This is a genomic window from Pseudomonas sp. BN414 (assembly GCF_029871275.1).
GTDB classification, from domain to species: domain Bacteria; phylum Pseudomonadota; class Gammaproteobacteria; order Pseudomonadales; family Pseudomonadaceae; genus Metapseudomonas; species Metapseudomonas resinovorans_C.
In genome coordinates, this window is sequence record NZ_SSOL01000019.1 from 1 (window position 1) to 57,671 (window position 57,671).

Below are 57,671 nucleotides of genomic sequence, written 5' to 3' on the forward strand. Positions count from 1 at the left end.
CAGCTCCTCGACCACCGGGGGCGGCGGCTCGATCACGGGCGGCGGTGGCTCCGGCGGTGGCGGTTCCACCACGGGCGGCGCCGGCGCGGTGAACTCGATGGTCATGGGCGGAATCCGCGGCGGTACTTCCGGCAGCGGCGGCGTGGGTTTCTGGCTCAGCCAGTGCAGCACGGCGCCATGCAGGACCAGGGCGAAGGCGCCCAGCAGCCAGGCTTCGCGGCGGCTGAGCACACGGCTGTCGCCGGGGCTGCGGAAGACCGTGCGGTCCAGCGCCTGGCGTACCGGCACACCGAGGTCGCGGACCTCGCCTGGGCGGCGAACTTCCTGCCAGTGCAATTCACGGCCGCTGTCGGCTTCGAGGACATTGCCCATGGGCAAGACTCCTGGGGATAAAAAGGCCCGGCCTGTGCCACCGGGCTTGTTGAATTGGCAGCCGGCTCAAGGCCGGCGAGATGGCCGAGCTAGAGCGGTCGGCCATGGAGAGATGATCGGGCGGGAGACTTATCTCATAAAGTAATTTTTAATGATTCTGTAATTACTTTTAGGAATATACGTTTTTAAGTACATGAATTTAAAAGACAATTTCTTATGCATGCCTTGAGAACATCGAAAATATGCCCGGCAGGCATCGAATGCCCCCGTAGGTTGGTCCGAGCGCAGCGAGGCCCAACATCGCGCAGTGCCGGATGCCTTCGTTGGGCTTCGCGTAGCTCAGACCAACCTACAAATCAGCCAAACCTGTCAGCGCGGTAGCCGCACGGCTTTCGGGGCGCGCGGCGCACCCTACAAACGCAAAAGCCCCCAGCGAATCGCTCCGGTGGGGGCTTTTGATTGGAGCAATCAGCTTTTGCGCAGGGTCTGGCTGCGCTGCCCGTCGATGCTCACCGGCACATCACCGGCCAGGGTCACGCGGCGGACGATGCGCGGCTGGGTGTCGTAGTCGTCGACGGCGTAGTGCTGGGTTGCGCGGTTATCCCAGATCGCCACATCGCCGGCCTGCCAGCGCCAGCGCACGGTGTTCTCCAGGCGAGTGACATGCCCCTGGAGCACGGAGAACAGGTGTGCCGAATCCGGCTGGGAGAAACCCTTGATGCGTTTGACGAAGTGCCCCAGCAGCAACGTCCGCTCGCCGCTCACCGGATGCACCCGCACCACCGGATGCTCGGTTTCATACACGGTGGAGGTGAACACCTTGCGGTACTGCTCCAGCTTCTCGGCGCTGACATGGGGGCGCGTGGCGGCATAGTCGTATTCGTTGCTGTGCACGGCCCAGAGCTTGTCGGCCAGCTCGCGCAGGGGTGCGGGCAGATCCTGGTAGGCGGTGGCGGTGTTGGCCCAGACGGTGTCGCCGCCAGCGGCCGGGGCCGTCACGCTGCGCAGGATGGAGGCCTTGGGATAGGCGTCGACGAAGGTGACGTCGGTGTGCCAGGAGTTGGCGCGCTGCCCTTCGGCGCCGTCCAGTTGCAGCAGGTAATGGGTGCCCTCGCGCACTGGCACGGTGGGGTGCGCCACCGGCTCGCCGAGCAGCTTGGCGAAGGCTTCCTGGCCCTGGTCGTCCAATTGGGTCTGGCCGCGGAAGAAGATCACCTTGTACTGGATGAGAGCGGCCTGGATGGCCTCGAGGCTGGCGGCACCCAGGTTGCCGGACAGGGTCACGCCCCTGATCTCGGCGCCGATGCGACCGGCAACGGGATGGATGTCGAGTTCAACGGCCTGTTGTTGGGCCAGTGCGGCAGTGCTCATGGTGCGGTCCTCACGGTCAGGGGAGATGCGCCATATACTTATTCGATATACGTCTAATAATTTATCGAATACGCATTTGACGGAATAAGAGCCTGCATTTAAAACCCCAGCCAATGCCGCGACAAATGCCTTCGCCCTATATTTTCGATGCCGGAAAAGCACCATGGACCTGCGCCAGCTCCGTTACTTCATCGCCTTGCTCGAACACCGCAGTTTTGTCCGCGCGGCCGACGCCATGGGGATTACCCAACCGGCCTTCAGCCGCAGCATCCAGGGCCTGGAGCAGAATTTCGGCTGCCAGTTGGTGGACCGTGGCAGCAAGGACCTGCGCCCCACCCCGGAAGGCCAGGTTGTGCTGCAGCACGCCCTGCGCCTGGTTCAGGGCGCGAGCAACCTGGCGCGCGAAATCGACCAGATGACCAAGCTGGATGCCGGCGAGCTGTACTTCGGCAGCGGCCCCGCGCCAGCCGCCAGGCTGGTGCCCGACGCCCTCGCCGTATTCATGCAGCGCTACCCGCGCATCCGCACCCATTTCGAGGTGAATAACTGGGAGGTGCTGGGACGCCGCCTGGCCCGGGACGAGATCGAATTCTTCATCGCCGACGTGCGCCAGTTCGAGGCCGACCCGAGTTTCCAGACCCAGCCGCTGACACCCCGTTACGGCCGCTTCTTCTGCCGCCAGGGGCACCCGCTGCTGCTCAAGGAGAGCCTCTCCACCAACGACATGTTCGACTACCCGCTGGCCGCCACGCGGCTGCCGGCGGGCATCCGCAAGCTGCTGGCGAGCTATAGCGGCATGGCGGATTTCCAACTCAGCCTGGAGTGCGACCACGTGCCCACGCTGGTGCAGGTGGTGCGCCAGACCGATGCCATCGGCATCGCCCAGCAGGAAACCATCGCCCCGCTGCTGGAATGCGGTGCGCTGGCGCTGCTGCACTGGCGCAACCTGCCCGATCGGGTGGACAGCCTTGCCGCACGCTGCGGCATCGTCACCCGCACGGGCTATCGCCTGTCCCCAGCGGCGCGGGCACTGATCGACGTGCTGGTGGAGATGGATTCGCTGGAGCAGGCGGCGTAGGGGCAGGACAGGCCAGCCTGGCGTTATTCAATGCGACCCTTGGCGGCCTCATAGACCTCTGAACGCTCACGCCTACCCACAGTGATGACCGTGACAACCAAGCGCTGATCCACCACCTCATAAACAAGGCGATAGCCCACCGAACGCAGCTTGATCTTGTAGCAGTCCGGCATTCCCTTGAGTCGATCCGACTCGACTCGTGGGAGGTCGAGGTGTTCTTTCAGCTTCTTGGCAAACTGCAGCCGGATGGTGGAGTCCAGCTTGTTCCATTCCTTGAGCGCCTTGACGTTGAACGCCAGGCTGAACTTAGGCACGGGTATCGGTCGCTTGTGCGATCAACTCATCGATATCGACTGCTACCGTCGGTTCCCCCTGACGGGCGCGGACCAGTTCGGCCAGACGCAGGTCGTCAATCAGCTCGAGCATGGCTTGATAACGAGCGGGCGGAACGGCGTAGAAAGCCGGTTCATTGCGGTTGAGGATGACCACAGTTTCGCCGTGACCTTCACGAATGGTTCCCATGGGATCACGCTTGAGGTCGGTTACGGAGGCGGCCACATCCGCCAGGATCTGGAAGGGCATTAGAGTCTCCTAAAAGCACCAATAAGAGCACCAATTACAGCACCGAAGGATAACTGCAGGCGGTGGCTTCATGAAGCAGTTTTTCTGGAGAGCTCTCGTTGGCGCGAATGCCCTGTGGATAAAAAAGCCGCCTTGCGGCGGCTTCCATGACTCCCTGTAAAGGACCTCCCTGTCAGCGACTTCCTGTCAGCGCGAGGCCTGTCCCGGCCCCTGCAACGCCGCGTCGAGGAAACGCGGTTCCACCCAGTCGGCAACCTGGAAACCACGGCGGATCAGGCGTTCCTTGGCCGCCAGGTCAACGCCCTGTTGCAGCAGGCCGATGAATTCGGCGTCCAGGTGAGGATCGAAGTAGCGATTCAGGCTTTCCTGGGCCAGGTCGCTGGCGAGGATGCCCGGCGGATAGCTGGCCAGGCTCGATACCAGTTCGACGTACGCAGCCTTGTTGGCATCGTCACGTATCCAGGTCACCGCCTTCTGCTGGGCCTTCACCAGACGTCCCACCACCTCCGGGTACTGGCGGATGAAATCACCGGTGGCCACCAGCACGGCCTGGGTGCTGCCCGCACCGTCGAGGTCACGGGAGTTCAGCGGCAGTTCCGCAAGACCGCGTTCGCGAAGGGCGATCAGGTTGGAGAGCCCCCAGGTCGCGTCGATCTGCTTGGCGGCCAGGGCCGCGCTGGCGGCGTTGAAGTCGAGGTTGATCACCTTCAGGTCACGCTCGCTGAGGCCCTGGCTGGCCAGGGCGCTGGCGAAGGAAAGTTGCAGGGCGGTGCCGCGGAACACCGCCACGCGCTTGCCCTTGAGGTCCTGCAGGCTCTTGATGCCCGAGCCCGGCACCACGCCGAGATAGCTCTTCACGCCACGGGTGTTGGCGCTGATCACCCGGGTATCCAGCCCGTTGGCCTTGCCGACGATTGCGGCCAGGTCACCCAGGTAGGCGAAGTCCACCTGGCCGTTGGCCAGGGCCTCGTTCACCACCGGGCCGGCGCCCTTGAAGAAGCGCCATTCGACGCGGATCCCGTCCTTGGCGAATTCCTCTTCGAAGACCTTCTGGTCGCGTAGCACGTCCACCACGCCCCCCGCGCTGTGCTTCGTCCCAGCACTCAGGTCAGGCACCGCGATGCGGATGGCTTCGGGCTTGGCCGCTTCGGCGTGGGCAACCATGGGGAATGCCCCGAGCACGCCGACCAGCAGGGGTGAGGCGAAGGCCCCGAGTATTTGGTTGAGCAGGGTTTTCATGGCGGGGGGCTCCTTGGCGGGCTGCCGCCGGCAGAGGCCGGCGTTGTGGAACGGAAGCTAGGCGGGCGTCCCCATCGCAAACAAATAATAAAAATTCATTTTTTAATAATTTTTACACCTAAGCCAGGCGGGACGCTGCCTGCAAGGGCGCATGCACAACGCGCATAAAAAATATGAGGCAAACGCATCGGCCTATACCTTCCCGACGCTATCGACTCGTGCTCTTATCCGTTTAAGTCATTAATCCGCAATTTATTATTCTTTTTTTGAATAATATAAGAACCCGTTCGGGAGATGGAAATGAGCCGAACCTTGACCTGGACACCCGCCGCGCTGGCTTTACCCGGCGGGTGGCGGGGCCATTCCGAAGCCCTTCTGCCCTGGCTGCTGCCCCTGGGCCTTGCCCTGCTCTGGGTGCTCGCGAGCCATTACCACTGGATGAGTGAACAAATCCTGCCGGCGCCGTCACTGGTCTGGCAGAGCGCCCTGGAGTTCGGCTCGGGCGAGCTTTGGACCCACCTGTGGATAAGCCTCCAGCGGCTGTTCTGGGGACTGCTGGCGGGCGTCGCTGGCGGACTCTTGCTGGGTACCTGGCTGGGTGCGTCGAAGCGCGCGGAGGCGCTGGTGTACCCCAGCTTCGTGGCCCTGGCGCAGATTCCTACCCTGGCGTGGATTCCCCTGTTCATGCTGTTCTTCGGCATCGGCGAACTGCTCAAGCTGGTGGTGCTGATCAAGGCGGTGGTGGTGCCGGTGACCCTGCATACGCTGGTCGGCGTGCGCGATGCCCAGCCCAAGCTGCGCGAGGCCGCCGCCGTGCTGCGCCTGCCGCGCCACCTGCTGCTCCTGCGCCTGCTGCTGCCCGCCGCCCTGCCCGCCTTCCTCACCGGTTTCCGCCTGGCCCTGGCCACCGGCTGGACGTCGCTGCTGGCGGTGGAGCTGCTGGCCTCCAGCGAAGGCCTGGGCTACCTGATGGTCTGGGGACGCCAGCTGTTCATGCTGGATCTGGTGTTCCTTTGCATCCTGCTCATCGGCCTTGTCGGCGCGCTGATGGACCGAGGCTTCGGGTTCGTCGAACGGCGCGTGCTGCACTGGCCGCAACCCGCCACCGGCGAGCAGCGCCAGCGCAGCGATGCGCGGGGTTGGCGCCGCCTGGAGGGCGCCCTGCTGCCTGCCGCGCTGCTGATTCTCTGGCAGACCAGCAGCAGCCTCGGCTGGGTCGACCGCAACATCCTCGCCTCGCCGCTGGACGTGCTGAACAGCCTCGCGGAGGGTTTCAATGACGGCTCCCTGCCCCATGCCATGCAGCTCAGCCTGCAACGCGCCCTGGCCGGCCTGGTTGTCGGAGGTGGCGCCGGACTCCTACTGGGCTTGCTGCTGGGGCTCTCCAATCGCAGCGAACGGATACTGGGGCCAAGCCTGTCGGCATTGCGTCAGGTCGCACTGTTCGCCTGGGTGCCGTTGCTCACCGCCTGGTTCGGCCTGGGTGAGCTGGCCAAGGTGGTGTTCGTCAGCCTGGCGGCCTTCTTCCCGCTCTTCATCGCCACCCAGCGCGGCATCGCCAGCCTGCCGCCGCAGCTGGGCGAGGCGGCCCGCACCCTGCGCCTGGACCTGCCGAAACGCCTGCAGTTGCTGATCCTTCCCGGCGCAGCCCCGGCCATCTTCGCCGGCCTGCGGCTTTCCCTGATCTACGCCTGGCTGGGGACCATCGGCGCCGAGTACTTCATGCCGTCCGATGGCGGCATCGCAAGCCTGATGCTTGGCGCCCAGCAGATGTTCCGCATGGACCAGGTGATGGCAGCCATGGTGCTGGTGGGCCTGGTCGGCGCCCTGCTCGGCGCCCTCGGACAACGCATCGAAACGCGCGCGACGCGCTGGAGACACGCATGAATGCCTTCAATCCCTCGGCCCGGGAAGCGGCCAACCAGCCCCATTCCATCGCCCCCCTGGTCAGCTTCGACCGGGTCGGCAAGGTCTTCTCGGTGGACGGCCAGGCCTTCGAGGCCATCCAGGACTTCAGCCTGGCGATCAACGAGGGCGAGTTCATCGCCATCGTCGGTTCCAGCGGTTGCGGCAAGTCCACCCTGCTGCGCCTGCTGGTGGGGCTGGATACCGATTTCAGTGGCGAGATCCGTGTGGACGGCGCGCCGGTGCGGGGCATCGGCGGCGAGCGCGGCATCGTGTTCCAGGAACACCGTTTGTTCCCCTGGCTGACGGTGGCGCAGAACATCGGCCTGGGGCTGGTAAACGAAAAACTGACCCAGGGCGAACGTGCCCGGCGGGTCCATGAGTTCGTGCAACTGGTGGGACTGAATGGCTTCGAATCGGCCTACCCGCATCAGCTTTCCGGGGGCATGGCCCAGCGCGTGGCCATCGCCCGCGGCCTGGTGGCCAGCCCACGCATCCTGCTGCTGGACGAGCCTTTCGGCGCCCTCGATGCGTTGACTCGCCAGCAACTCCAGGACGAGCTGCTGGCCATCCGCGAACGCTCGGGCATCACCACCCTGCTGGTCACCCACGACGCCGAGGAGGCAATCTACCTCGCCGATCGCGTAGTGGTGATGGCGCCGAGGCCCGGTCGGATCAAGTCGGTGGTGGAGATCGATCTGCCCCACCCACGACAACGTACGGGGGCGGACTTCCACAGGCTGCGGGAGCAATTGCTGCACCAGCTCACCGGCGATGGCGACTACCTGCCGCCCGTGCTGCACCGCGTCGAAGGAATGCGGCCGGAGTTCATTGCGCTCTGATCAACGTCCACTCCCGGAAACGTTGGGCTTCGCTGCGCTCTGCCCAACCTACGGAAAAGCGCATCGTTGATTGGGCCGATGGAGCCTCGCAATAACCGTAGGTTGCGGCTGAGCTACGCGAAGCCCAACGATTCCCCGCACCGTGTTGGGCTTCGCTGCACGTTCAATCGGCGAGGACGATCTGGTTCTTGCCGCCGCGCTTGGCCTGGTACATGGCCGCGTCGGCACGGGCGTAGAGGCTGTCGAGGTTGCCGTCGTCGCGCAGGTTGGCCAGTCCCTGGCTGACGGTGACGCCGAAACTCTTGCCGTCGACGGTGAAGCTCATCCGCTGCACTTCCCGCTGCAAGCGTTCGGCGATCTGCCACGCCAGCTCCGGCGGGCAGCCGGGCAGGACGGCGGCGAACTCCTCGCCGCCGATGCGGCCGAACAGGTCGCCCCGGCGCAGGGTGTTGGCGCCGCACTGGGCGATGCGCTGGAGTACCTGGTCGCCGGTCTGGTGGCCGTGGGTGTCGTTGATTTTCTTGAAGTCATCGACGTCCATCAGGATGAACGCCAGCGGGCTGCCGAACTGCACCGAGTGCTCGAACTCGCGCTGGGCACATTCGAAGAAGTGCCGGCGGTTGCTGCTCTTGGTCAGCACGTCGGTGGTGGCCAGGCGGTGCAGCTCGCCTTCCAGCTGCTTCTTCTCGGTGATGTCTTCGGCGATACCGACCACGATGGTCGGCTGGCCTTCGCCACCGCTCTGACTGATGAAGCATTTGTCGCTGATCCAGCGCAGTTGGCCGTCGGCGCGGATGATGCGGTACTCGCGCGCCTCGATGGCGCCCTTCTCCAGCACCTCGGCAAAACTCTGCGCGGCGTACTCCAGATCATCCGGATAAATGCAGTTGCGCCATTCGTTGTAGTCCGCCAGCAACAGGGCGGCGGAACGGCCGAACATGGTTTCGTAGGCGGGGCTGACGTAGATGATCCGCTGAGCCTCCCAGTCGAAGGCCCAGAGCACCGCATTCACGCTGCCGAGGAGGCTGCTGAAGATGACCTCGCGTTCGCGCAGCCGTTCGACCTCGCCCCGGCTGTGAAGCAGGGCAAGGGTGAGCTTTTCCAGTTCGCTGGGCGATTCGAGGGACGTTTCCATTCGGCCACTACCTTCATAGGACCTGCCTTCGACAGATTAGGCAGGCAAAAGTGCGAACGGAGTATAAGCCGACGGTCAGGCGTGACTGGCATGACGGAAGGACGAAAAACGGTTGAGCAAACGGTGCAGGACGAACACCGCAACCAGCGTGAGGAACACCGAAACGCACACGGAACTCAGGCGGTAGGCGATGGAGTACACCACGTCGTGCTGCGGGGTGAGGTACTGGCCGAAGACGATGGCCAGGGTGGTCAGCGCACCGAAGCCGATGCCCTGTGCCCCTTCCAGCACATGCAGGCGCGCGCAGCAGAAGGCGGCGGTCCAGTACATCAGGGTCACCAGGGGCAGCACGTCGTAGTGGCTGTAGAGGACCAGTTGCAGCACCAGCCCGATGGCGCAGCCCAGCAGGGTGCCGAGGGCACGGATGCGGCCGGCGAAGCGGATGCCGTTCCAGTGCATGGGAAACAGCACCAGGATCGACGCCACCTGTGCCGACAACGAATCCTTCAGGTCGAAGCTCTGGAACAGCATGAAAGACAGGGTGGCGATGGTCGCCCCGAGCACCGCTTCGTGACGCTGGCTGGGTAGGTCCTTGGCCGGCATCTGCCGGAACGGACGTGGCTCGGCATCGGGGAAAAGGAAGAACATCAGCCAGGCGATCAGGACCGTCAGGCCCGCTGCCACGAGGTTGCTGGTGACCAGGTCGTAGAGATGGGTTTCCGGGTAACTGGCGAAGTGCAGCTGGATGGAGAGAAACACGCTACCCAGTGCACCGAACATGAACAGCGGCCCCTGGGCCATCAGGCGGAAGCGCCAGAAGAACGCCAGGAAAGCCAGCGGCACGATCATTTGCGGGCGGTCGCCAAACAGGCCGTAGATCACCAGCACCTCGACGCTCACCACCACCGCCTGAAGCAGGAACTGCCGCACGACATGGGCATCGATCACCGGCGTGAGGCCGAGCAGCAACATGGGGTAGACGCAGAAGAACGAGCCGTTGTCCCAGCCCATCAATTTACAGATGAACAGCCCGAGGGTGCCGCCGCCGGCAAGACGCAGGCACTGCCTGAGATCATTTTCCGTCAGAGCTGTCCTGCGGCTCATCAGTACACGTAATGCAGGATGCTGATGGCGGCGATCTGCACGCGGCCGAACAGGTCGGCCAGGCGCGAGTCACCGGGGTAGAGCTGCACCGTCGCCTTGGCGCCGCTGGGCAGTGTGTAGGGCAGGGCTTCGGTGAGACTGACATGCAAGCGCTGGCGCTGGGCATCGCGTACCCAGCGGTCGGAGACTGCTGGCGCGGCGAGGTCGCCGTTGGCGTCGAGCTGGCCTTCCTTCACGCCGGCATCGATGGCGCTGACCCTGGCCGCGAAAATGTGGCCGGGCAAGGCATCGAACACCACCGCGGCGCTGTCCTCCAGGCGCACGTAGCGCAGGGCCTTCTCGCGGAAATCGGCGCTGATGTCCGCTTCGTCCGCCACCAGCGCGGCCACCGGGTTGCCGGCATGCAGGAAGGCGCCCGCGGACAGCTGCAGATTGCTCAGGGTGCCGGCGCGCTCGGCGCGGACTTCGCTGTATTCCAGTTGCAGGCGCGCCTGCTCCAACGCGTTTCGCGCCTGGCGCAGGCGCAGGTTGTCGTCTCCGGCATCGCCGCGCTGGGCCATCAGCTCGCGAATGCGCGCTCCGGCGGCGCTCAACCTGGCCTGGGCGGCCTGGCGCTGCGCTTCGGTCTGTTCAAAGAGCTGGCGCGACACGTGCTGGCTCTGCACCAGGCGCCCGAGGCGCGCGGCTTCACGTTGCAGTTCGCTGGCCGCAGCCTGGGCGGCGACCTGGCCGGCACGGGCAGCGGCGATGGCGGCGTCGAGCTGGCGGTTGTCCTGCTCGGCCTGCTCCAGCGCCAGTTCGGCCGAGCGCACGGCCAGGTGAAAGGGTTCGGGGTCGAGACGAAACAGCACCTGGCCCGCGTCGACGTGCTGGTTGTTGCTGACGGCCACGTCCAGTACCTGGCCATCCACGCGGGGGGCGATGCGCAGCACCGGGCGGGTCAGTTGCGCCTGGGGCGTGATGGGCATCCACAGGTCCGCCGCGAGGAAGTAGGCGAACAGCAGGACGAACAGGACGATGGCCGCCTGGACCCGCCTGGCGAATCTTTGATCCGGAGTCATGCGTACCTCGAAGGGACCCGCAGTGAGCGCGGGTGGAGAAGACCGGAACGGCAAGACCTCAGCCATTGCCGCCCTTGGGCACAAAGTATATTTACCGTGGAATCAGGGATAATCTCCCACTTGCGAGAAGCAGCCTTACACAAGGGGTAACAATGGACACGCTCCACAGCATGCGGGTTTTCGTGCGGGTGATAGACACCGGCAGCTTCACCGCCGCCGCCCAGGCCATGGACCTGTCCACCGCGCAAGTTTCGCGACTGGTATCGGAGCTGGAACAGCAGCTTCAGGCGCGCCTGCTGCATCGCACCACCCGCCGCCTGGCGCTGACCGAGGTGGGCGAGCGCTATCTGCAACGCTGCCGACAGATCCTCGGTGAAGTCGACGAGGCCGCTGCCGAGGCGCGTGGCGCCCACCTCAAGCCCCACGGCCGCCTGCGCGTGCACACCATGACCGGCCTCGGCCTGCAGCACCTCACGCCGCTGGTGGCGCGCTACTCCGAACTCTATCCGGAAGTGGTGGTGGAATTGACCCTGTCGCAGCGCACCCCCGACCTGCTGGAAGACGGTCACGACGTCATCATCACCTTCGCCCGCGAGCTGCCCGATTCACAGATGGTCGCCCAAGTGCTGGGGCCGATGTTCAGCGTGCTTTGCGCAGCCCCCGCCTACCTGAAGAAACACGGCGTGCCCGTCAGCCCGGTGGACCTGCAACATCACCGCTACCTGCGATTGCTGGACCCACTCTATGAGGACAGCTGGGTGTTCAACGGCGAGCAGGGCGAGTTCAACGTGCTGCCGGCCGAGAGCTTCCAGGTCAACGTGGCCGAGTCCCTGGCCAAGGCCGCGCAGGCGGGCATGGGCGTCTGCCTGCTGCCCTCCTTCGTCGCCTGCCCGCCCGTACGCGAAGGCAAGCTGCTGCGGCTGCTGCCGGAATACCGCCTGCGCGAGCGCAACATCTACGCCATCTACCCGTCACGGCGCTTCCTCGACGCCAAGATCAAGACCTGGGTGGAGTTCCTCAAGGCTGAGCTGCCTCCACTGCTGACTCAGGACGAAGCGCTGCTGGAAGACCCGAAGCGCTGGGCGATCAACGCGAAACTGTTGCGAAAAGAGAAATAGTTCTTCACTGAAACCGCTATTTTTCCGCTTTCCTGACCTCCCTAAGATGGCGCCATGTTTCGCAAGAAACCATCCGAGAGGTTAAAGATATGCAACGCAATGCACTTTTTACTGCCGTTTTCGCCGTATTTTCCCTGTTTTTCGCGCAACTGACGCTGGCTGAAGAATCCAACACCTTTGTTGCACGTAATGCAGCTCTGGCCGAGCAGCGCGCCGATGCCGCCCAGCAGGAAGCCATCGCCAAGCAAGGCGCTGAGCAACAGCAGCAGTCCGAGGCTCACCAGGACAGCTGATCCCTGCCCCCCTGTTCTCCACCTCCTGACGTTGATGCGTGACAGCTCCTATATCGACGTCCTGTTCAGGCCGCTCATGATGAGCGGCCTTTTTTTTGCCTGTAGGAAATAGCGGGGAGCGACCTGGGGCAGTTGCGCTGCCCTTGGCGATTGAAATCGCCCCTACAGGGAACGCGAGTCCTTTCTGCATCATCAATGCAGTTCGGAACTCCGCCTTGTGGGGGCGAATTCATTCGCTAATCGGACCGCAAGTTCCGCCTGCAATGCCCATCGCGATTGAAATCGCCCCCACAGGAAAAGCAAGCCCTTCCTGCAGCACCGAAGCAATTCGGAACTCCGCCTTGTGGGGGCGAATTCATTCGCCAACCGAGCCGCAGGTTCGGCCTGCAATGCCCATCGCGATTGAAATCGCTCCCACAGGAAAAGCCCCTCGCCGGCCCCAGAAAGCAAAAAGGCCGGCATTTCTGCCGGCCTTTTTGTGGGCGCTTCCGTTGTCAGGCCGCGGTGGCCGGACGCAGGGAGTAGGTCTTCAGCTGTTCGGCGAAGTCGCGCAGGGACTGGATGCCACTGGCTTCGGCGTCGTGGATCCACTGCTTCATCGCTTCGAGCATGTCGTGGCCGTTGGCGCTGGTCTTGACCCAGATCTGCTGCAGCGCCAGGCGCTTCTCGTAGATCACCTTGAGGGCCTGGCTCTGCTCCAGCATGGCGGCGATGCGCGCCTGGTGGGTTTCGTCGAGCAGGCTGGTCTCGCGGGACAGCAGGCGCTTGGCGCGGCGGAACAGGTGGCGCACCGACTCGTCGGCCTTGGCGAGTTCCTGCTTCACCAGCGGAGCGATCACCAACTTGCGGTACTGGGCCATGATCTGGAAGCGGTTGTTGAGGATGGCCATGGCAGTGTCCATGTCCAGGCTGCCCTTGCCTTCGACGCGGTGGGCGATGGGCGCCACACGCTGCACCTTCGCCATGCCAAGGAAGCTGAACAGCTTGATCCAGGCCCAGCCCATGTCGAACTCCCATTTCTTCACCGACAGCTTGGCGGAGTTCGGATAGGTGTGGTGGTTGTTGTGCAGCTCTTCGCCGCCGATCAGGATGCCCCAGGGCACCAGGTTGGTCGCGGCGTCGCGGCATTCGAAGTTGCGATAGCCGATGGCGTGGCCCAGGCCATTGATGACGCCTGCGGCCCAGACCGGGATCCACATCATCTGCACGGCCCAGATGGTAATGCCGCCAGCACCGAACAGCGCCAGATCGATCAGGGCCATCAGGGTCACGCCGCCAATCGGGTAGCGGCTGTAGACATTGCGCTCCATCCAGTCATCCGGGCAGTTCTTGCCATAGATGCGCAGGGTTTCTTCATTCTTCGCTTCTTCCGCGTACAGCTCCGCGCCCTTGCGCAGGACGGTGCCCAGGCCCTTGATCACCGGGCTGTGGGGGTCGTCAGCGGTTTCGCACTTGGCGTGGTGCTTGCGGTGGATGGCGGTCCACTCGCGGGTGTTCATGGCGGTGGTCAGCCACAGCCAGAAACGGAAGAAATGCTTGAGCGCCGGATGCAGCTCCAGCGAGCGGTGCGCCGAGTAGCGGTGCAGATAGACGGTGACGCCGACGATGGTGATGTGGGTCATCACCAGGGTGACCGCCACCAGTTGCCACAGCGACAGGTCGAGAAAACCGTTGTACCACATGGATGGTATTGCCTCGGGTGAAGTGAATCGGGGCTTTGTTGCGCGAATCTGGCTCGATTATCACAAAGCGCCCGTAGAAAACCATCCTCTCTTTTAGATAGAAAGCCCCCCGGTCGTCGGTTGCTCCTATAATGCGCGACTCTCCGTGTGACCCCTGCCAGGAAGGCCGCGCCCATGCGTTCCAAGTTCAGCGCCCTGCGACTGGTGCTGCCCTACTTCATCATCGCCAGTCTCTGGGTGCTTTTCAGCGACCGGGCACTGCTTGCCCTGGTGGGCGACCGCGTACTGCTGGATGAACTGCAGACCGCCAAGGGCCTGCTCTTCGTGCTGGTCACCAGCCTCCTGCTGTTCGCCCTTGCGTGCTGGTATCTGCGCCGCCTCAAGGTCTATCTGGATGCCCGGCGCGCCCACGAAAGCAGCCTGCGCCAGGCCGCCGCCGTATTCGACAGCACCCAGGAAGGCGTGCTGGTCACGGATGCCGAAAGCCGCATCGTCCACGTCAACCGCGCCTTTTCCCGCATCACCGGTTTCGAGGAGTCGCAGGTCCTGGGCGAAAATCCGCGCATCTTCAGTTCCGGCCGCCATGCGCCGACCTTCTACAAGGCCATGTGGAACGCGCTGGACAACCGCCGCGAATGGAGCGGCGAGGTGTGGAACCGGCGCAGGAACGGTGAGATTTATCCGCTCTGGCAAAACATCCGCGCCATCCACGACGAAGACGGCCAGCTGACCCACTATGTGGCGGTGTTCTCCGACGTCAGCGCGATCAAGCGCTCGCAGCATGAACTGGATTTCCTCGCCCATCACGATCCGCTGACCAACCTGCCCAACCGCCTGCTCTTCACCGAACGCGTCGAGCAGGTGCTGGAACGTGCTAGCCGTGAGAAGCAGAACGGCGCGTTGTTGCTGCTGGACCTCGATCACTTCAAGCACATCAATGAAAGTTTCGGCCACTCCCATGGCGACCTGCTGCTGAAGATGGCCGGCGTGCGCCTGCAAGGGCTGATGGAAGGCGGCATGACCCTGGCGCGACTGGGCGGTGACGAGTTCGGCGTGCTCTGGGACAACTGCCCCCAGGCCGAACAGGCCGCGGCCCTGGCAGAGCGAATTCGCACCGAGCTGGCGACCCCGTTCCGCCTGGGCGGCCATGACCTGTTCATCAGCACCAGCCTCGGCATCAGCCTGTTCCCGGACACCGATGCCAATGTCGAGCAGGTGATGCGCAACGCCGACTCGGCCCTGTTCAAGGCCAAGAGTTCGGGACGCGATGCCTATGCCTTCTACAGCCAGGAACTGACCGAACAGGCGCGCCAGCGTGTCGAACTGGTCAGCGCCCTGCGCCAGGCCCTGGAGCTGGGTCAGTTGCGGGTCCACTACCAGCCCATCCAGCGCCTGGCCGATGGCCAACTGGTCGGCTTCGAGGCGCTGGTGCGCTGGGCGCATCCCGAGCGTGGCCTGGTACCGCCTGGGGAATTCCTGCCGATCGCGGAGCAGAGCGGGTTGATCGCCAGCATCGATGCCTGGGTACTGGAACAGGCCTGTCGCCAGATGCGCTGCTGGCTGGAGCAGGGGCACGCCTTGTCTTTCATGGCGGTGAACCTGTCCTGTCGGCTGTTCCACCGCACCGAGCTGGACAGTGAGGTGGCGCGGGTTCTGGCCGCCACGGGTCTTGCGCCGGAATACCTGGAGCTGGAAATCACCGAAAGCGCGGTGATGGAAGACCCGGACACCGCCGAAGCCCTGCTGGGGCGATTGCGCGCGCTGGGCGTGCGCCTGGCCATCGACGACTTCGGCACGGGCTACTCCTCGCTGCAGCGCCTCAAGCGCCTGCCGGTGCAGAAGCTGAAGCTCGACCAGAGCTTCGTGCGCGGCTTGCCGGACGACAGGAACGATATCGCCATCGCTCGCGCCGTTACCGCCCTGGGGCACAGTCTGGGCATCAGCGTGCTGGCCGAAGGTATCGAGGTGGACGCCCAGGCCAGCTTCCTTCGCGAGCTGGGCTGCGACTATGGACAGGGCTACCTGTTCAACCGCCCCTTGCCGGTGGAAGCACTCGAGAGGCTCTGGTCAGCGGCCTGAAGTCGACATGTTCGAGCGTGCCTGGCATGGGACGCACCGGCCCGCCGGCACCTGAGCGACGCACAAGTGAATTCGGTTATATAAAAATTCTTAAATAGTATTTTTAAGAATATTCCCTGCTTGCTTAAGATTCGCTCCACGCCACGCGGAATACCCTTCCTGACCCACGCCGCGGGCCCCATTTCTAGGAGCACGACCATGAGCGCAACCCTTCGTAGCGTGGAAGGCCAGGACGAGGCCAGCATCCTGCGTGAAATCCAGAGTGCCCTGCACGGCCTGCGTTTCGGCTCGGTGGAGATCACCGTGCACAACGGCCAGGTGGTGCAGATCGAACGCAAGGAAAAATTCCGCCTGCAGCAACCGAACCAGCGCGGTAACTGATTCAAAAGGACACCGTTCAAGCCTAACCAGGCTTGAAGCCCGACCGGACTGCCGGAGGGCGTTTCGACGAACACCACCAAACAGCCCTAGCCAACACCTAAAAAAAATTCCAGTTCCAGGAGCTTTGATAATGTCGATTCGCCGTTTCGCCCTCGCCGCCCTCGCCAGCGCCCTGATCGCCGGCCCGGCCGCCGCAGCCACCGAACTGCTCAACGTGTCCTACGACCCGACCCGTGAGCTCTACCAGGAATACAACGCTGCCTTCGCCAAGCACTGGAAGGCCGAAGGTGGCGACGACCTGAAAATCCAGCAATCCCACGGTGGCTCCGGCAAGCAGGCCCGCGCCGTGATCGACGGCCTGAAGGCCGACGTGGTGACCCTGGCCTTGGCCGGCGACATCGACGAGCTGCAGAAGCTCGGCAAGCTGATCCCGGCAGACTGGCAGGCGCGCCTGCCGCAGAACAGCACCCCCTACACCTCGACCATCGTGTTCCTGGTGCGCAAGGGCAACCCCAAGGGCATCAAGGACTGGGGCGACCTGACCAAGCAAGGCGTTGAAGTCATCACCCCGAACCCGAAGACCTCCGGCGGTGCGCGCTGGAACTTCCTGGCCGCCTGGGCCTGGGCCAAGAAGCAATACGGTAGCGACGCCAAGGCACAGGAATACGTGAAGGAGCTGTACAAGCACGTACCGGTGCTGGATACCGGCGCCCGTGGCTCGACCATCACCTTCGTCAACAACCAGATCGGCGACGTACTGCTGGCCTGGGAAAACGAAGCCTTCCTGGCTCTGAAAGAGCAAGGCGGCGAGAACTTCGAGATCATCGCGCCGAGCCTGTCGATCCTGGCCGAGCCGCCGGTATCGGTGGTCGACAAGAACGTCGACAAGAAGGGCACCCGCAAGGTCGCCGAAGCCTACCTGCAGTACCTGTACAGCGAGGAAGGCCAGCGCATCGCGGCGAAGAACTTCTACCGCCCGCGTAATGAGAAAGTCGCGGCCGAGTTCGCCAAGCAATTCCCGAAACTGGACCTGGTGACCGTGGACAAGGACTTCAACGGCTGGAAAGAAGCTCAACCCAAGTTCTTCAACGACGGCGGCATCTTCGACCAGATCTACCAGGCGCAGTAACGATGATGGGTTTCGCAAGCTCTACCCATCCTACGAGACCCGTTCCGTAGGATGGGTACGGAGCGAAACCCATCGAAAAGCGCTCCAGGGAGGGAGCAAAACCAGGCCTGATCCACGGATCGGGCCTGTTTGCTGGAAGCGGCTCGACGGGGCCGGCTCCGGAAAACCAAGCGTTCCAACGCAGAGTAAGGACAGAACATGTCACGACGCATCTCCCCGGTCATACCCGGCTTCGGGCTGACCCTGGGATACACACTGGTGTATCTCAGCCTGCTGGTCCTGATTCCCCTGGGTGCCCTGTTCCTCAAGACCACCGAGCTGACCTGGGTCCAGTTCTGGACCATCATCAGCGCCCCCCGCGTGATCGCGGCCCTCAAGCTCAGTTTCGGCACCGCCCTGGCTGCCGCCGTGATCAACGGCATCATCGGCACCCTGCTGGCCTGGGTCCTGGTGCGTTACGACTTCTTCGGCCGCAAGGTCATCGACGCCATGGTCGATCTGCCCTTTGCGCTGCCTACAGCGGTCGCCGGCATTGCCCTCACCGCGCTCTATGCACCCGCCGGCCTGGTGGGCCAGTTCGCCACCGACCTCGGTTTCAAGATCGCCTACACCCCGCTCGGCATTACCCTGGCGCTGACCTTCGTCACCCTGCCCTTCGTGGTGCGGACGGTGCAGCCGGTGCTGGCCGACATTCCCCGTGAGGTGGAGGAAGCGGCCGCCTGCCTCGGCGCCAAGCCGCTGCAGATTTTCCGCCATGTCCTGCTACCGGCTCTGCTACCCGCCTGGCTGACCGGTTTCGCCCTGGCCTTCGCCCGTGGCGTGGGTGAGTACGGCTCGGTGATCTTCATCGCCGGCAACATGCCGATGAAGACCGAAATCCTGCCGCTGCTGATCATGGTCAAGCTGGACCAATACGACTACACCGGCGCCACCGCCATCGGCGTGCTGATGTTGGTCGTCGCCTTCGTCCTGCTGCTGCTGATCAACCTGCTGCAACGCCGCATCGAGACCCCGTGAGGAGAGCGCCATGAGTTCCGCAAGCCTGACCGCCGCATCCTCCGCCAACGCCGCCCGCCGGGGCAGCGCGCTGGGTCGTCGCATCCTGATCATTTCCGCCTGGCTGGCCTTCGCCCTGTTCCTCCTGCTGCCGCTGCTGGTGGTACTGAGCGAGGCATTGAAGGACGGCCTGGGTACCTTCTTCACCGCCATCTTCGAGCCGGACGCCCTTTCCGCGCTGAAACTGACACTGATCGCCGTGTTCATCTCGGTGCCGCTCAACCTGGTGTTCGGCGTCGCCGCCGCCTGGTGCGTGAGCAAATACGAGTTCCGCGGCAAGAGCCTGCTGGTCACCATGATCGACCTGCCGTTCTCGGTGTCTCCGGTCATCGCCGGCCTGATCTACGTGCTGCTGTTCGGCGCCCAGGGCTACTTCGGTGAGTGGCTGCAGGACCGCGACATCCAGATCGTCTTCGCCGTACCCGGCATCGTCCTGGCCACCATCTTCGTGACCTTCCCCTTCGTCGCCCGCGAACTCATCCCGCTGATGCAGGAACAGGGCACCCAGGAGGAAGAAGCCGCACGCCTGCTCGGCGCCAACGGCTGGCAGATGTTCTGGCACGTGACCCTGCCGAACATCAAATGGGGCCTGATCTACGGCGTGGTGCTCTGCACCGCGCGGGCGATGGGCGAGTTCGGCGCGGTGTCGGTGGTGTCCGGCCACATTCGCGGCGTTACTAACACCCTGCCGCTGCACGTCGAAATCCTCTACAACGAGTACAACCACGTCGCCGCCTTCAGCGTCGCCAGCCTGCTGCTGGTGCTCGCCCTGTGCATCCTTCTGCTCAAGCAGTGGAGCGAGTCGCGCCTGTCCCGTCTCAAGTCGAATGCTGATGAGGAGTAACCACCGTGAGCATTGAAATCCGCAACGTCAGCAAGAACTTCAACGCCTTCAAGGCCCTCAACGAGATCAGCCTGGATATCCACAGCGGCGAACTGGTGGCGCTGCTCGGCCCATCCGGCTGCGGCAAGACCACCCTGCTGCGGATCATCGCCGGCCTGGAAACCCCGGACGTGGGCAGCATCGTGTTCCACGGCGAGGACGTCTCCCAGCACGACGTGCGTGATCGCAACGTCGGCTTCGTGTTCCAGCACTACGCCCTGTTCCGCCACATGACGGTGTTCGACAACGTCGCCTTCGGCCTGCGCATGAAACCCAAGCGCGAGCGTCCGAGCGAGAAGCAGATCGCCGAGAAGGTCCATGAGCTGCTGAACATGGTGCAGCTGGACTGGCTCTCCGACCGCTACCCTGAGCAGCTCTCCGGTGGCCAGCGCCAGCGTATCGCCCTGGCCCGCGCCCTGGCGGTGGAGCCGAAGATCCTGCTGCTCGACGAGCCCTTCGGCGCCCTCGACGCCAAGGTGCGCAAGGAGCTGCGCCGCTGGCTGGCGCGCTTGCACGAGGAGATCAACCTGACCTCCGTGTTCGTGACACACGACCAGGAAGAAGCCATGGAAGTGGCCGACCGCATCGTGGTGATGAACAAGGGCGTGATCGAGCAGATCGGCGCACCGGGCGAGGTCTACGAGAACCCGGCCAGCGACTTCGTCTACCACTTCCTCGGCGACTCCAACCGCCTGCACCTGGGCGACGACCAGCACCTGCTGTTCCGCCCCCATGAAGTCTCGCTCTCGCGCTCCGAAGTGGCCGAACACCGCGCCGCCGAAGTCCGCGACATCCGCCCCCTGGGCGCCATCACCCGGGTGACCCTGAAGGTGGACGGCCAGGACGAACTGATCGAGGCCGAAGTGGTGAAAGACCACGACAGCCTGGTGGGCCTGGTGCGTGGCGAAACGCTGTTCTTCAAACCCAAGGCCTGGCAGAAGGCGGCGGGGTTCTGAGCGCCTTCCCTCCTCTGTAGGTTGGGCTGAGCGAAGCGAAGCCCAACGCAACGGAGCTCACTCCCGAACGGTGTTGGGCTTCGCTTCGCTCTGCACCAACCTACGTAGCAATCCTGCATTCCACACTTCGCCCCACGCCGAATCATCCCCATCCCGTCATACGGATACTGGCCACGAATTCACCGGCGCGCGAACCAGCGCCCCACACAAGGAGTGAACCCGTGGCCGATTCCCTGATTGCCTACCTGCCGCTGATTGCCGCCACCTTCCTGCTCGCCGGCACGGTGAAGGGCGTTGTCGGCCTTGGCCTGCCCACCATTTCCGTCGGGCTGCTGGGGCTGGTGATGCCGCCCATGCAGGCTGCCGCCCTGCTGATCGTGCCGTCCATGGTCACCAACATCTGGCAGCTCGCCGCCGGCAGCAGCCCGCTGGCCATGCTGCGTCGCCTGTGGCCGATGCTCGCCGGCATCTTCGTCGGCACCTGGGCCATGGCCTGGGTGGTGAATGCCGCCGACCTGCCCGGCGCGACCTCGATCCTCGGTATCGCCCTGGTGGTCTACGCGGTGCTCGGGCTGGCATCGGTGCGCTTCGCCGTGGCGCCGGCCAATGAAGGCTGGCTGGGACCGGTGATCGGTGCGGTGACTGGCGCCCTGACGGCCCTGACCGGGGTTTTCGTGATCCCGGCGGTGCCTTACCTGCAGGCCATCGGCCTGGAAAAGGATGAACTGGTGCAGGCCCTCGGGCTGTCCTTCAGTGCCTCCACCATTGCCCTGGCGGTGAGCCTCGGCCACAGCGGCGAGCTGCTGCAACCGGCGGTTCTGGGCGCTTCCCTGTTGGCCCTGGTACCGGCACTGCTGGGCATGGCCGGCGGCCAGTGGCTGCGCAAACGCATCAGTGCCGAACGCTTCCGCCGCTGGTTCTTCATCGGCCTGCTGCTGCTCGGCAGCGACCTGGCCCTGCGCGGCCTGTTCTGAGGCATGGGCGCCGGCTCAGGTGGCCGGCGCCGATTTCCCCTCACGCAGCCACAGCCTGGCAGCGGCGCAGGCCGAAGAACTCCAGCTCGGCGAGTACGCCCACCGCCACGGCCTGGCCGATCACGAAGACCTTGCCCAGCAGGGTCGGCTCCACCCACCCCACCGCCAGTAGCGAGAGGCTGTCGATCACCCACACGGCGTTGATCGCCAGTACCGCCCAGATCCAGCCACGGCGCACCGTCGCCCGATTGGCCAACCAGCCGAGCGCCAGGGCGAAGGGCAGCAAGCCGATGCCAGCACCCAGCAGCAACGAACGGGGCAGGCCCAGCAGTTCTTCCAGGGGGCCGGCGGCCAGCGCCAGCAACAGGCCCATGGCACCACTGGCCAGGGCATCGGCTTGCAGGGCACGGCGCAGCAGCGGGGACATATCGAGATGAGTCATGGTGGTTCTCCTGTCGATGGGGCGCCGGGGCGGCGCTTGGCGACAGATTTCCGCGAAACCCGCAGCGGGTCGATTACCTGCCAGGTAATGGCCGGGATTCCCTCCCTGGACTATCGTCGGTGCCATGAATACTTCTGCCCACCCCGTCGGCGCCCTGTTGCGCCAATGGCGTCAGCGACGCCGCCTGAGCCAGCTCGACCTCGCCTGCGACGCAGAGATTTCCACGCGTCACCTGAGCTTCGTCGAAACCGGTCGCGCCCATCCCAGTCGCGAGATGCTGCTGCACCTGGCCGAGCAACTGGAGATTCCCCTGCGTGAGCGCAATCGCCTGCTGACCGCCGCCGGCTATGCGCCGCTGTTTTCCCAGCGTGCGCTCGATGACCCGGCGCTGGCCGGCGCGCGCACGGCGGTCGAGCAGTTGCTCAAGGCCCACGAACCCAACCCGGCGCTGGCGGTGGACCGGCACTGGAACCTGCTGGCGGCCAATGGCGCCGTCGCGCCGCTGCTCTCGGGAGTTGCGCCGGAACTGCTGGCACCGCCACTCAACGTGCTGCGCGTGTCCCTTCATCCACAGGGCCTGGCGCCTCACATCGTCAACCTCGGCCAGTGGCGGGCGCACCTGCTGGAGCGCCTGCACCGGGATATCGAAGTCAGCGGCGATGCGGAGTTGCAGGCCCTGTTCGATGAACTCAGCGGGTATCCGGCCCCTCCTCCACCGGAGGGATTTCCCAGCGACGCGGTGCTCGTGCCGCTGCAGTTGCGCACGCCGGTTGGGGTCATCAGTTTCATCAGCACCATCACGGTGTTCGGCACCCCAGTGGACGTCACCCTGGCCGAACTGGGACTGGAAACCCTGTTCCCGGCCGACCCAGCCAGCGCCGAGCTGCTGCGTAAATTGCAGGGCGAAGCCTGAAAACATCGATTCACCCACAACAAATCATTCTTTCGGGTAGTAGCGTGAAACCCACGGCGCAGTAGGCTGTGCCGGCACCCATATCGACTCCTCAGAACAACAAGAACAGGAGCACTCGCCATGATCCGCAAGGTTCTGCTGTACCCGCTGCTCAGCCTTCTACTGGGCGTCGCCATGCCCGTCCTCGCCGCCGAACTTCCTCCCCTGGAACTGGTACAGGTCCACGCCAGCCGCGCCACGGCCAGCCTGCTGCTCTATCGCGGGGAAGGCTTCCAAGACATTCACGCCGAACGAATGCGCAGCGACCTCAAGGTTCTGGATGCCAACTACCAGCGCATCTCCACGCCGAGCGAGGACCTGCGCAAGGCCCATGACGCCTTTGTTACCCAGCTCGACCAGGGCGTTTCCTACGGCCACAAGGAGGAAGACGTGCCGTGGCGCTATCCCCAGGAGCTGGCCAAGGCCCTGCGCGACTTCCTCATCGCGGCCCGCGCCCAGGCCGGCACCGACGAGGCCGAGGCGCTGCCCGCCAAGGTGGAGTACCTCAACGTCCAGTACCTGAGCCGGGCCTACATCGGCACCTTCGAGATATCCCGCGAAAACGGCGACACCTACATCGGCCAGGACGAACGCCGTCTGCTGCCGGCCATCGATGAAGAGCTGGCACCGCTGGACGAAAAAGCCGACCCGTCGCTGGCCAAGCTGAAGACGCGCTGGGGCTTCCTGCGGACTGCACTGAACGATCTGAACAGCGGGAACAATACGATGGTCAGCGCCTCTGGCCGGCCCTATGCGCCGATGATGGTGGACCGCCAGGCGCGGTCGATGAGTGGGCAGTTGTTGGTGTTGGCATCCCTCTCCCCCGTCCCCTCTCCCTGAAGAGGAGAGGGGTGACTCGCGCCTGAAGGTTGCGAGATCGCCGAAAACTCCGGTGTTGTATCTGGAATGAGCGATCGAATGCTGCACGGACCGGCTCCCCTCGCCCTTCAGGGAGAGGGGCTGGGGGAGAGGGTTTCGACGTCAGCTCACACCGCCGCCTTCTTCTCCCGAATGCAGGTCGGGCCCGCACGCTTTTCCACGGCATGCTCGACTTCCTTGCGCAGCCCCAGCAGGAAGCCCAGTTCGGCGACCACGAACAGCGGCCCGATGATCAGCCCGGTGAGGTCGTCGACGAAGGCCGGCTTGCGGCCCTCGTAGTAGTGGCCGACAAACTGGATGATCCAGCCCACGACGAACAGCCCCAGCCCGGCGCCAAGCCAGGTGGCAGTGCCCTGGACGGCGAGGGCCGCGCCGATCCACAGGCTCACTGCCAGCAGCACGGCCATCACCAGGCCGTAGCGCAGGTCGAGGCGGAAGTAGTAGAGCGCCGAAACCAGGCTGACCAGCGCCGCCGGCGACAGCCAGAGGCCGAGGGCTTCGGTCCCCGGACGGGACAGCAAGACAGCGACGGCAACCACGATCAGCGGAATACCGACGAAATGGGTCGCGATGTTGCGGCGGTCGCGGTGGTACTCGGCGTACTGGCCAAGTTGGTCGATGAGGGTTTTCATTGTTGTGTCCTCAGGTTTGCAGGCAGTTGCGCCGATAATGGCGTCATGCCCCTGGCAACCTCTGTCAGCTAGCCGACAAAGCCCATGATCGAATTCAAGCACCATCGCGACCTCCTGCTGACCGGCCAATGGTTCAGCCTGTTGCCCGCCGCCCTGCAGGACGAGCTCCTGGCCATGGCCCAACTGCGCCGACTGGAACCCGGCCAGCGCCTGTTCCGCCGGGGCGATCCGCCCTGTGGACTCTATGCGGTGCTGGAGGGCGCGATTCGCGTCGGCAGCATCAGCGAGAGCGGCAAGGAGGCGTTGCTGGTGCTGGTGGAACCGCCCCACTGGTTCGGCGAGATTTCCCTCTTCGATGGCCAGCCGCGCACCCACGATGCCTTCGCCGAAAGCCAGGTGACCCTGCTCAACCTGCCCCAGACGTCGCTGTTGGCCCTGCTCAAGCGCGAACCCCGCTACTGGCGCGACATCGCCCTGCTGATGAGCCAGAAACTGCGCCTGGCCTTCATCGCCCTGGAGGAAATGAGCCTGCTGCCGGCGCCCCAGCGTCTGGCCAGGCGGTTGCTGATGATCGCCGAGGGTTACGGCGGGCTCTCGGGTCAGCGGCGGGTCATCCAGCTGGCCCAGGAGCAGTTGGCGATGATGCTGGCGATCTCCCGCCAGACCACCAACCAGATCCTCAAGGAACTGGAGGCACAGGGCGCGTTGCGCCTGAACTACGGCGAGATCGAAATCCTCGATCCGGAACGGCTGCGCCGCGCGGCTCAGAGCAAACCGTAACCCTTCAACTGTGGGGGCGAATTCATTCGCCAAGGGTGGCGCAGCCGCCCCCTGCAATTCCCCATGGCGAACCTGCGGTCCGCTTGGCGATTGAAATCGCCCCCACAGGAAACCAGCTGCGCTCAGCGGCCTGCGGTGAGGTTTTCGCGGTACTGGCTCGGGCTCTGCCCGGTCCAACGCTTGAAGGCGCGGCTGAAGCTGCTGGTGTCGGCGAAACCGAGCAGGTAGGCGATCTCGCTGATGGAGCAACGCGGGTCACGCATATGGGCCAGCGCCAGCGCCTGACGGGTGTCGCCCAGCAGCTGCTCGTAGTTGCCCCCCTCATCCGCCAGGTGCCGCTGCAGGCTGCGCAGGCTGAGGTGCAGAGACTGGGCGATACGCTCGGCCGACGGCTCGCCATTGGGCAACTGGGCCTCCAGGCAGGCGCGCACCTTGCGCGACCAGGTGGGCTGCTGCAGCTGCTCCAGGGTGCGCTTGAGCACCGCCTCGTTGTGCTCGGCCAGTTCCGCATTGGCATCGTCCAGCGGCCGCTCGAAATCCTCGGCGGCGAATTCCAGCAGGTTTTCCTCGGCACCGAAGACCAGCGGCGCGCGGAACACCTGGTGCCAGGGCTGCGGGTCCTCCGGCTCTTGCCGCCGCAGGTGCACGGCCAGCGGCGCATAGTTGCGGCCGATGCGGTTGCGGCAGGTACGCACGTAGATCGCGGCGAAGGCGTCCACCGCTTCCGGCGCCGGCTCGATGCCGTCGTCACGCACCCGCAGGCGGAACAGGTAGCGCTCGCCGTCACGGCTGAGCTCCAGCTCCAGCGCGTCGCTGACCACCTGGTGATAACGCACGACGCGCTCGAACACTTCCCGCAGGCTGGCGCTGGCCACCAGCGCGTAGCCCAGGGCGTGGAAGGTGGTGGGGCTGACGAAGGTGGAAATATTCAGACCCAGCGCTGGGTCGCCACTGGCCTCGACTGCCAGTTGCCAGAGCCGGGTGGTGGCAGACAGGGGATAGCGTGCGTTGGGGTCGTCCATCAGCGCCGGGTCGAGCTGCGCCTGCCGGCACAGGGCGGCGCTGTCGAGGCCGAGCGCGTCCAGCTGCTTGCGCAGGGCTCGGGTCCAGCTGGCGAGGGTGGTGGGTTCGCTCATGCAGGTTGGCGTTTCCGGTCAACAGGTTGGCGTGCTCGGTCGGGCGCGGCGGCAGCCCGGAACGGCACAGTAGAACCATCTCCAATAAGAGGATGGAAGCATGTCCGCCAAGCCCGCAAGCCCCCGCTCGCTGAATGACCAACAGCGATCAGCCCATATTCGTGAAGTGGTGATGGCCCGCGGCAACGAGCTGCGCCAGCGCTACCCCCTGTTGAAGCATCAGGACGCCATCGGCGCCGGTATCCTCGCCTTCGCGCTGGCCGGCATGCTGGGCTCCGCCCTGCTCTACCTGAACGACCAGATTGCCTGGTGGGCCTGCCTGCTGCTCAACGCCTTCTTCGCCTCGCTGACCCACGAGCTGGAGCACGACCTGATCCACAGCATGTACTTCCGCAAGCGCAGGGTGCCGCACAACCTGATGATGGCGCTGGTCTGGATGGCGCGGCCGAGCACCATCAACCCCTGGGTCCGCCGCCACCTGCACCTCAACCATCACAAGGTGTCCGGTACCGAAACCGACCTTGAAGAACGCGCCATTACCAACGGCGAACCCTGGGGCCTGGCGCGCCTGCTGATGGTGGGGGACAACGTGATGTCCTCGCTGATCCGCATGGGCCGGGCCAAGACCTGGGCGCAGAAACGCAGCATCCTCTGGCGCACCCTGAAGGTCTACGCACCGCTAGCGCTGCTGAACTGGGGCACCTGGTACGTGTTCCTCGGCTTCCACGCCATCGACACCCTGGCCTGGGCCCTGAATGCGCCCATCGCCTGGTCGGCGGGCACCCTGGACGCGATGAACATCGTCAACATCGCCGTGGTGGTGCTGGTGGGACCGAACGTGCTGCGCACCTTCTGCCTGCACTTCGTCAGTTCCAACATGCACTACTACGGTGACGTCGAACTGGGCAACGTGATCCAACAGACGCAGGTGCTCAATCCCTGGTGGATGTGGCCGCTCCAGGCGTTCTGCTTCAACTTCGGCAGCACCCACGCCATCCACCATTTCGTGGTCAAGGAACCCTTCTACATCCGTCAGCTGACGGCGCCGGTGGCGCATCGGGTCATGCGCGAGATGGGCGTGCGCTTCAACGATCTCGGCACTTTCGCCCGCGCCAACCGCTGGAACCCGAAGGAGCACGCGGCCGAACAGCCGGCCCAACCCACCCTTGGATAGGGCACGGGCGACGCAACGCCGCCCCTATGATCGCGACACCGCGCGCTCCCGGGCGCGCGCCTTCCCCGAGCACAGCTGCAAGCATGAGGTAGCGGCATGAAAACCTGGATTTGTGTGGTCTGCGGCCTGATCTACGACGAAGCCAAGGGCTGGCCCGATGAGGGCATCCCCGCCGGCACCCCCTGGAACGACGTGCCGGATGACTGGATCTGCCCGGACTGCGGCGTCGGCAAGAACGACTTCGATATGCAAGAAATCTGAGAACGACGCGATTCGAGGCTCTCTCGTAGGATGGGTAGAGCGGAGCGAAACCCATCCTACAAGAGGTCAGAACCTCAGGCTCACCCGCGCCGTCACCCCGTTGTCGCGCGCGTCCTCGGCGTAGGTGCCGTTGTAGAACAGCCCGGCGTAGGCCTGCTCGGTGAGTTGGTAATCCAACCCCGCATCCAGCCTGAAGGCATCGCGGGTCAGCGCCACCGCAGCGCCACTCTCGTCTTCGATACGACTGTCGCTGAAGGCATGTCGCCAGCCGGAACTGATGCGTGCGGTAAGGCGCCGACCCGACTCAAGTTCGAGGCGCGTGGTGCCGCGCAGGCCGAAGGTGCTGTAGCCGATTTCGTCGCGCTGGCTGACGAGGGTACCCAGCGAATCGCTGTCCAGCCGCACGTAGGCCAGCTCGCTGAAACCCTCGGCACTGAAGTCGCGAAAATCCAGCGAGTAGCTGAGTTCGCCGAACACCTGACCGCTGTCCCCGTCTGCCGCGCGCCGGTCGCCGTCATGGCCACTCCAGGCCGCACCCAGCTTCACGCCGATCTGGTTGTAGATCTTGGTACCGGCGTAGGCGCCCAGATGCAGGCTGTGGATATCCGCGTCCTCGCCCGCCACCTCCACCGAACTCGCCGAGTAGCCACCCATCCCGCCCACCAGCCAGCTGCCCAGCTTGCGCTCGCTGCCCAGCAGCCCGCCGCCGATGTCCCGCTCGCGACGAGGCGCCCGGTGGTCAGCATCAGCCGAACCCTGGCTGCCGAAGGCCCGCGCCCAGGCCGGCGACTGGCCTTCGTCCAGGGGCGGTTCGCGGAAGGAAAAGCGAATCTGCTGGATGCGCTCAGAGGCAGCGTCCCGTAGGAAATGGCTGTCTTCCAGCAAGTAGGCGCGGCTGGACGCAGCCAGTGAATCGCCGAGAGCCGGCGCGCCCGGCAGCAGGACGAACAAGCCGACAGCGAAAAGATACGGCGATGGATGCTGGCCCATGCAGGGCACCTCCAGACGGGGCATGTGGATAACTCTAGCCAGATGCTGAGCAATTCAATTTCCCGAATCCACCCCCGAGTTTCTGATTTGCCGGAGATTTGCTGCGCTGGCGCAATGGCCGCCTGCACACAGAAGGAGCCTCGCCATGCGCCCATTGCTTTCTCCCGGCCTCAATGCCCACGTCTCGATGCTGCTCTGGGCATTGCTGGTGGCGCTGTCGTTCTTCGCCGCCGCCGAGGTGAGCCCGGCGCTCGACGCCCTGCCGCTCACCGCGCTGCGCCTGCTGCTGTCGGGAAGCCTGTTCCTGCCCTTCCTGCTGCTCCGCCATCCCGGTCTTCCAGGCGGGCGCGCGCTGCTGGCCCACGTGGTGCTGGGTGGCTTGCTCGCACTTTATTTCGGCAGCCTGTTCGAAGCGTTGAAACACACCAAGGCACTGGACACCGCGCTGCTGTACGTCAGCGTGCCGCTGCTGACCCTCGGCGGTGAACGCCTGCTGCTGGATAAACCGGTGCTGCAACGACTGTGGCCAACCCTGATCGCTGCGCTTGGCGCCCTGGCCCTGCTCGGCCTCGACAATGCCCACTTCGATAGCTACGGCTATTCGGTCTACGCCATTGGCTGCCTGGCCATGGCGCTCTACGCTCCCCTCAGCCAGCGTCTGAAACCCTGGCTCGGCGCCGACCGGAGCGCCGCTTCCCTGGCCTGCGGCAATCTGTTGGCGGGCGGCCTGCTACTGGCCCTGGTCAGCACCCTCGGCCAGCGCTGGGATGGGCTGCAAGGCATGACCCTGCGCGACATCGGCTGGCTGTTCTACCTGGCCCTGACCGCCACCCTGGCGACCTTCTGGCTGCTGCACCGGGCCATCCACTGGCTACCGCCGGCCACGGTGATCGCCTACAGCTACCTCAGTGGCCTGTTTGCCCTGCTGCTGCAAAGCTTCTGGCTGCACAAGGCGCCTGCGCCGCTGGCCTGGGCGGGGGCTGTACTGATCGTCCTCGGCATGCTCTGGCTGGCTCGGTTGAGCCCGGTGCGCACGGCGGCCGCCTGAGTGCTTGCCATGTCGACTGGCACGGGTTCTGATGGCGCTTCCGTCCAATGGAACCCGGCCATGCTGCTCGCGAACGGACTGCGCAAGATCGATATCCAGGACCTGCTGGTGTTTCTCGAAATCCATGAGCGGCAGCACTTGGGGGACGTGGCGGAAGTACTGAACCTCAGCGCCTCGAGCGTCAGCTACAGCCTGAAGAAACTGCGCGGCACCCTCGACGATGAACTCTTCATCGCCACCCGCAGCGGCATGCGCCCCACCCGCAAGGCAATGGCCATGCGCCCCCACGCGCGCGCCATGATCGAATTGATGAACGCCTGCTTCAGCGAGTCCCGCGCCTTCGACCCCAGCCAGGCACCGCGCACCTTCCGCCTCTGCGCGCCGGAGTATTTCGAGCTGCTGATCCTGCCGCCATTGCTGCGTCGGCTGAGCGATGCCGGCTACCCGGTCAGTCTCGACGTTCAGCGCCTGGGACGCGAAATCCCCGCAGAGGCGCTGGTTCACGGGGAACTGGACCTGGCCCTGGGCTTCGGCCCGCACCAGCACCGCGCCCATCCCGGACTGGTAAGCCTGGCGCTACTGAAAGATGACTTGCTCTGCGTACGCGCCGCCGGCACTGCGGCGGTGGATGATCTGGATGCCTTCTGTGCGCGGCGCCAGGTATTTCCCACGCCCTGGGACTCGGACCGCAACATGATCGATGGCTGGCTGCAGCAACAGGGCCGCTCGCGGCAGATCGCCGCCCGGACCAACAACTACCTGGCGGCCTTGCAACTGATCCCCGCCAGCGAGCTGCTGATGGTCATGCCGGCGCGCGTTCATGAACGCCTGGGCGACGCCCGTACCGCGACGAGCCGGCTGCCCGACTTGCCGAGCTTTTCCCTGGAACTCCTCTGGGCGCAGCCTTTCGATCAGGACCCGGCGAATGTCTGGCTGAGGGAGCAGATTCTGAGCGTCTGCGCGGAGCAGTCACTTCTGTAGGCGGTCATCCACCACTCGGCCGAGGAAACCCCGACTCGCATCCAGCACTTCGGCCTGGGTCTCTTCGCGGGCGAGCATGCGCGCCACCACCAGGGCCCCTACGCACTGGGAAATCAGCGCCCATGCCAGCTCGCCGTCTTCGAGGATTTCCGCCCAGGCGCGCTGCAACTGCAGCATCCAGTGCTCGGCCTCCTCGCGCACGGAAAGATCGGCGCGGGCGATTTCTGCCCCCAGCGCGGGGATGGCGCAGCCCGTGTCGGGGTTCTGCAGATGGGCCATGCTCAGGTAGCGGTCGAGGCAGCGCTCCAGCTTGTCGCGGCAGAAGCCTTCGCCACGAGCGACATGGCCGATCAGGCTTTGCGAAAGCTCGCGCTGGACGATGGCGGTAAAGAGGTCGTTCTTCGACGGGAAGTGGCTGTAGAAGGCGCCGCCGGTGAGACCAATGGCTTTCATCAGGCCGTCGACGCCGGTGGTGGAAAACCCGCCGCGCTTGGCAATGGCGCCACTGCTTTCCAGCAGCTTCTGCCGAGTTTCTTCCTTGTGATTGGCTGAATAACGCACGACGACCTCCGGTGGACTGGCTTGACGCGTTGGCGAGCATAGCATAACGTCCGTTTAGCTAACGATCGTTTATCAATAGATCCACGGGCGTCCACGCTTGGTGTGCAACCTGGTCCGGTTACCAGCAAGACCGCATCAACCGCAGGAAAAATGGGCGCTACCAACACCTAAAGGCAAGGGACGCGAAATGAACAAATCCGTTGAGTTCTTCTTCGATTTTGGAAGCCCGACGAGTTACCTGGCTAACACTCAGCTTCCATCGATATGCGTCGGAGCCGGTGCCCGACTGGTTTATCGCCCGGTCTTCTTGCGCACCCTCTTCGAAGCCACCGGTAACAGCTCACCCGTTCGAATCCCAGCCAAAGGCCGCTATTTGTTCAATGACTTCCAACGCTTTGCCAAGCGCTACGACGTCGCGTTGTCATTCAACCCGAGTTTTCCGATCAACACCTTGCCGCTGATACGCGGAGCCATCGCCTTGCAGCTGCAAGGTGATAAGCGCTTTACAGACTATCTGGAGGCAATGTTCCGGGCCATCTGGGTTGAGGCACGAGACCTGAACGACCCCGTTGTGATTGCCGAAACGCTGCATGAGAACGGCTTCGACCCGGAAATATTTCGAGCCAACGCGTCCAGTGAGGAGATCGACGCCTTACTAGAAGCGAATATCAATGACGCGGTAGCGCGCGGCGTGTTTGGCGTGCCAACCATGTTTGTCGGCGATGAAATGTTTTTCGGTCAAGACCGACTGGACTTCGTGTCCGAGGCCTTGGCCTGAAAAATTCCAGCAGTGGCGGCGGGTCCACACGGACTCGATCGCCGTCCATATCCGCAACAACTACCTGGAGAGCACCCACCATGGCGTCAACGGGCAACAACAAGAAAGTCGTACTGGTAATTGGTGCCGGCGACGCCACGGGCGGTGCCATCGCCCGGCGCTTTGCCCGCGAGGGATACGTCGCCTGCGTGACCCGACGCAGCGCCGACAAGCTGCAGCCGCTGGTGGATGCGATTCGCGCCGAAGGTGGCGAGGCCCACGGCTTCGCCTCCGATGCACGCAAGGAAGAGGATGTCGCGCAGCTGGTGGAAACCATCGAGCGCGACATCGGCCCGATCGAAGCCTTCGTCTTCAACATCGGTGCCAATGTGCCCTGCAGCATCCTTGAAGAAACAGCGCGCAAGTACTTCAAGATCTGGGAGATGGCCTGCTTCTCCGGCTTCCTCACCAGCCAGGCGGTCGCCCGTCGCATGGTCACCCGCGAGCGCGGCACCATCCTCTTCACCGGCGCCACTGCCGGCCTGCGCGGCGCCGCCGGGTTCCCCGCCTTTGCCGGTGCCAAGCATGGTATCCGCGCCCTCGCCCAGAGCATGGCGCGCGAGCTGGGGCCACGGGGCATCCACGTCGCCCATGTGGTGGTGGACGGCGCCATCGACACCGAATTCATCCGCGACAACTTCCCCGAGCGTTACGCGCTGAAGGATCAGGACGGCATCCTCAACCCCGACCATATCGCCGAGAACTACTGGTACCTGCACAGCCAGCCACGGGATGCCTGGACGTTTGAACTGGATCTGCGGCCCTGGATGGAGCGCTGGTGACCCCGTAGGAGCGAGCTTGCTCGCGAAATGCCCCTGCACGGCCTCGTTCGCGAGCAAGCTCGCTCGCAAAATTTCTGAGAAGGAAGAGCAAAAGAATGACCAAGACCGTGGAATTCTTCTTCGACCTCGGCAGCCCGGCCAGTTACCTGGCCTGGACCCAGTTGCCGGGGATCTGCGCCAGGACTGGCGCCACGCTGCGATACCGCCCGATGCTGCTGGGTGGTGTATTCCAGGCCACCGGCAATGCGTCGCCTGCCGCCGTTCCGGCCAAGGCCCGCCACACCATGATCGATATGCAGCGCTTCGCCCGTCGCTATGAAGTGCCGATGCACTTCAACCCCTTCTTCCCTATCAACACGCTGACGCTGATGCGCGCCGCCATCGGCGTGCAAATGCGCCAGCCGGAGCGCTTCGCAGCGTATCTGAATGCCATGTTCCGCGCGCTCTGGCAGGACAAGCGCAATCTCGGCGACCCCGCCGTGCTGGCGTCCGTCCTGCAGGAAGCCGGCTTCGATCCCCAGGCGCTGCTGGCACTGGTGGGCGATCAGGAGGTGAAGGACGCGCTCAAGGCCGCTACCGAGGAAGCGGTGAAGCGCGGCGTGTTCGGCGCGCCCACCTGCTTCGTCGGCGAGGAGATGTATTTCGGTCAGGACCGGCTGGATTTCGTCGAGGAAGCACTCGCCTGAGCTGACACCCCGAGATTCGGCAGCGACGCCAGCAGTGCGGCGTCGAGGCCGAGCATCCGCGCGGCCTTGTGTTTGGCGAGCGGCGCCGCGTCTTCGCCTTCCGGAACTTCGGCGGCCAGCTTGGCGATGTGCACGATGAGCGCGTCCTTGGAATAGACACCGCCGCCCAGCTGGTACGCGGCGGCAATCAGTTGGCGCAGTTCCAGGGGCAGGCGCCAGCGTGTGCGAAGCGCCGAACCGAATGGCGCGGCGTGGGTGCGCAGAGCCTCCTCCACCTGCTCGGTGGTCAACGCTTCGCCACCCAGGTCACGCCAACTCTGGATGCTGCGCAGTACCGCCAGATCACCCAGCAGGTGTAGCAGGCCGGCGGTGTAGCAACGGTCAACGTCCCCCTCCAGGCATCGGGCCAGCCAACGTGCCAGCTCGGCGGTGCGTTGGCATTGCTGCCAGATGCGTTCGCCATGGGGCACCAGCAGCGAGTCCTTCAAGTCGACGCTACGTTGCAACGCCAGCCCCAGGGCGAGGTTGAGGCTGTGCTGCGCCCCCAACCGACCCAGGGCCTGCTCCAGGGTCTGGCAGCTATTGCCAAGGTGCTGGCCCGCGCTGTTCGCGGCGGCAATCAACTGCCCGGTAAGCTGCGGGTCCTGAAGAAACAGCGGCTGCAGCTCGGCCAGGTCGCGTTTATGGGACTGCATGGCGTGGTCCAGCGCCTCACGCACGACCTTCAGTAACGGCGCACCGGATGAGGTTTCCCTCGCCTCGGCCAGATACTCCTCCAGGCGCTGCATGGGCGGGCTGGACGGTAGCGGGCAAGCGACCTCCTCGCCCGGCTCCAGCAGCAGGTTACGCAGGCGCTGCAACAGGTCTTCGGCATTGAAGGGCTTGGCCAGGTAGGCGGTGGGGGCCAGCGGCAAGGCGGCGCGAACGCTGGCGGCGTCCACCCGATCCGTGATCAGGAAGAAGGGTACGGGTGGATGCCGACGCTGGCGCCGGACTTCACGCAGCAGCTCCAGACCACCGATGCCCGGCAGGCCATAGTCGACGATCAGCAGATCCGGCCAGCCCGCGCGGCAATGCTCGAGCACACTCTGGCTGTCCTGCAGCACCTCGAGATGTGCGTCGCAACGCGCCTTGCGTACCAGCTCGACAAGCAGCTCGGCACTCCAGCGATCAGGGTCGGCAATCAGCACCTTGGGTGCCCTTAGGGTCTCAGCCATGCATGGCCTCGGTTATCCAGTTCCGTGCAACTCCCGGAGAAAATCCTGTACGGCTCGTACAACTGTTACGGGCACTTCAGCAGACTAGACAATGCCGGTGCCCGCGCGCCAGCCCGGACGGCGTCAGGACAGCAGGCGCGCCGGGAGACGGTCCAGCAATGCCGGATCGAGCCGCAGCAGGCGCGCCGCGCGCTCGCCCATCAGGCCTGCCGGCGCTTCGCCGTGAGGCAGGCGCAGCAGGACGGCGCAGAAATTGAGTACCAGGGCCTCGCGGGAGAACACACCAGCGCCCAGGCCGTGGAAAGCCGCCACCAGTTCGCGTAGGCCGAACGGCAGACGCCAACGGATGCGCAGGGCCGAGCCGAAGCCCGCTGCCCTTCGCTGCATCACATCCTGCAATTCTTCGTTGCCGAGGCCGCCACCGGCATCCTGCCAGTCCTGCAGGCTGCGCAGTAGGGCCAGTTCCCCCATGTTGTGCAGCAATCCGGCCGTGTAGCAGAGCTCAGCGTCCAGCTCCAGTTCGCTGGCCATCCAGTAGCCCAGCTCGGCGCTGCGCTGGGCGGCCTGCCAGACCAGGTCGGCCAGCTCCGACAGGCGCGGGTCGCGCAGCCGCGAGTTGCGCTGCAGGGCCATACCGAGGACGAGATTGAGCACACGGGTGACGCCAAGCCGCTGCATGGCCTGAGCCAGCGTCTGGCAGGGCATCCCGAGGTGTTGGGCGGCGCTGTTGGCGGCGGCGATCAGCCGCGCCGTGATCTGCGGGTCGCGGGAGAAGATTTCGTCGAGGTCGCGCAGGTCGACCTGATCGGCCTGCAGGCACTGGCTGACCGCCTCACGCACATCATCCAGCAACGGTGCGCCCTGCCCCTCTTCGCGCACGCTGTCGAGATATTCCTTGAGGCTGTTTACCAGCAGCGCAGGCACCTGCTGGCCAACGGCGGATTCACTGGCCGGCAGCAGGGTGCTGAGACGCTTGCGCAGTTTGGCGGCATTGAAGGGTTTGCCCAGGTAAGCGGAGGGTGCCAGCGGCCGCACCGCCCGCACGCTGGCGGCATCCACGCGGGCGCTGATCAGGACGAAGGGCAATGCCGGTGTGCGCGGGTGGCGGCGCAGCTGACGCAGCAGTTCGACGCCATCGATACCACCCAACTCGCCATCGGCGATCACCAGCTCCGGCAGGCGTCGCTTGCAACGCGCCAGGGCTTCGCGGCCATCGTTGACCTGAAACACCTTGGCGTCGCCACGAATATCCAGCACAAGCTGGGTAAGCAGGTCCGACGTCCACGGGTCGGCCTCGGCAATCAGGACTTCCGGGGCCTGGGCAGGGGCGGGCATGGTTACCTCGTGGCGGTTGAGTCGTCCCTGACGAACCACGCAGGACCAGGAAACAGCCCAAGAGCAGGTAGGATTCGTCTTCAGAATTGCAAGCAAGCAGTCTAAACCGGGGCCTGGGCGGAGGATAGTGGTGTAGACCAAGGTCGTGCTGCTGGATCGAGCACCCTTGCCCACTTGCTTTCACCCAGGCAAAAAAAGACCCGCCGAAGCGGGTCTCTTTTCACTACCTGGGGAATCAGGCCAGTTCGTCGAAGCACTCAGCGACAATGGCGATGCCCTTGTCCAGTTGTGCGTCGGGAATGGTGACCGGCATCAGGAAGCGGATGACGTTGTAGTAGGTGCCGCAAGACAGCAGGATCAGGCCCTTCTCGCGAGCCTTGGCCACGATCTTGCCAACCAGTTCAGCGGCCGGCTTGCTTTCGTCGCCGCCTTCGAACAGCTCGATGGCAACCATCGAACCCAGGCCACGAACGTCGCCGATGACCTTGTGCTTGGCTGCGATTTCACGCAGGCCGGCCTTCAGGCGCTCGCCTACAGCCTGGCTGCGCTCCAGCAGTTTCTCTTCGTCGAACACTTTCATCACGGCCAGGGCCGCGGCGCAGGCGATCGGGCTACCGGCATAGGTGCCGCCCAGGCCGCCGGGAGCGATGCTGTCCATGACTTCGGCCTTGCCGACGACGCCGGAGATCGGGAAGCCACCGCCAACGGATTTGGCGAAGGTGGTCAGGTCAGGCACGACGCCCAGTTGCTCGGTGGCGAAGAAGGTGCCGGTACGGCCAGCGCCAGTCTGCACTTCGTCGGCGATCAGCAGGATGCCGTGCTGGTCGCACAGGGCGCGCAGGCGCTGCATGAACGGCTTGGAGTTGACGTAGAAGCCACCTTCGCCCTGAACCGGCTCGATGATGATGGCAGCGATGTCCTGCGGCTGGGCATCGTTCTTGAAGATGCGCTCGATGCTGGCGATGGACTCGTCTTCGCTGATGCCGTGCAGTTCGCACGGAGCCAGGGCACGGAACACGCCGCCCGGCATCAGGCCCATGCCGGCGGAGTACGGAACCACCTTGCCGGTCAGGGACAGGGTCATCATGGTGCGGCCGTGGTAGGCGCCGGTGAAGGCGATCACGCCGGCACGGCCGGTGGCGCCGCGGGCGATCTTCACGGCGTTCTCAACGGCTTCGGAGCCGGAGGTCACCAGCAGGGTCTTCTTGGCGAAGTCGCCCGGTACGCGCTTGGCGATCTCTTCGCAGAGTTCGATGTAGGGCTCGTAGGCCAGTACCTGGAAGCAGGTGTGAGTCAGCTTGGTCAGCTGCTCCTGAACGGCTTCGATCACTTTCGGGTGCAGGTGGCCGGTGTTCAGTACGGCGATACCGCCAGCGAAGTCGATGTACTCGCGACCGTCGACGTCCCAGACGGTAGCGTTCTCGGCGCGCTCGGCGACGATCGGGTGGATCTGGCTAACACCGCGGGCAACGGCAGCGGCACGGCGTTTCAGCAGGGATTCGTTCTTGCTCATAAGTTCCTCACGGCCGCTCATCGGGCGGCGCAATCTCAAGGATTAATGCCCCCGGTAGGGGCCAGCGCAGCATTCGATGATCGACTGCGCGGGCTTGCCGGAGGCTCGTTTGCTTTAGGGGTGGAACTGGGGCGCCGCGCGCTCTTTCGCGCCTTGCCCCGTCTTTGGATCAGATACCGCCGAGGCAGAGATACTTGATCTCCAGGTAGTCCTCGATGCCGTATTTGGAACCTTCGCGGCCCAGGCCAGAGGCCTTCACGCCGCCGAAGGGCGCCACTTCGTTGGAGATCAGGCCGGTGTTGATACCCACCATGCCGTACTCCAGGGCCTCGGCCACGCGGAACACGCGGCCCAGGTCACGGGCGTAGAAATAGGAAGCCAGACCGAATTCGGTGTCGTTCGCCATGGCGATGACGTCGGCCTCGTCCTTGAAGCGGAACAGAGGGGCCAGCGGACCGAAGGTTTCTTCCTTGGCCACGGCGGCGTTCTTCGGTACGTCGACCAGGATGGTCGGCTCGAAGAAGGTGCCACCCAGGGCGTGCGGCTTGCCACCGGCGAGCAGCTTGGCGCCCTTGGAAACCGCATCGGCGATGTGCTCCTGGACCTTGGCCACGGCCTTCTCGTCGATCAGCGGGCCGGTGGTGATACCGGTTTCCAGGCCATTGCCGATGTTCAGCTTGGCCACGGCGGCCTTCAGCTTCTCGGCGAAGGCGTCGTAAACACCTTCCTGAATGTACAGGCGGTTGGCGCAAACGCAGGTCTGGCCATTGTTGCGGTACTTGGAGATCAGCGCGCCTTCCACGGCGGCGTCCAGGTCGGCGTCATCGAAGACGATGAAGGGTGCGTTGCCGCCCAGCTCCAGGGATACCTTCTTGATGTCCTTGGCGCATTCGGCCATCAGCTGGCGACCGATCTCGGTGGAGCCGGTGAAGGACAGCTTGCGCACCACCGGGTTGCTGGTCAGCTCGCCGCCAACTTCGCCAGCGCTACCGGTCACCACGCTCAGCACGCCTTTCGGGATGCCGGCACGCTCGGCCAGTTCGACCAGGGCCAGGGCGGAGTACGGAGTCTGGGACGCGGGCTTGATCACCATGGTGCAGCCAGCGGCCAGAGCCGGGCCGGCCTTGCGGGTGATCATCGCGGCGGGGAAGTTCCACGGGGTGATGGCAGCGGTCACACCGATCGGCTGCTTGATCACGATCAGGCGCTTGTCGGGCTGGTGGCCGGGGATCACGTCGCCATAGACGCGCTTGGCTTCTTCAGCGAACCACTCGATGAAGGAAGCGGCGTAGGCGATTTCGCCCTTGGCTTCGGCCAGCGGCTTGCCTTGCTCGATGGTCATCAGGCGGCCCAGGTCGTCCTGGTTCTCCATCAGCAGTTCGAACCAGCGACGCAGCTTGTTGGCGCGTTCCTTGGCGGTCAGCGCACGCCAGGCCGGCAGAGCACGCTCGGCAGCCTCGATGGCGCGGCGGGTCTCGGCGGTGCCCATCTTCGGCACGGTGCCGATGATTTCGCCAGTGGCCGGGTTATTGACCTTGATGGTCTGGCCGCTGTCGGCGTCCAGCCAGGTGCCGTCGATATAGGCTTGCTGGCGGAACAGCTTGGCGTCTTTCAATTGCATCTCTGTCTCCTTCACACCGGAGCTGCACGGGCACCGGGGCAGGTTGTGGTTCTTCAGCCAATGCGGGATTGGCCAGGACGGAGTGATTGGAACGGCCCGGCTTATGGAGGGGCGAGGGGGCGTTTGAAATCTCAAACGGAATCCTAGGGTGCGGAAAACTTAAGGGCAATAGCCCGTTCGATAAAATCAACAAAAAGTGGGTGCAGTTTGTCGAAATCCTGATCAAAGATGACCAGAAGCGGCACCATCGTTCAACATTGCGAACAAGGTCATGCCGCATGGACGCAAGGGTCTGACATGGGTATCATGGCGCCCCCATACGCATCCGTAGCTCAGCTGGATAGAGTACTGCCCTCCGAAGGCAGTGTTCATTGAGTTGAGAAGGGTGGACGCTAGTGGTCAAATAGGCCGTCGCAACACATACGCACCTGTAGCTCAGCTGGATAGAGTATTGCCCTCCGAAGGCAAGGGTCGTGGGTTCGAATCCCGCCAGGTGCGCCATATCTCATCGATTTTAAAGCCCTTTTTATAAAGGCCTCACCGATCAGGCTCCTGGATCGGTTCCCTACTGCAACGTGTTCTCCTCGCAGGCCGCCAGGCTGCGATGAACACTGCCCTCAGCACCATTTTTCGGCAGTTTTTCGGGCTGTGCCAATTCTGTGCCTAAACCGTGCCGCACGTTCCGACACCTGCGACTAAAAGAGTCTGCTCCTGAGCATTAGCCACGAGTCGGCACAGCTCTGGATTGGCTACTGTGGCGCATGGTGTCGTGCACAGCGGATCTCCTCAGGGCTCAAGCGAGCCTCATGCATCATGAGCTCTACGCTTCTGACGACTTGCGCGTCCTTGGAGGATAATCTCAGCACCGTGGTATCCGTGCCGGGCACACCAGGGATGGCGTCTGCTGCGTTTCACATTCGAAACACTTATCGCCTTCCCGTCTTATCTGGACAGCCGCGAAAATCGCAGGCTGACTGCCGAATGCTTTTCACTGCCCGTGTATCGCACGGGCAGTCTGTATCAGGAGTTCGAAATGACAGCAGCATCGGAAGCCGGCTTCTACCGTAATCCCCCCGAACCTGGCCAGCTCGTCGAAGTGCGGCGGCGGCAGTGGGTGGTGGCCGAGGTGGATGCCTCTACTCAGGGAACCGAGCGTCAGCACGCAGTGACCCTGTCCTCCATCGATGAAGATGCTCTGGGTGAGGAGCTCCGGGTGATCTGGGAGATCGAGCCAGGTGCGCACGTCATCGAGCGTGCCGGTCTGCCGGCAATCACCGGGCAGGACGACTCCGATACGCTGGAGGCTTTCCTCGATGCCGTTCGCTGGGGTGCTGCTACCAATGCGGATCGCGGCTTCCTCCAGGCGCCATTCCGCAGCGGGGTGAGCATCCAGGACTTCCAGCTCGATCCTCTGGTGCGCGCCATCGACATGGCCCGGGTGAATCTGCTGATCGCCGACGACGTGGGCCTCGGCAAGACCATCGAGGCTGGCCTGGTCATCCAGGAAATGCTGCTGCGCCATCGGGCACGTAGCGTGCTGATCGTCTGCCCGGCCTCGCTACAAGAGAAGTGGCGTCTCGAGATGCTGGAGAAGTTCGGTCTCGACTTCCGCATCGTTGACGGCGAGTACATCCGGGAGCTGCGCCGTGAACGCGGTATCCACGCCAATCCCTGGGTATCGTTCCCTCGCCTGATCACCTCCATGGACTGGGCCAAGATGGGCGACGGCCTGCGCGCCTTCCGTGACATCCTACCGCCGCACATCGGCTATCCGCGCAAGTTCGACATGCTAGTGGTCGACGAAGCGCACAACGTGGCGCCATCGGCCAGCGCCCAGTACGCGATTGAGAGCCAGCGGACTCGCTTCATCCGCATGATCGCGCCGCACTTCCAGCACCATCTGTTTCTAACCGCAACGCCGCACAACGGCTACACCGAGTCATTCACTTCACTGCTCGAACTGCTCGACGACCAGCGTTTCGCTCGGAACATCATGCCGGAAACGTTCGAGAAGCAGCTGGCCCAGGTGATGATCCGACGCCTCAAGAGCGAGATAACCGACAAGGACGGCCGACCGATCTACGCCCAGCGGCGACTCGAGGCCTTCGCCATCGACTATACCGCCAAGGAGCGCGAGATTCATCGCAAGCTGCAAGCGTTCTGTGCCAGCCGTGAAGCAACTGCCGACGATGGTGGCGGTGCTACGGGCATCAGCTTCGTCAACCAGTTGCTGCGCAAGCGCCTGTTCTCGTCACCGGCAGCTTTCGCCGCCACCCTAGCGAAGCACGAGGCCACTCTAGAGAATGGAGATGCCCGCAAGGAGCGCAATGATCTGTCCGAGCGCATCCTGCTCAAGGCCATCCAGCGTGCCGAAGAGGATTACGCCGACGACGCCGAAGTCGAGAGCGCTCAGCGGGAGGCAGTCGAAGAAGCCAGTCGCCGGATGCGCCCGCTGAATGCCGAAGAGCGCCTGCTGCTCGACGTGCTTCGCGACTGGGCGCAACAGGCGATGCACCGCCCGGACTCCAAGGCCAACGCTCTGCTCGCCTGGATTGAGGGACGCCTGAAGACCGATGAGAAGTGGAACGGTAAACGAGTGATCCTGTTCACCGAGTACCGCACCACCCTCGACTGGTTGCACCAGATCCTGGCCTCCCATGACCTGGGCGGGGATCGTCTGATGACCCTGCACGGCGGCATGGATCACGACGACCGGGAGCGGGTGAAGGCCGCCTTCCAGGCTGCGCCGGACGTTTCTCCGGTCCGCATCCTGCTGGCCACCGATGCTGCCTCGGAAGGTATCGACCTCCAGAACTACTGCAACTACCTCATACATCTGGAGATCCCCTACAACCCCAACGTCATGGAACAGCGCAACGGCCGTATCGATCGTCATGGCCAACGCGCGAGCGAGGTGCTGATCTGGCATCCGGTCGACGCGCGCGAGGATACCGAGGCGGTCGGTGGCCACAAGGACGACATCCTGCGCGCGCTGCGCAAGCTCGATTCCATGCGCGCCGACATGGGCAGCGTGAACCCGGTGATCGCTCCGCAGATGTCCGGACTCATCGAAGGCTCCCTGCGCGAACTGGACACTCGCATGGCCGAGGCGAAGATCGCCCGCACGCGCCGTTTCGTTCGTAGCGAAAAGGACATCGACAAGCGAGTGGCCAAGCTTCACGAGCGTCTGCTCGAGACCCGAGAGGACTTCCATCTCTCGCCGGAGCACATCCTCAAGACGGTCGAGACCGGACTGGCGATGGCGGAAAAGGCCGCGCTGGCCCCCCTGAAGCTGGATGGTATAAATGCGGGCAAGGTTTTCGAGCTGCCGCCGCTGGGCGGTGCCTGGGAGCGCTGCCGCGAGGGCCTAGCGCACCCCTTCACCGGCAAGATCCGCCCGGTGACCTTCGATCACGAGGTTGCCAAGGGCCGTGACGATATGGTGCTCATCCATCTCAACCACCGTCTGGTGCAGATGTGCTTGCGTCTGCTGCGCTCCCAGATATGGGAGCGTGAAGGCAAGAGCCCATTGCATCGTGTGACGGTACGCGTACTGCCCGATGATCGCCTGGAGGCACCCACCGTCACGGTGGTATCGCGCCTTGTCATCACCGGCGGCAATCACCACCGGCTGCACGAAGAGCTGACCGTGGCGGGAGGCTACCTGCGCGAGCGCGGCTTCAAGCGGGAGGACGCGGTCGGCCGGGTGCAGGCATGGCTGGACGATGGCCAGCCCTGTCTCCTTGATAACTCGTCATTCGAGATCCTCCGTTCGCGCTTCGCCACTGCCGAAGAAGCCATCCTCCAGGCCATCGAGACACGCTCGCGCAATCGTCTGGAGCATCTGGGCAATACCCTGGAGACACGCCGTCTGAAGGAAGAAGCCGATATCCATGCCGTGCTCGACGAGCTGGAGAAGGCAATCCGTCACGAACTGGGCAAGGACGAACTGCCAGAGCAGTTCTCCCTATTCAGCGAGGACGAACGCACCCAGGTGCGGCGCGACAACTCCGCCCTGAAAGCCCGCCTGGAGCGCATTCCCAGCGAACGTGAACAGGAAACCCGCACCATCTCCACGCGCTATGCCAAACCGCAGGATCGCACCTTCCCGGTCGCTGTCATCTTCACCGTACCCGCATCGTTCGCCAAGGGAGGCCGCGCATGAAACCCCATGATATCCACGACGAATGGCTGTCGCTGATTGAGGTCTCCGGTCCCTTCCTCGCCACGCCCGTTCTTGAGCGGGTGTTCTCTACTGGCCTTCCGGCGCTCGAGCAACGCATTCGCCACTACCTGCGCCAGGCGCATGACGAATGGTGCGAGGCACGCGACAACGAGGATCCGCGCTTCGCCGAACTGCATCGCGCCTGGATCCACGAAGTGCTCGCGCGCGGTCTTGAATACGACGACGATAGCGGTGAACTGCTGCGGCACGGCGAGCAGCTGCCCGACTCCGTGCGTGTCACCCTGACCGAACATGGCGTCACGCTGGCACCCGACTACGCGCTAGTATCCAACGATAAGCCCCTGCTGTTGGTGCAGAGCTACCCGGCCGGAACCGATCTCACCGCGGCCATGAAGATCGATGGCTGGATCGCCAGCCCCGCCGAACGCATGGAGCGCCTGTGCCGGGCCAGCGGCTGTCGTCTCGGGCTGCTCACCGATGGCGAGCGTTGGATGCTGGTCGACGCGCCCGTGGGCGCGGTGGTGACCTACGCCAGTTGGTACGCCCGCCTATGGAGCCAGGAACGCCAGACCCTGCAAGCGTTCATCGCGCTGCTGGGCATCGCTCGCTTCTTCGGCGCCGAGGACGAGACACTGCCGGCGCTGCTCGACGAATCCCTGCAACACCAGGAAGCGGTGACCGACGCTTTGGGCGAACAGGTGCGCCGGGCCGTGGAAGTGCTGATCCAGGCACTGGATAAGGAAGATCGCGACCGTTCGCGTACCTTGCTGCAAGGCGTCCAACCGGCCGAGCTCTACGAGGCGGGCCTGACGATCATGATGCGTCTGGTGTTTCTGCTCTCGGCCGAAGAACGCGGTCTGCTGCTGATGGGCGACGAGGTCTACGAGAGCGTCTATGCCATTTCCACACTGCGCATGCAGTTGCGTCAGGAGACCGAGGAGGTGCTAGAGCACCGGCACGATGCCTGGGCTCGCCTGCTGGCCACCTTCCGTGCGGTCTACGGCGGAATCGAGCATGAGACTCTGCGACTGCCTGCCTTGGGCGGCTCGTTGTTCGACCCGGATCGTTTCCCCTTCTTGGAAGGCCGTGCCAAAGGTTCAGACTGGAAGGTAGATGTCGCTCGACCGCTGCCCATCGACAACCGAACCGTGTTGCTCCTGCTGGAAGCGATTCAGCAGTATCAAGGTCGTACCTTGTCCTACCGTGCGCTGGATGTAGAGCAGATCGGTTACGTCTACGAGAGTCTTCTGGAACGTACCGTCGCCCGTACCACGTGGGTGACAGTGGAGCTGGGCGCCGGCAAGGGCGCCAAGAAGACCCTGTATGGCCTGGAAGAACTCGAAGTGCTGCACCGTCGCGGTGACAATGCCCTGACCGATGAGCTCTCTGGTGCCGAGGCCATCAAGCGTAGCGCCAGCGCCATTCGCCGGGATCTCGAGCGTACCGTCGATCCCGCGGAAGCCAATCGCTTACTCACCGCCTGTGGCGGGGACGAGGCTCTCCGCGAGCGAGCGCTGCCGTTCCTCCATCTGCTGCGCACCGATCCCTGGGGCTATCCACTGATCTACCCGGAGGGGGCCTTCATCATCACTACGGGCAGCGACCGGCGTGAGACGGGGACCCATTACACGCCTAAATCGCTCACCGAAGCCATCGTCACCGAGACGCTAACCCCTATCGTCTACGTCGGCCCCGCCGAAGGACTGCCACGTGCAGAGTGGACGCTTAAATCCCCTGCCGAACTGCTTGACCTCAAGATCTGCGATCCGGCCATGGGCTCGGGGGCTTTCCTCGTGCAAGCCTGCCGCTGGCTGGCCGATCGGCTGGTGGAGGCATGGACACTAGCCGAGGATCAAGGCGAATCGATCGACACCAATGGCCGAGTGACCGACGTTGCTGCCTGCCAGGAACCGCTGCCAAGCGATAGCGAGGAACGAGTAACCACCGCTCGCCGCCTCATCGCCGAATGCTGCCTTTACGGCGTCGACCTGAATCCACTAGCGGTAGAACTGGCCAAGCTGTCCATCTGGCTGGTGACGCTGGCCAAGGGGCGCCCCTTTGGCTTCCTCGACCACAACCTGCGCTGCGGCGACAGCCTGCTCGGCATCCATCGGTTGGATCAGCTCACCGAACTTTTGATGATTCCCACTGGCCAGGGCCAGATTCGGCTGTTCGGCCAGAACATTGAGAGGGCCGTGCACGAGGCAATCGAACTGCGATCGCGCCTGCGGGAGATACCCATCCGCGATATCCGCGACGTCGAAACTATGGTGTATCTGGACGCCGATGCTCGCCGCAGGCTCGAAGTGCCAGAATGCCTCGCCGATGCGCTTATCGGCGAAGTGTTCGTATCAAGAGGCAATAGCGCGTCGCTAGAGCGCGCTTTGGCGTCGCTATCAATCCAAGTTGGCCAGGTCATTGACGGCAATCACGATGTACTCTCCACTGTACGCAGCAAATCAGTCGCGTCTCTCTTAACCGACCTGCCTGCTGACAAGTCTGCGCGTCGACCGTTCCACTGGCCGCTGGAGTTTCCGGAGGTTTTTGTGGGCCGCGCGCCGGGGTTTGATGCGCTTATTGGAAATCCGCCATTTCTGGGTGGAAAAAAGCTCACAGGAGTCTTTGGGGATAGCTATAGAGAACATTTGGTTCTTTGCATCGCAAATGGAGTGCGAGGCCACGCCGACTTAATTGCATACTTCTTGCTGAGAGTTGCGGCATTGTGTCGAGATGGTGGAAACCTCGGAATTATTACCTCAAACTCCATCGCCGAAGGTGATACGCGAGACGTTGGGCTGCGCCAAATACTGGCTAAAAATGTCGAAATTTATAGTGCCATACGAAGTGAGCAATGGCTGGGGAGTGCAAACGTATCCACTAGCCGGATTCATGCGCATAAGGGCAAATGGGGCGGCACTAGACTACTTGACCTAGAAACTGTTGAGTTGATTTCCGAGAATCTTACCGCACGAAGTAATTGGAGCCCCATAAAGCTTAGGGAAAATAACGGAATTGCATATCAAGGCTCCGTTGTCCTTGGCATGGGATTTACTATGACAGCTCCCGAAGCCGAGACGTTGTGTGAGCGACATGCCAACTACGAAGGAACCGTGCTATTTCCTTATCTTTCTGGCAAGGACTTAAATTCCAAACCAGATCAATCGACAGAAAGATGGATTGTATGCTTCTGGGATTGGAGCGAGGAAAAAGCAAAATCCTATACTCCTCTCTATGAAAAGGTGCTTCATGAAGTAAAGCCTGAGAGGGATGTTCAAAATAGGAAAGCCTATAAAGACCGTTGGTGGCGTTACGCGGAGCTACAAAGCCCCATCTACAGAAAAACTGGCCGAATGCCTCTTGAACAGGGCGATACAGAAGACTATATCGACAGCGTGATCTGTATCTCAACAGGCGCAACGAAGTACCCGTGCTTTTCATTTGTGAAGAACCGGTACATTTACGCGAATTCCATATGCGTAATTCTTAATGGGAGCCACAGCCTTTTCGCTTGCTTGTCTTCAGACATTCACTCGGCATGGGCATACGAGCACGGCTCTAGATTGGAAGATCGCCTTCGGTATGCCCACGGCGATGTTTTTGAAACCTTCCCCTTTCCAACCGAGACGCTCAACAGTAAGCGCGAAGAACTTGAAGTTATCGGCAAGGAATACTGCAATCAGCGACAGCTATACATGCAGGAAATGGCCGTTGGCATGACAGGATTTTACAATGAACTTCACGATCCTGGCGTAAAGAGTGAACCAATTCAGAAACTACGTCATCTTCGCAGAGCCTTAAATGATGCAGTACTTTCTGCCTACGGATTCACTGACCTTGAACCAACGTATGGCTTCCATGAAGTAGCCTACCTTCCTGAGCGTGATCGGGTTCGTTACACAATTTCTGAAACTGTTCGCATTGAAGTTCTGCGGCGACTTTCGGAGTTGAACCGTCAGCGTTACGAGGAAGAGGCTGCCCAAGGGCTGCACAGCAGCAGTACGAGACGGACGTCGCCTCGCACTCCGCGAGCCAACCAGGCTGCCAGTACCACCCCAGTTCAAGCCGGGCTCAACTTCGATGCAGCGACGATTCCCGATGTGAATGGCGCGACCCCGACAGCCAGAATTCTCGGCTTCCTCGGGGCCAACCAAGGCTGGCACGCAAAGTCCGACATCCTCGCAGCGACTGGTATCCCCACTGCGCTGTGGAACACTTCGATCGCCTGCCTGGTCACTGAGGGCAAGGTCGAACGCCAGGGGGAAAAACGTAGTACGCGCTACCGTATGCTTGGCAAGGCCTCTTGAGATTGCCAGGCGGACAGAGAAGACTAAACCGAACCGATCGAAAGAACCTGAGAGTCGAGCATGGAAGGAACGAGGCACACCGAGGAGCGAAACGCCTGGATCGTCATCGATCGTGGGCTGGAGCGTGATGCACGGCTAGCGGATAAAGGCGTCCGCCTGAAAGGCCAGTATCCCGCTGTGCACGAAGGCGCCTGGGTATTGGTGCTGACTCCGGATGGACGCATCCAACGCATCGGCCAGGTGCTGCGCATTCGCATCGACGCGGACGGCACCTCCGTCTACTTCGACAAGGCACGGACAATCGAGAAACCGGTATCCATCGGTGCGACAGGCCTGATGCCGCCGAGCACGGGGAGCATCGTACCTGCGCCCTGGACCAAGTTCGCCGAAGCCATGCCACGCGCCTTAGACCTCACGCTGGCGGATGTGCCCGCGATCAAGAGCGAGGCTTACATCAGGGAACTGTTGCAGCTGGCGATCATGGACGACCTGCTCGGCCCGGCCGGCGGCCCCGAGGAGCTCATTGTCGATATGAGCGTCCGCGACCGTTACCTGGTGGGCAAGCTAGCGCCGATGGAGAACGCCGAGCGTGGCGAAGACCTCCCACCGGCCGAGCGTAAGGACGAAGAGCAGCCCGATGACCTGGTACCGAAGGGGCTGAAGCCAGACCTTGAGCTGGAAAAAGTCTCCGACGGTGCCGACACCGAGTCTGGCGAAGAGCTGGATCTCACCTCCAACCAATCGCTGGTACCCTCCAGCATGGGCTTCACCTTCTGCGTTGATGGTCAGGCCGAGACTCTGGATGTCGCCGTAGCCTGGGGGCGTTACGAGCGGATCGAGTCAGACGATCCTATCCACGCCCGCGTGCACAAGAAGACCGGCAAGGTGGTCAAGGCCAAGGTCTGGAAGCGGATTCCATCCTTCAAACGCGTGTCGCTGGCGCTGACCGATGGCGTCATCGCGCCGGTCGAACTGGACGACGCTCGCCCCGAGATTCGCTTGCAGGGTGCGGTGCGACCGCTAAACGAAAAAGGCGAACGCCTGATCACCTTGTTCATCGTCAACGGCCAAAAGGAGCCGAAGGAGAACCGCGATGCGGCCTGGGTGTTCCAGCCGGAGATCGTTGTTCGGGCGAGCGAAGGAAGCCCATCAAAGGAGATCTTCCTCCGCCGGCCGGCATTCGAGGCGGAGGACAGCGATCTGGACGACCCGGATCTGCGCGAACGCCTTGCACTAGAGATGATCTACCGCGAGCGGGTCGAGTTTGCCGTGGGGCATGGCGTATCTGTGCATTCTGTCACGGAGGAGGACGCTACGCGTGCAACCGAGCTGCGTACCGTGGTGATGCCGCAGTACGAAGTACCCTTAACCGAGACGCCTGGCGGCGAAGCCGAGGACCGTCCGGCGATGTGCCAAATGCTGACCGACGGCTCGTTGGATATGCTGCGCCTGGCGAAGATGTCCAGGGAGGAGCTGGTCGCCACGCTCGGCGTCCTGACCGACGACTACGCGGCCTGGATCGAAGAGCAGCGCGCACGCATCGGAACCGAAGTCGCGGAGTACGCCCTGCCGGCGGAAGAGGCGATGGATCGATGCGAGGCGATCATGCTGCGGCTGCGAGAGGGCATTCGCTTGCTGGCCGAGAACGCCGAGGCACTGGTCGCCTTCCAATTCGCCAACCGTGCCATGGGACTCCAACGAATCCACAGCAGATCCGCCCTGGAGCGACGACGCGGCAAGCGTATTGAGGTCGCGGAGCTCGCAAAGGACTCCAGGAACTACTCCTGGCGCCCGTTCCAGCTGGCCTTCCTTCTCCTTTCCATCCCCGGTCTCACCAATCCCCGGCATGCCGATCGGACCAAGCCACTGCAGGCGCACGCCGACCTGCTGTGGTTCCCGACCGGTGGTGGCAAGACCGAGGCCTACCTCGGCGTCGCTGCCTTCACCATGGCGATCCGTCGCCTGCAAGGAAATCTGGGCGGTTACGACGCATCGCGCGGCTTGGCGGTGATCATGCGCTACACCCTGCGCCTGCTCACCTTGCAGCAGTTCCAGCGCGCCACAGCACTGATATGCTCGATGGAGCACATCCGGCGAACCGCACTCGCCAAGGGCGACAAGTCTCTGGGCGAGGTGCCATTCACCATCGGGCTCTGGGTCGGTAACAAGGTTGCACCCGGTCAAACCGAAGAAAGCCATCGCTTCGTGGAAGCCGTCCGGGCCGAGAGATATACCGCCGGGATGACCTCGCCTGCACAGCTCACGAGCTGCCCATGGTGCGGCTCCGAAATCGCTCCCGGCCGGGATATCGATGTCGACAAGACGATCAAGCGCACGGCGATCTACTGCGGCGACAAGCAAGGCAAGTGCGATTTCTCGCGTGGCCGCTCAAGCAAGCTGGTACATCCTGGGCTGCCGGTCATGGTGGTCGATGAGGAGATGTACCATCGCCCACCGTCCATGATGATCGCAACTGTGGACAAGTTCGCGATGATGGCCTGGCGTGGCGAGGTGCGGAACCTGTTCGGCAACGTGTCCAAGGAGTGTTCACGGCACGGCCTGCTTTGGCCTGGTGCCGATTGCAATACCGGTCACAAGGCTGCGAAGGGTTATCCCGCCGCGACGGTCACGACGGTTTCGCCCGTACGGCCACCGGATCTGATCATCCAGGACGAGTTCCACCTGATCAGCGGTCCGCTCGGCACCATGGTCGGACTCTACGAGAGTGCGGTCGATGAGCTTTGCAGCTGGTCGCTGGACGGACAGCCTATCCGGCCGAAAGTGGTCGCCTCTACCGCTACCGTACGCAGAGCCCACCAGCAGGTGAGCAACGTGTTCATGCGTCAGGTCGCGGTGTTCCCACCGCATGGTCTGGATGTGGAAGACAACTTCTTCTCGGTGCAACGTCCAATCGATATGCGCTCGGGACGCCGCTATCTGGGGATATGCGCCCCAGGCAGCTCTCGCCCCGCCATGCTGATTCGCGTCTACACCGCAGCTATGACCGCCGCTCAGGCGCTGTTCGAGCGCTTCGGAAGCCAGGCTGACCCCTACATGACGATGGTCGGCTACTTCAATTCTTTGCGCGAGCTCGGAGGCATGAAGCGCCTGGCCGAGGACGACGTCCAGACTCGTGCGTACCGAGTGCAGATGAGCCTGGTCGAGAGGCCGGGGCTGGCGCAGCGCAGCATCATGAACATTCGCGAGCTGACTTCGCGCGTTTCCAATCAGGACATTCCCAAGTATCTCGACCAGCTCGAGGTGAAGTTCGAGCCCGAGTGGGATAAGAACCAGGGCAAATACCTGTGCCGCTGGGACGAGAAGGACAAGGGCAAACCACGTCCAATCGACATCGTGCTGGCCACCAACATGCTCTCGGTCGGTGTCGACGTGAATAGACTCGGCATCATGGCCGTCAACGGGCAGCCGAAGGGCACAGCAGAGTACATCCAAGCGACCAGCCGTGTCGGTCGCCAGTCTCCCGGTCTGGTATGCACTGTACTGACCTGGGCCAAGCCGCGTGACCTCTCTCATTACGAGACGTTCGAGCATTACCACGCGACCTTCTACAAGCACGTCGAAGCCCAGTCGGTCACACCATTCTCTCCCAGGGCGCTGGATCGGGGCCTCACTGGAACGCTGCTGTCGTTGATGCGGGGCAAGTACGACGATTTCGCTCCGAATGGCGGTGCCGAGAGCCTGCAAAAGGCTGATCAGCAGGAAATACAGGAAGCTCAGCAGGTACTGAGAACGCGTGGCGGCAACGTGGCGGATTCGAAGTCCGAACAGCTGATCCAAAGCATGCTGAAGCAGCGTACCGATGAGTGGGTGAAAGCCGTGATGCAAGGCAATCGAATGCTCGCTTACGAGAAGCGAGGTCCCAACAAGGATCTTACGGCCAAACTAATCGAAGCCCCTGGCGTTAAGCCGTGGGGAAATTGGACGGTACCGATGTCGATGCGTGAGGTGGAGCCAGGTGTCAACTTGGTGATGAATTCCTCGAAATTCCAGGATGAACCGGCGTGGAAGGCTCGGCCAGTAGTAAGCGATAAGGACGAATGAACATGACGAACGAAAAGACCGTCGTCGGCTCGGTACGGCCCAGCCAGTTGTTGTGGACCTATGGGCCTGGCGCCCTCGTCGATCTGCCGAACCTGTCGGTGGTCACCTCGGGGATCGATATCTGGCAAAAGGAGCGATGCGCGGTCATCACCGAACCTCGCCTGCTGGCTGCGGTACGACAAACGCTGGGGGCGCAGGTCGAATCGCTACGCATGGCCCCATTCAGTAAAAGCGAATCTTTCGACCCGCTCTCCGCCGAAGCCAAGGTCGGCGTTCCGGTTAGACCCTTTCCGCGGTGGCTGCGCTGCGTGAAGTGCGGGCTGCTGGCGCCATATGACAATGGTTTGTTCGAGCTGAAAGAGAACCCATATCGCCCGGAGTCGACTCGCTTCGTACATGCTGATTGCCGAGGTTCTGACGGTAAACTGCCAGCCAAGGATGCTGACGCCGTCCCTGCTCGTATGCTGTTGGCCTGCCGGAACGGACATCTAGACGACTTCCCCTGGAGCTGGTTCGTGCATAGCGGCCCCAGCACTTGCAGAGGAACCTTGCGCTTCTTCGAGAGTGGGGCCTCTCTCCAGACAGAAAACCTGTGGGTTAGGTGCGACAAGTGCGAAGCGGCCAAGAGCCTGGCCCAGGCCTTCGGTAAAGCTGGCAAGGAAAACCTGCCTGGTTGCCGAGGTCGACACCCGCACCTGGATCGTTTCGATCACGACTGTAAAGAAGACGCCCGGGCCGTTTTGCTGGGGGCGACGAACAGTTGGTTCCCGGTATCTCTTTCCGCTCTCGCCATACCTCGAACGAACGCATCCCCCTTACAGCAGATCATCACCGACCACTGGGATGACTTCGCCGATGTCGAGGATGTCGGTGAGTTGAAGGGAACCCTCAAGGCCCTCACGAAGCGTGGCGAGGCCGCGGGCATCGAAGCTCACGCGCCAGCAGCCATCTGGGCGGCGATCGAAGCTCATCGCTCAGGAGCTGACGCTGAAGTCGAGGACGAGCCGGATATCAAGGAGCCGGAATGGCGGGTGCTAACGAATCCGACTCCAGTGAATGACTATCCTAACTTTCTTTCCGAAGAAGCAGCCCCTCCAGCGTCTTTCCAGTCCGTCATCAGTCGAGTACTGCTCCTGAAGCGCCTGCGTGAAGTCAATGCTCTACTCGGTTTCACGCGCGTGGAGTCTCCCGACGAGGGCAGTGGTACCGGCTCAGGCCCAGTTTGGGCCCCCCTGTCGTCGTCCAGACCGGACTGGGTGCCTGCCAACCAGGTTCATGGCGAAGGCATCTTCATCCAGTTTGACGAGGCTGCGATCGCCGCCTGGGAGCAGAATTCTGCGGTGCAACGAGCCGATGCTCGCTTGCGAGACGGACACAAAGGGTGGCGGAGCCGACGTCACCTCAGTCCTGCCGAGGCTGGTTATCCGGGTGCTCGCTATGTGCTGTTGCACACCTTGGCTCATCTACTGATTCGCGAACTAGCCCTTGAGTGCGGGTACAACGCAGCGAGCATCCGCGAGCGGATCTATGCAGGCGTGAGTGAAGAAGGCAATCAGGCAGGCTTAATCATCTACACCGCCGCAGCGGACTCCGATGGCACCTTGGGGGGCCTGGTAGAACTTGGGAAACCGGAGAATCTGGAGCGGCTGTTCACTCAGGCACTACGCCGGGCTCGGATCTGCTCGTCCGATCCACTTTGCGCCGAGCACGACCCACAGAACGATCAGAGCCTGCACTCAGCGGCCTGCCATGCCTGTTCTTTCGTCGCGGAAACCTCATGCGAGTCCAGCAACCGATACCTCGATCGCGCGATGGTCGTACCCACGGTACAGCACGCGGCGACAGCCTTCTTCCAGGACGCTTGAGATGCAAGAACTGCTGAAGGCGATTTCTACGGTGGTATCGATCGTCTCCTCTGACCGGGTCGCAGTGCTGGCGGCCCGAGTCAGCAACCTCGACATCTCGAAAGCTGGAAGCTTGATTACCAGCGTACAGTCTGCACAGGCGGGCGATGCGCTCAAGGCACTTATCGAGATATGGAGGAAATCGACCATCGATGGCCAAACGCTGGCGGCCATGCTCCTTGCTGCCAGCGACGCCTATCACTTGGCTGAGAGCAGCCAGCAGGTCGAGCTGGTATGGACGGGCCCGACTACCGAGCTGGTTCCAGCACGAAGAACCGAGCAGGCGCTGATCCAAGTGATAGATGCTGCGCGGCAACGGCTATTCATCACCAGCTATGTTGCTTACGACATCGAGTCTGTCGCCAGGGCGCTGAAGTCGGCGGCCGAGCGGGATGTCCAGATCGATTTCCTGGTAGAGACGTCGAGCGCCCAGGGAGGTAAGGTCAGTACGGATCCGATCGCCAACCTTCGTAAGATCGTGCCCGATGCGAGCTTCTACGTCTGGAAGGACAAGGCAGCGGCTTTCATGAATGGCAGCGTGCATGCGAAGGTCGCCGTAGCCGATCGGGCGCTTTGCTTCATCACCAGCGCTAACCTCACCGGCTATGCGATGGACCAGAACATGGAAGCTGGAGTGCTCGTTGCAGGAAAGCCTCTGCCCGACCAACTGCACCGGCATCTGGAGGCGCTAGTGATCACGGGTGTGGTAGAGCCAGTCGACCTCTGACGGGGAGGCAAATGTCACGTAGCGACATCATGCGAGCGGTGAAACGTGCGCATACAGCGCCTGAAATCAGCGTGCGCCAGACGCTGCATGCGCTGGGGCTAAGGTTCCGACTCCATCGCCGTGATCTACCGGGCTCGCCGGACATCGTCTTGCCCCGATTCCGTACCGCTATCTTCGTCCATGGCTGTTTCTGGCACCGCCATACCGATTGCCGTTATGCGACCACACCCAAGACCCGCCAGGAATACTGGCTGCCCAAGTTCATGGCGAATGTCGAGCGGGACGCCAGAAAGGAAGCCCAGCTGCGCGGGCTAGGCTGGAGGGTGTTGGTCGTATGGGAGTGCGAGACACGGGATCGTGGGGAGCTGGTGACGCGCCTCAGGCGTGAATTCAATCTTCCTGATCTGGCCGTTGATCAGCACCACTCTTCCTGATGTGGCGCACCAGGCTTTCGCCGATCACTTCGCCCAAGCGCACCGGAACGGCATTTCCGATCATCCGGCCAACGGATTTGAAGTTGATTTTCTCGGGCGGGAGAAAGACGTAGTCCTTTGGGAACGATTGCAGAATCGCCGCTTCGCGCAAGGAGATTGCCCTGTGCTGGGTCGGATGCCCGAAGCGACCATTGCCGAAGCCGTAGCAAAGAGTGGTCATCGTCGGACTGGGCTCTTCCGCCTTCATGCGACCGTAGACGCTCGGGTATGTCTTGCCGCTGGCCTTGCGGTGGCAATCGGCAACCAAGTGTGGCGGCCAGTCTTTCCAAGTGCCACCTGGGTTGGAGTTCACGATTCTCAGCAGGTTGAGGTACGACAGCGCCGCTGCTCTGTGAAGCGGATCGTCCGGGTGGCATTCTCCGGCAGCGATAGGGGGGAGCGTTCCTATCGCTTTTTCTACACTGACTGGATGCCCTTTGTGGGTGGGCTCTATGAGCGTGATGGGGCCCAGTTTCGACGCCAGCAAAACGTGTCTGCGACGCTGCTGAGGCAGCCCATAGTCAACGCAGTGAACACGCCCCTCCCAGATCTCATAACCTTGTGCTCGCAAACCAGCGACGAAGTCGTGATAGACCTCATGCTTGGTCACGTCCGGTACGTTCTCCATCGTGACCAGGTGAGGCAGCGTCTCCTCAATCAACCGACGGAAGGCATAAAGCAGCGGCCATTTGCGATCGTTACGGGTGTCCTTGCCTTGGTTGTAGGTGGAGAAAGGCTGGCAAGGGGCACAACCGGCGAGCAACCTGTAGCGACCAGGGCGATACCAGGCCCGCAGCTCATCAGCTTCGACGCTCGTGACGTCCTTGGCGATGAACGCAGCACCGTTGTTCTCGGTGTAGGCGTACTCGCATTGCCGCTCAATGTCGTAGCCGGCGCGCACGGCGATGCCAGCCGCCCGCATGCCCGCGGTCAGGCCGCCAGCGCCACAGAAAAGATCAACGGCATCAATCATGGTCAAAAATCCCCCTAGTGCGGTGCATTCTAAACTTTGCGGGACGGAAGATCGAGGAGGCGAGTGCATTGCTCTTCGCCTGATGCGATGAAGGGGCCTTGGCCCCTTCATCGCTGCTTCAGTTGTTGATCAGGTCTTCCAGTTTATCGATCAGGAAATCCAATGGGCTGCGGCCCTCTAGGCGCTTTTCGAAGACCTCGTCACGGTGATAGGCAACCCAGGTGCGAGTGCCTGACGGTTGTTCCTCTCATAGCCGGAGCCGAGAATGCAGACCAGTTCGGTGCCGTTGGGGTTTTCTAGGTAGTTGCTCATTGCCGAGGCCAAGTGCTTCAGGTACTGGTGCTCGCGAGCCTCCATCGATGGATGCAGGAAGGTGACGTTGCTGCGCTTGATCAATTTCATGTCACCACTCCTCAGGCCTTTAGATTGGCTTGAATAAGATTGTCGAAAGCGCTGCCGTCACGACGGGTCAGGTTGGGGACATAACGCGAGTAGACTCGGAACAGCATCTCTGTAGTCGTATGCCCCATCTGTCGAGCGATCCATTCCGGGTTTTCACCCGCGGCCAGCCACAGGGTCGCTGCGGTATGGCGGGTCTGATAGGGGCGCCGTCGGCGCAGTCCTAGGTGGCGAAGCAAGGGGTACCAGACCCGACTGTTGATGTTGCGGTACGCAAATGGTGTTTCCTCCCGACTGCAGAAGACGAACTGTCCGGCACCGGTCTTCAGCTGCTGATCGAGCAGGGCCTGGTAAACCGGCCCCGACATATCGATCTCGCGCTGCGAGCCGTCATTCTTCGTGTAATCGAGCTTGCCGCCGACCCAGCTTTCGCGGATTAGGATCTGTCGACGCTGGAAATCGACGTATTTCCACTGCAGGCCATCGATTTCTGCAGTCCGCATACCGGTGAAGAAGCGCACCGTGTAGTAATTGCGGAAGTCTTCACGCGCTGCCCCAAGGATCTGCAGCACCTCCTCCAGAGTGAAGGGCTCTACATCGGTCTTGGGGATCTTCAGCGATTTGATGTTGAGATACGGTGAAGTAAACTCGAACCGGTCAGCCGCCTCACTGAGGATCATGCGCAATGGCGTCATGATGTGGTTGATTCGCGTCGCTGACAGAGCCTGCCCTTTCAGCCCGGGAACTTTGCCGAGTGCCGAGCGGAAGGTCAGGATTTCTGCCTTGGTGATGGCGCTGACCGCGTTCTTGCCGAATTCAGGCACAAGATACCTGTCGAGCGTAAGGCGCACCGTTCTGATGTGACTGTCGCGCCACTCGACCTTCTTTTCGTCGAACCAGAGCTCGGCGAAGTCCCGAAAAATCGGCGTCCTCAATTGCATACAGCCAGCTTGCAGCCTGCTGAATTCTTGTAGTCGGTTGCTCTGCGGGAAGTAGTTGGCATAGTCGAAGCTGCCGAGGGTGATTTCGGCCTCGATGCGCTCAAGGATCTTCTCTAGTTTCTTCCGGTTAGCTGGTGTGTCAGTGAGGGTGGTCTGTTCCCGGCAGCGTTTTTCCAGATATGTGAAGTCGAAGAACAGCTTCTTGTTGTCCGTACGAGATCGGATCTTACCCACGGCAGACACCTCCACCCGCCATAGGCACCAGCCCAGAGGTACGAGAGAACTTCTGCATGTCCTCTTCGATGGCCTCCCAAATAAACAAGATCTTGCGACCACCGAAGGGACGGAAGTAGTGGGTGCCTTCCAGGAGAACCGAGTCCTTCAGGCGATTGCGAATGGTGCGAGCGTCGTACTTCATACGAATGGCAAGCTCATCCGTGGTCAGGTAGGTTTGAGACACGGCTATACCCTCTCTGCTAAATTGAGCAATAGCGGAGTCTTCTGCACACATGCAAGCGCAAAATGATCTCCTAGAGATCAATATAGCGTTATTTTTGATCTGCGCAAGAAATAAATGATCTCCAGGAGATCATTTTGGAGAGAAGGATGGTTAAGTGCCATTTGTCCCGCTTGCTTGGGGAACGGAAGCTGAAGA

The 57,671-nt window shown here is 62.9% G+C and carries 49 protein-coding genes, 1 tRNA gene and 2 pseudogenes (1 of these 52 running past the window's edge); 30 read left to right on the forward strand and 22 right to left on the reverse strand.

The window, feature by feature from the left end; translation table 11 throughout:
- A pseudogene (locus E8E95_RS01050) lies at positions 1–372 on the reverse strand (energy transducer TonB); the annotation flags it as partial.
- Positions 373–840: 468 nt separating this feature from the next.
- A complete protein-coding gene (locus E8E95_RS01055; protein WP_280347461.1) occupies positions 841–1,743 on the reverse strand; it encodes a TauD/TfdA family dioxygenase in 903 nt (300 codons plus the stop codon).
- A gap of 163 nt (positions 1,744–1,906) precedes the next feature.
- Between E8E95_RS01055 and E8E95_RS01060 the strand changes: the two genes are divergently transcribed.
- The gene (locus E8E95_RS01060; protein WP_280347463.1) at positions 1,907–2,821 is read left to right on the forward strand and encodes a LysR family transcriptional regulator; all 915 of its coding nucleotides are present in this window, start codon (positions 1,907–1,909) and stop codon (positions 2,819–2,821) included.
- Positions 2,822–2,844: 23 nt separating this feature from the next.
- Here the strand turns inward: E8E95_RS01060 and E8E95_RS01065 are convergent, their stop codons facing one another.
- The 3 genes from E8E95_RS01065 to E8E95_RS01075 form a co-directional block, all read right to left on the reverse strand.
- Entirely contained in the window at positions 2,845–3,135 is a 291-nt protein-coding gene (locus E8E95_RS01065) for a type II toxin-antitoxin system RelE/ParE family toxin (RefSeq protein ID WP_280347465.1), read from the reverse strand.
- Complete coding sequence (locus tag E8E95_RS01070) at positions 3,128–3,403, reverse strand: type II toxin-antitoxin system Phd/YefM family antitoxin (RefSeq protein WP_199824435.1); 276 nt, start codon at positions 3,401–3,403, stop codon at positions 3,128–3,130. Before E8E95_RS01070 ends, E8E95_RS01065 begins: the two co-directional genes overlap by 8 nt.
- A 186-nt stretch (positions 3,404–3,589) precedes the next feature.
- Positions 3,590–4,642 carry an ABC transporter substrate-binding protein gene (locus E8E95_RS01075; RefSeq protein WP_280347472.1) on the reverse strand — a complete coding sequence of 351 codons (1,053 nt, stop codon included), beginning with the start codon at positions 4,640–4,642 and terminating at the stop codon, positions 3,590–3,592.
- A 300-nt stretch (positions 4,643–4,942) separates the two neighbouring features.
- Between E8E95_RS01075 and E8E95_RS01080 the strand changes: the two genes are divergently transcribed.
- Complete coding sequence (locus tag E8E95_RS01080) at positions 4,943–6,529, forward strand: ABC transporter permease (RefSeq protein ID WP_280347474.1); 1,587 nt, start codon at positions 4,943–4,945, stop codon at positions 6,527–6,529.
- Positions 6,526–7,389: an ABC transporter ATP-binding protein gene (locus E8E95_RS01085; protein WP_280347476.1), complete on the forward strand. Its 864-nt coding sequence runs from the start codon at positions 6,526–6,528 to the stop codon at positions 7,387–7,389. Before E8E95_RS01080 ends, E8E95_RS01085 begins: the two co-directional genes overlap by 4 nt.
- Positions 7,390–7,552: 163 nt before the next feature.
- Here E8E95_RS01085 and E8E95_RS01090 read toward each other — a convergent pair whose 3' ends face one another.
- From E8E95_RS01090 to E8E95_RS01100, 3 genes are all read right to left on the reverse strand, one after another.
- Positions 7,553–8,524, reverse strand: coding sequence for a sensor domain-containing diguanylate cyclase (locus E8E95_RS01090; RefSeq protein ID WP_280347478.1), 972 nt, complete (start codon positions 8,522–8,524; stop codon positions 7,553–7,555).
- 75 nt (positions 8,525–8,599) lie between these two features.
- Complete coding sequence (locus E8E95_RS01095; RefSeq protein WP_280347480.1) at positions 8,600–9,628, reverse strand: DUF2955 domain-containing protein; 1,029 nt, start codon at positions 9,626–9,628, stop codon at positions 8,600–8,602.
- Entirely contained in the window at positions 9,628–10,689 is a 1,062-nt protein-coding gene (locus E8E95_RS01100) for an HlyD family secretion protein (RefSeq protein WP_280347482.1), read from the reverse strand. The genes E8E95_RS01095 and E8E95_RS01100 overlap by 1 nt, the downstream gene beginning before the upstream one ends.
- 152 nt (positions 10,690–10,841) lie before the next feature.
- On the opposite strand from E8E95_RS01100, the gene E8E95_RS01105 reads away from it, so the two are divergent.
- Positions 10,842–11,807, forward strand: coding sequence for a LysR family transcriptional regulator (locus E8E95_RS01105; RefSeq protein WP_179059526.1), 966 nt, complete (start codon positions 10,842–10,844; stop codon positions 11,805–11,807).
- Positions 11,808–11,896: 89 nt separating this feature from the next.
- On the forward strand, positions 11,897–12,100 hold the full coding sequence (locus E8E95_RS01110) for a hypothetical protein (RefSeq protein WP_077524555.1): 204 nt from the start codon (positions 11,897–11,899) through the stop codon (positions 12,098–12,100).
- A gap of 494 nt (positions 12,101–12,594) precedes the next feature.
- Here E8E95_RS01110 and desA read toward each other — a convergent pair whose 3' ends face one another.
- Positions 12,595–13,782 (reverse strand): delta-9 fatty acid desaturase DesA, encoded by a 1,188-nt coding sequence (gene desA / locus E8E95_RS01115; RefSeq protein ID WP_280347488.1) that lies wholly within the window; start codon positions 13,780–13,782, stop codon positions 12,595–12,597.
- Positions 13,783–13,956: 174 nt separating this feature from the next.
- Here desA and dibA point away from each other — a divergent pair, with 174 nt between their 5' ends.
- From dibA to E8E95_RS01150, 7 genes are all read left to right on the forward strand, one after another.
- Entirely contained in the window at positions 13,957–15,861 is a 1,905-nt protein-coding gene (gene dibA, locus E8E95_RS01120; protein ID WP_280347490.1) for a phosphodiesterase DibA, read from the forward strand.
- Between the two features lie 198 nt (positions 15,862–16,059).
- Positions 16,060–16,242 carry a sulfur starvation response protein OscA gene (oscA, locus tag E8E95_RS01125; protein WP_077524552.1) on the forward strand — a complete coding sequence of 61 codons (183 nt, stop codon included), beginning with the start codon at positions 16,060–16,062 and terminating at the stop codon, positions 16,240–16,242.
- A 130-nt stretch (positions 16,243–16,372) separates the two neighbouring features.
- Complete coding sequence (locus E8E95_RS01130) at positions 16,373–17,371, forward strand: sulfate ABC transporter substrate-binding protein (protein WP_280347493.1); 999 nt, start codon at positions 16,373–16,375, stop codon at positions 17,369–17,371.
- Between the two features lie 198 nt (positions 17,372–17,569).
- Positions 17,570–18,388, forward strand: coding sequence for a sulfate ABC transporter permease subunit CysT (cysT, locus tag E8E95_RS01135; protein ID WP_077524550.1), 819 nt, complete (start codon positions 17,570–17,572; stop codon positions 18,386–18,388).
- Positions 18,389–18,398: 10 nt separating this feature from the next.
- Positions 18,399–19,271, forward strand: coding sequence for a sulfate ABC transporter permease subunit CysW (gene cysW, locus E8E95_RS01140; protein ID WP_179059531.1), 873 nt, complete (start codon positions 18,399–18,401; stop codon positions 19,269–19,271).
- A gap of 5 nt (positions 19,272–19,276) precedes the next feature.
- Positions 19,277–20,266, forward strand: a complete 990-nt coding sequence (locus tag E8E95_RS01145) for a sulfate ABC transporter ATP-binding protein (protein ID WP_280347497.1) — start codon at positions 19,277–19,279, stop codon at positions 20,264–20,266.
- Positions 20,267–20,499: 233 nt separating this feature from the next.
- On the forward strand, positions 20,500–21,240 hold the full coding sequence (locus E8E95_RS01150; protein WP_107504069.1) for a sulfite exporter TauE/SafE family protein: 741 nt from the start codon (positions 20,500–20,502) through the stop codon (positions 21,238–21,240).
- A 40-nt stretch (positions 21,241–21,280) separates the two neighbouring features.
- Here the strand turns inward: E8E95_RS01150 and E8E95_RS01155 are convergent, their stop codons facing one another.
- On the reverse strand, positions 21,281–21,682 hold the full coding sequence (locus tag E8E95_RS01155) for a hypothetical protein (protein ID WP_280347499.1): 402 nt from the start codon (positions 21,680–21,682) through the stop codon (positions 21,281–21,283).
- Between the two features lie 124 nt (positions 21,683–21,806).
- Here E8E95_RS01155 and E8E95_RS01160 point away from each other — a divergent pair, with 124 nt between their 5' ends.
- Positions 21,807–22,595 (forward strand): helix-turn-helix domain-containing protein, encoded by a 789-nt coding sequence (locus tag E8E95_RS01160; protein ID WP_280347501.1) that lies wholly within the window; start codon positions 21,807–21,809, stop codon positions 22,593–22,595.
- 120 nt (positions 22,596–22,715) lie between these two features.
- Positions 22,716–23,474, forward strand: a complete 759-nt coding sequence (locus E8E95_RS01165) for a hypothetical protein (protein WP_280347503.1) — start codon at positions 22,716–22,718, stop codon at positions 23,472–23,474.
- 146 nt (positions 23,475–23,620) lie between these two features.
- On the opposite strand, the gene E8E95_RS01170 is transcribed toward E8E95_RS01165, so the two are convergent.
- Positions 23,621–24,145 carry an Mpo1-like protein gene (locus tag E8E95_RS01170; protein ID WP_280347505.1) on the reverse strand — a complete coding sequence of 175 codons (525 nt, stop codon included), beginning with the start codon at positions 24,143–24,145 and terminating at the stop codon, positions 23,621–23,623.
- Between the two features lie 84 nt (positions 24,146–24,229).
- On the opposite strand from E8E95_RS01170, the gene E8E95_RS01175 reads away from it, so the two are divergent.
- Entirely contained in the window at positions 24,230–24,925 is a 696-nt protein-coding gene (locus E8E95_RS01175) for a Crp/Fnr family transcriptional regulator (protein WP_280347507.1), read from the forward strand.
- Between the two features lie 122 nt (positions 24,926–25,047).
- Here E8E95_RS01175 and E8E95_RS01180 read toward each other — a convergent pair whose 3' ends face one another.
- Positions 25,048–26,061 carry an AraC family transcriptional regulator gene (locus tag E8E95_RS01180; RefSeq protein WP_280347509.1) on the reverse strand — a complete coding sequence of 338 codons (1,014 nt, stop codon included), beginning with the start codon at positions 26,059–26,061 and terminating at the stop codon, positions 25,048–25,050.
- A 100-nt stretch (positions 26,062–26,161) separates the two neighbouring features.
- Here E8E95_RS01180 and E8E95_RS01185 point away from each other — a divergent pair, with 100 nt between their 5' ends.
- Together E8E95_RS01185 and E8E95_RS01190 are read left to right on the forward strand one after the other, a co-directional pair.
- A complete protein-coding gene (locus E8E95_RS01185) occupies positions 26,162–27,235 on the forward strand; it encodes a fatty acid desaturase (RefSeq protein WP_280347511.1) in 1,074 nt (357 codons plus the stop codon).
- Positions 27,236–27,331: 96 nt separating this feature from the next.
- Positions 27,332–27,496 (forward strand): rubredoxin, encoded by a 165-nt coding sequence (locus E8E95_RS01190; protein WP_077524539.1) that lies wholly within the window; start codon positions 27,332–27,334, stop codon positions 27,494–27,496.
- Between the two features lie 66 nt (positions 27,497–27,562).
- Here E8E95_RS01190 and E8E95_RS01195 read toward each other — a convergent pair whose 3' ends face one another.
- A complete protein-coding gene (locus E8E95_RS01195) occupies positions 27,563–28,510 on the reverse strand; it encodes an autotransporter domain-containing protein (protein WP_280347521.1) in 948 nt (315 codons plus the stop codon).
- Positions 28,511–28,631: 121 nt separating this feature from the next.
- Between E8E95_RS01195 and E8E95_RS01200 the strand changes: the two genes are divergently transcribed.
- Complete coding sequence (locus E8E95_RS01200; protein ID WP_280347523.1) at positions 28,632–29,534, forward strand: DMT family transporter; 903 nt, start codon at positions 28,632–28,634, stop codon at positions 29,532–29,534.
- 60 nt (positions 29,535–29,594) lie between these two features.
- On the forward strand, positions 29,595–30,515 hold the full coding sequence (locus tag E8E95_RS01205) for a LysR family transcriptional regulator (protein WP_280347525.1): 921 nt from the start codon (positions 29,595–29,597) through the stop codon (positions 30,513–30,515).
- Here the strand turns inward: E8E95_RS01205 and E8E95_RS01210 are convergent.
- A complete protein-coding gene (locus E8E95_RS01210) occupies positions 30,504–31,076 on the reverse strand; it encodes a TetR/AcrR family transcriptional regulator (protein ID WP_280347527.1) in 573 nt (190 codons plus the stop codon). The two genes, E8E95_RS01205 and E8E95_RS01210, sit on opposite strands and share 12 nt — an antisense overlap.
- Positions 31,077–31,263: 187 nt before the next feature.
- Here E8E95_RS01210 and E8E95_RS01215 point away from each other — a divergent pair, with 187 nt between their 5' ends.
- The 3 genes from E8E95_RS01215 to E8E95_RS01225 all read left to right on the forward strand — a co-directional run bounded on the left by E8E95_RS01215 (position 31,264) and on the right by E8E95_RS01225 (position 33,361).
- A complete protein-coding gene (locus tag E8E95_RS01215) occupies positions 31,264–31,854 on the forward strand; it encodes a 2-hydroxychromene-2-carboxylate isomerase (RefSeq protein ID WP_280347529.1) in 591 nt (196 codons plus the stop codon).
- Between the two features lie 80 nt (positions 31,855–31,934).
- Positions 31,935–32,675 carry an SDR family oxidoreductase gene (locus E8E95_RS01220; protein ID WP_280347531.1) on the forward strand — a complete coding sequence of 247 codons (741 nt, stop codon included), beginning with the start codon at positions 31,935–31,937 and terminating at the stop codon, positions 32,673–32,675.
- Positions 32,676–32,770: 95 nt separating this feature from the next.
- On the forward strand, positions 32,771–33,361 hold the full coding sequence (locus E8E95_RS01225) for a 2-hydroxychromene-2-carboxylate isomerase (RefSeq protein ID WP_280347533.1): 591 nt from the start codon (positions 32,771–32,773) through the stop codon (positions 33,359–33,361).
- On the opposite strand, the gene E8E95_RS01230 is transcribed toward E8E95_RS01225, so the two are convergent.
- The 4 genes from E8E95_RS01230 to gabD form a co-directional block, all read right to left on the reverse strand.
- Positions 33,322–34,578 carry an HDOD domain-containing protein gene (locus tag E8E95_RS01230; RefSeq protein ID WP_280347534.1) on the reverse strand — a complete coding sequence of 419 codons (1,257 nt, stop codon included), beginning with the start codon at positions 34,576–34,578 and terminating at the stop codon, positions 33,322–33,324. The two genes, E8E95_RS01225 and E8E95_RS01230, sit on opposite strands and share 40 nt — an antisense overlap.
- A gap of 123 nt (positions 34,579–34,701) precedes the next feature.
- A complete protein-coding gene (locus tag E8E95_RS01235) occupies positions 34,702–35,913 on the reverse strand; it encodes an HDOD domain-containing protein (protein ID WP_280347535.1) in 1,212 nt (403 codons plus the stop codon).
- Positions 35,914–36,148: 235 nt separating this feature from the next.
- Positions 36,149–37,426 carry a 4-aminobutyrate--2-oxoglutarate transaminase gene (gene gabT, locus E8E95_RS01240; RefSeq protein WP_077524532.1) on the reverse strand — a complete coding sequence of 426 codons (1,278 nt, stop codon included), beginning with the start codon at positions 37,424–37,426 and terminating at the stop codon, positions 36,149–36,151.
- 169 nt (positions 37,427–37,595) lie between these two features.
- Positions 37,596–39,047, reverse strand: a complete 1,452-nt coding sequence (gene gabD, locus E8E95_RS01245) for an NADP-dependent succinate-semialdehyde dehydrogenase (RefSeq protein WP_280347538.1) — start codon at positions 39,045–39,047, stop codon at positions 37,596–37,598.
- Positions 39,048–39,471: 424 nt separating this feature from the next.
- On the opposite strand from gabD, the gene E8E95_RS01250 reads away from it, so the two are divergent.
- From E8E95_RS01250 to vsr, 7 genes are all read left to right on the forward strand, one after another.
- Positions 39,472–39,548 (forward strand) — tRNA-Arg (locus tag E8E95_RS01250).
- A 532-nt stretch (positions 39,549–40,080) separates the two neighbouring features.
- Positions 40,081–43,212, forward strand: coding sequence for a DISARM system SNF2-like helicase DrmD (gene drmD, locus E8E95_RS01255; protein ID WP_280347540.1), 3,132 nt, complete (start codon positions 40,081–40,083; stop codon positions 43,210–43,212).
- Positions 43,209–47,537: a type IIL restriction-modification enzyme MmeI gene (locus E8E95_RS01260; protein WP_280347542.1), complete on the forward strand. Its 4,329-nt coding sequence runs from the start codon at positions 43,209–43,211 to the stop codon at positions 47,535–47,537. Before drmD ends, E8E95_RS01260 begins: the two co-directional genes overlap by 4 nt.
- A gap of 60 nt (positions 47,538–47,597) precedes the next feature.
- On the forward strand, positions 47,598–51,599 hold the full coding sequence (gene drmA, locus E8E95_RS01265; RefSeq protein ID WP_280347544.1) for a DISARM system helicase DrmA: 4,002 nt from the start codon (positions 47,598–47,600) through the stop codon (positions 51,597–51,599).
- 2 nt (positions 51,600–51,601) lie between these two features.
- On the forward strand, positions 51,602–53,464 hold the full coding sequence (locus tag E8E95_RS01270) for a DUF1998 domain-containing protein (RefSeq protein WP_280347546.1): 1,863 nt from the start codon (positions 51,602–51,604) through the stop codon (positions 53,462–53,464).
- 1 nt (position 53,465) lies between these two features.
- Positions 53,466–54,230, forward strand: a complete 765-nt coding sequence (gene drmC, locus E8E95_RS01275) for a DISARM system phospholipase D-like protein DrmC (RefSeq protein WP_280347548.1) — start codon at positions 53,466–53,468, stop codon at positions 54,228–54,230.
- 11 nt (positions 54,231–54,241) lie between these two features.
- Positions 54,242–54,664 (forward strand): DNA mismatch endonuclease Vsr, encoded by a 423-nt coding sequence (vsr, locus tag E8E95_RS01280; RefSeq protein WP_280347551.1) that lies wholly within the window; start codon positions 54,242–54,244, stop codon positions 54,662–54,664.
- Here the strand turns inward: vsr and E8E95_RS01285 are convergent.
- The 4 genes and pseudogenes from E8E95_RS01285 to E8E95_RS01300 all read right to left on the reverse strand — a co-directional run bounded on the left by E8E95_RS01285 (position 54,621) and on the right by E8E95_RS01300 (position 57,476).
- Positions 54,621–55,682 (reverse strand): DNA cytosine methyltransferase, encoded by a 1,062-nt coding sequence (locus E8E95_RS01285; RefSeq protein WP_280347553.1) that lies wholly within the window; start codon positions 55,680–55,682, stop codon positions 54,621–54,623. The two genes, vsr and E8E95_RS01285, sit on opposite strands and share 44 nt — an antisense overlap.
- A gap of 112 nt (positions 55,683–55,794) precedes the next feature.
- Positions 55,795–56,078 (reverse strand): annotated as a pseudogene (locus E8E95_RS01290) (hypothetical protein).
- Positions 56,079–56,089: 11 nt separating this feature from the next.
- Entirely contained in the window at positions 56,090–57,250 is a 1,161-nt protein-coding gene (locus E8E95_RS01295) for a DUF3596 domain-containing protein (protein WP_280347557.1), read from the reverse strand.
- Positions 57,243–57,476: a hypothetical protein gene (locus E8E95_RS01300; RefSeq protein ID WP_280347559.1), complete on the reverse strand. Its 234-nt coding sequence runs from the start codon at positions 57,474–57,476 to the stop codon at positions 57,243–57,245. The genes E8E95_RS01295 and E8E95_RS01300 overlap by 8 nt, the downstream gene beginning before the upstream one ends.
- A 146-nt stretch (positions 57,477–57,622) precedes the next feature.
- Here E8E95_RS01300 and E8E95_RS01305 point away from each other — a divergent pair, with 146 nt between their 5' ends.
- Positions 57,623–57,671: the 5' portion of a helix-turn-helix transcriptional regulator gene (locus E8E95_RS01305; protein ID WP_280347561.1), read on the forward strand. Its footprint extends 170 nt past the window's final position; only the first 49 of its 219 coding nucleotides appear in the window; the start codon lies at positions 57,623–57,625; its stop codon lies off the right edge, out of view.

Coding starts and splice junctions, on each gene's coding strand:
- E8E95_RS01055 (WP_280347461.1), bottom strand. CDS start 1,743: ATGAGCACTGCCGCACTGGCCCAACAACAGGCCGTTGAACTCGACATC.
- E8E95_RS01060 (WP_280347463.1), top strand. CDS start 1,907: ATGGACCTGCGCCAGCTCCGTTACTTCATCGCCTTGCTCGAACACCGC.
- E8E95_RS01070 (WP_199824435.1), bottom strand. CDS start 3,403: ATGCCCTTCCAGATCCTGGCGGATGTGGCCGCCTCCGTAACCGACCTC.
- E8E95_RS01075 (WP_280347472.1), bottom strand. CDS start 4,642: ATGAAAACCCTGCTCAACCAAATACTCGGGGCCTTCGCCTCACCCCTG.
- E8E95_RS01080 (WP_280347474.1), top strand. CDS start 4,943: ATGAGCCGAACCTTGACCTGGACACCCGCCGCGCTGGCTTTACCCGGC.
- E8E95_RS01085 (WP_280347476.1), top strand. CDS start 6,526: ATGAATGCCTTCAATCCCTCGGCCCGGGAAGCGGCCAACCAGCCCCAT.
- E8E95_RS01090 (WP_280347478.1), bottom strand. CDS start 8,524: ATGGAAACGTCCCTCGAATCGCCCAGCGAACTGGAAAAGCTCACCCTT.
- E8E95_RS01095 (WP_280347480.1), bottom strand. CDS start 9,628: ATGAGCCGCAGGACAGCTCTGACGGAAAATGATCTCAGGCAGTGCCTG.
- E8E95_RS01100 (WP_280347482.1), bottom strand. CDS start 10,689: ATGACTCCGGATCAAAGATTCGCCAGGCGGGTCCAGGCGGCCATCGTC.
- E8E95_RS01105 (WP_179059526.1), top strand. CDS start 10,842: ATGGACACGCTCCACAGCATGCGGGTTTTCGTGCGGGTGATAGACACC.
- E8E95_RS01110 (WP_077524555.1), top strand. CDS start 11,897: ATGCAACGCAATGCACTTTTTACTGCCGTTTTCGCCGTATTTTCCCTG.
- desA (WP_280347488.1), bottom strand. CDS start 13,782: ATGTGGTACAACGGTTTTCTCGACCTGTCGCTGTGGCAACTGGTGGCG.
- dibA (WP_280347490.1), top strand. CDS start 13,957: ATGCGTTCCAAGTTCAGCGCCCTGCGACTGGTGCTGCCCTACTTCATC.
- oscA (WP_077524552.1), top strand. CDS start 16,060: ATGAGCGCAACCCTTCGTAGCGTGGAAGGCCAGGACGAGGCCAGCATC.
- E8E95_RS01130 (WP_280347493.1), top strand. CDS start 16,373: ATGTCGATTCGCCGTTTCGCCCTCGCCGCCCTCGCCAGCGCCCTGATC.
- cysT (WP_077524550.1), top strand. CDS start 17,570: ATGTCACGACGCATCTCCCCGGTCATACCCGGCTTCGGGCTGACCCTG.
- cysW (WP_179059531.1), top strand. CDS start 18,399: ATGAGTTCCGCAAGCCTGACCGCCGCATCCTCCGCCAACGCCGCCCGC.
- E8E95_RS01155 (WP_280347499.1), bottom strand. CDS start 21,682: ATGACTCATCTCGATATGTCCCCGCTGCTGCGCCGTGCCCTGCAAGCC.
- E8E95_RS01160 (WP_280347501.1), top strand. CDS start 21,807: ATGAATACTTCTGCCCACCCCGTCGGCGCCCTGTTGCGCCAATGGCGT.
- E8E95_RS01165 (WP_280347503.1), top strand. CDS start 22,716: ATGATCCGCAAGGTTCTGCTGTACCCGCTGCTCAGCCTTCTACTGGGC.
- E8E95_RS01170 (WP_280347505.1), bottom strand. CDS start 24,145: ATGAAAACCCTCATCGACCAACTTGGCCAGTACGCCGAGTACCACCGC.
- E8E95_RS01175 (WP_280347507.1), top strand. CDS start 24,230: ATGATCGAATTCAAGCACCATCGCGACCTCCTGCTGACCGGCCAATGG.
- E8E95_RS01180 (WP_280347509.1), bottom strand. CDS start 26,061: ATGAGCGAACCCACCACCCTCGCCAGCTGGACCCGAGCCCTGCGCAAG.
- E8E95_RS01185 (WP_280347511.1), top strand. CDS start 26,162: ATGTCCGCCAAGCCCGCAAGCCCCCGCTCGCTGAATGACCAACAGCGA.
- E8E95_RS01190 (WP_077524539.1), top strand. CDS start 27,332: ATGAAAACCTGGATTTGTGTGGTCTGCGGCCTGATCTACGACGAAGCC.
- E8E95_RS01195 (WP_280347521.1), bottom strand. CDS start 28,510: ATGCCCCGTCTGGAGGTGCCCTGCATGGGCCAGCATCCATCGCCGTAT.
- E8E95_RS01200 (WP_280347523.1), top strand. CDS start 28,632: ATGCGCCCATTGCTTTCTCCCGGCCTCAATGCCCACGTCTCGATGCTG.
- E8E95_RS01205 (WP_280347525.1), top strand. CDS start 29,595: ATGCTGCTCGCGAACGGACTGCGCAAGATCGATATCCAGGACCTGCTG.
- E8E95_RS01215 (WP_280347529.1), top strand. CDS start 31,264: ATGAACAAATCCGTTGAGTTCTTCTTCGATTTTGGAAGCCCGACGAGT.
- E8E95_RS01220 (WP_280347531.1), top strand. CDS start 31,935: ATGGCGTCAACGGGCAACAACAAGAAAGTCGTACTGGTAATTGGTGCC.
- E8E95_RS01225 (WP_280347533.1), top strand. CDS start 32,771: ATGACCAAGACCGTGGAATTCTTCTTCGACCTCGGCAGCCCGGCCAGT.
- E8E95_RS01230 (WP_280347534.1), bottom strand. CDS start 34,578: ATGGCTGAGACCCTAAGGGCACCCAAGGTGCTGATTGCCGACCCTGAT.
- E8E95_RS01235 (WP_280347535.1), bottom strand. CDS start 35,913: ATGCCCGCCCCTGCCCAGGCCCCGGAAGTCCTGATTGCCGAGGCCGAC.
- gabT (WP_077524532.1), bottom strand. CDS start 37,426: ATGAGCAAGAACGAATCCCTGCTGAAACGCCGTGCCGCTGCCGTTGCC.
- gabD (WP_280347538.1), bottom strand. CDS start 39,047: ATGCAATTGAAAGACGCCAAGCTGTTCCGCCAGCAAGCCTATATCGAC.
- drmD (WP_280347540.1), top strand. CDS start 40,081: ATGACAGCAGCATCGGAAGCCGGCTTCTACCGTAATCCCCCCGAACCT.
- E8E95_RS01260 (WP_280347542.1), top strand. CDS start 43,209: ATGAAACCCCATGATATCCACGACGAATGGCTGTCGCTGATTGAGGTC.
- drmA (WP_280347544.1), top strand. CDS start 47,598: ATGGAAGGAACGAGGCACACCGAGGAGCGAAACGCCTGGATCGTCATC.
- E8E95_RS01270 (WP_280347546.1), top strand. CDS start 51,602: ATGACGAACGAAAAGACCGTCGTCGGCTCGGTACGGCCCAGCCAGTTG.
- drmC (WP_280347548.1), top strand. CDS start 53,466: ATGCAAGAACTGCTGAAGGCGATTTCTACGGTGGTATCGATCGTCTCC.
- vsr (WP_280347551.1), top strand. CDS start 54,242: ATGTCACGTAGCGACATCATGCGAGCGGTGAAACGTGCGCATACAGCG.